The sequence below is a fragment of the Streptomyces sp. NPDC030296 genome (assembly GCF_055572815.1).
In genome coordinates, this window is sequence record NZ_JBVICQ010000018.1 from 1 (window position 1) to 57,671 (window position 57,671).

General features: G+C 69.6%; 42 protein-coding genes, 1 pseudogene and 2 CRISPR repeat arrays (1 of these 45 running past the window's edge). Of the genes and pseudogenes, 22 read left to right on the forward strand and 21 right to left on the reverse strand.

The window, feature by feature from the left end:
• Nucleotides 1-1,601: 1,601 nt before the first annotated feature.
• Nucleotides 1,602-1,910 (forward strand): hypothetical protein, encoded by a 309-nt coding sequence (locus tag ACZ4Z3_RS36600; protein ID WP_468505096.1) that lies wholly within the window; start codon nucleotides 1,602-1,604, stop codon nucleotides 1,908-1,910.
• A gap of 710 nt (nucleotides 1,911-2,620) precedes the next feature.
• On the opposite strand, the gene ACZ4Z3_RS36605 is transcribed toward ACZ4Z3_RS36600, so the two are convergent.
• The 3 genes from ACZ4Z3_RS36605 to ACZ4Z3_RS36615 form a co-directional block, all read right to left on the reverse strand.
• Nucleotides 2,621-3,025 carry a hypothetical protein gene (locus ACZ4Z3_RS36605; protein WP_468505097.1) on the reverse strand — a complete coding sequence of 135 codons (405 nt, stop codon included), beginning with the start codon at nucleotides 3,023-3,025 and terminating at the stop codon, nucleotides 2,621-2,623.
• 254 nt (nucleotides 3,026-3,279) lie between these two features.
• Complete coding sequence (locus tag ACZ4Z3_RS36610) at nucleotides 3,280-3,615, reverse strand: hypothetical protein (RefSeq protein WP_468505098.1); 336 nt, start codon at nucleotides 3,613-3,615, stop codon at nucleotides 3,280-3,282.
• A gap of 862 nt (nucleotides 3,616-4,477) precedes the next feature.
• Nucleotides 4,478-4,636 carry a hypothetical protein gene (locus ACZ4Z3_RS36615; RefSeq protein WP_468505099.1) on the reverse strand — a complete coding sequence of 53 codons (159 nt, stop codon included), beginning with the start codon at nucleotides 4,634-4,636 and terminating at the stop codon, nucleotides 4,478-4,480.
• Between the two features lie 186 nt (nucleotides 4,637-4,822).
• Between ACZ4Z3_RS36615 and ACZ4Z3_RS36620 the strand changes: the two genes are divergently transcribed.
• From ACZ4Z3_RS36620 to ACZ4Z3_RS36630, 3 genes are read left to right on the forward strand one after another with little or no spacing between them, the layout of a single operon-like run.
• Nucleotides 4,823-5,071: a hypothetical protein gene (locus ACZ4Z3_RS36620; protein WP_468505100.1), complete on the forward strand. Its 249-nt coding sequence runs from the start codon at nucleotides 4,823-4,825 to the stop codon at nucleotides 5,069-5,071.
• Nucleotides 5,068-5,643 carry an RNA polymerase sigma factor gene (locus ACZ4Z3_RS36625; RefSeq protein ID WP_468505101.1) on the forward strand — a complete coding sequence of 192 codons (576 nt, stop codon included), beginning with the start codon at nucleotides 5,068-5,070 and terminating at the stop codon, nucleotides 5,641-5,643. Before ACZ4Z3_RS36620 ends, ACZ4Z3_RS36625 begins: the two co-directional genes overlap by 4 nt.
• Nucleotides 5,640-6,767, forward strand: a complete 1,128-nt coding sequence (locus ACZ4Z3_RS36630) for a pentapeptide repeat-containing protein (protein WP_468505102.1) — start codon at nucleotides 5,640-5,642, stop codon at nucleotides 6,765-6,767. Before ACZ4Z3_RS36625 ends, ACZ4Z3_RS36630 begins: the two co-directional genes overlap by 4 nt.
• A gap of 269 nt (nucleotides 6,768-7,036) precedes the next feature.
• Here the strand turns inward: ACZ4Z3_RS36630 and ACZ4Z3_RS36635 are convergent, their stop codons facing one another.
• A complete protein-coding gene (locus tag ACZ4Z3_RS36635) occupies nucleotides 7,037-8,053 on the reverse strand; it encodes a hypothetical protein (RefSeq protein ID WP_468505103.1) in 1,017 nt (338 codons plus the stop codon).
• Between the two features lie 35 nt (nucleotides 8,054-8,088).
• A complete protein-coding gene (locus tag ACZ4Z3_RS36640; protein WP_468505104.1) occupies nucleotides 8,089-9,012 on the reverse strand; it encodes a hypothetical protein in 924 nt (307 codons plus the stop codon).
• A 113-nt stretch (nucleotides 9,013-9,125) separates the two neighbouring features.
• Here ACZ4Z3_RS36640 and ACZ4Z3_RS36645 point away from each other — a divergent pair, with 113 nt between their 5' ends.
• Nucleotides 9,126-9,278, forward strand: a complete 153-nt coding sequence (locus ACZ4Z3_RS36645; protein WP_468505105.1) for a hypothetical protein — start codon at nucleotides 9,126-9,128, stop codon at nucleotides 9,276-9,278.
• Nucleotides 9,279-9,698: 420 nt separating this feature from the next.
• Complete coding sequence (locus ACZ4Z3_RS36650; RefSeq protein ID WP_468505106.1) at nucleotides 9,699-9,995, forward strand: hypothetical protein; 297 nt, start codon at nucleotides 9,699-9,701, stop codon at nucleotides 9,993-9,995.
• Nucleotides 9,996-10,119: 124 nt separating this feature from the next.
• On the opposite strand, the gene ACZ4Z3_RS36655 is transcribed toward ACZ4Z3_RS36650, so the two are convergent.
• Nucleotides 10,120-12,378, reverse strand: coding sequence for an outer membrane protein assembly factor BamB family protein (locus ACZ4Z3_RS36655; protein WP_468505107.1), 2,259 nt, complete (start codon nucleotides 12,376-12,378; stop codon nucleotides 10,120-10,122).
• A 396-nt stretch (nucleotides 12,379-12,774) separates the two neighbouring features.
• On the opposite strand from ACZ4Z3_RS36655, the pseudogene ACZ4Z3_RS36660 reads away from it, so the two are divergent.
• Together ACZ4Z3_RS36660 and ACZ4Z3_RS36665 are read left to right on the forward strand one after the other, a co-directional pair.
• Nucleotides 12,775-12,958 (forward strand): annotated as a pseudogene (locus ACZ4Z3_RS36660) (glutathionylspermidine synthase family protein); the annotation flags it as partial.
• 828 nt (nucleotides 12,959-13,786) lie between these two features.
• Complete coding sequence (locus ACZ4Z3_RS36665; RefSeq protein WP_468505108.1) at nucleotides 13,787-14,002, forward strand: hypothetical protein; 216 nt, start codon at nucleotides 13,787-13,789, stop codon at nucleotides 14,000-14,002.
• A gap of 851 nt (nucleotides 14,003-14,853) precedes the next feature.
• On the opposite strand, the gene ACZ4Z3_RS36670 is transcribed toward ACZ4Z3_RS36665, so the two are convergent.
• Nucleotides 14,854-15,333, reverse strand: coding sequence for a hypothetical protein (locus ACZ4Z3_RS36670; protein WP_468505109.1), 480 nt, complete (start codon nucleotides 15,331-15,333; stop codon nucleotides 14,854-14,856).
• 93 nt (nucleotides 15,334-15,426) lie between these two features.
• Here ACZ4Z3_RS36670 and ACZ4Z3_RS36675 point away from each other — a divergent pair, with 93 nt between their 5' ends.
• Nucleotides 15,427-16,362 (forward strand): hypothetical protein, encoded by a 936-nt coding sequence (locus ACZ4Z3_RS36675; RefSeq protein WP_468505110.1) that lies wholly within the window; start codon nucleotides 15,427-15,429, stop codon nucleotides 16,360-16,362.
• On the forward strand, nucleotides 16,362-18,977 hold the full coding sequence (locus ACZ4Z3_RS36680) for a helicase associated domain-containing protein (RefSeq protein WP_468505111.1): 2,616 nt from the start codon (nucleotides 16,362-16,364) through the stop codon (nucleotides 18,975-18,977). The genes ACZ4Z3_RS36675 and ACZ4Z3_RS36680 overlap by 1 nt, the downstream gene beginning before the upstream one ends.
• 143 nt (nucleotides 18,978-19,120) lie before the next feature.
• Here ACZ4Z3_RS36680 and ACZ4Z3_RS36685 read toward each other — a convergent pair whose 3' ends face one another.
• The 5 genes from ACZ4Z3_RS36685 to ACZ4Z3_RS36705 all read right to left on the reverse strand — a co-directional run bounded on the left by ACZ4Z3_RS36685 (nucleotide 19,121) and on the right by ACZ4Z3_RS36705 (nucleotide 25,590).
• Complete coding sequence (locus ACZ4Z3_RS36685; protein ID WP_468505112.1) at nucleotides 19,121-19,810, reverse strand: helix-turn-helix domain-containing protein; 690 nt, start codon at nucleotides 19,808-19,810, stop codon at nucleotides 19,121-19,123.
• A 71-nt stretch (nucleotides 19,811-19,881) separates the two neighbouring features.
• Nucleotides 19,882-20,283: a hypothetical protein gene (locus ACZ4Z3_RS36690; protein WP_468505113.1), complete on the reverse strand. Its 402-nt coding sequence runs from the start codon at nucleotides 20,281-20,283 to the stop codon at nucleotides 19,882-19,884.
• 2,533 nt (nucleotides 20,284-22,816) lie between these two features.
• Nucleotides 22,817-23,734: a nucleotidyl transferase AbiEii/AbiGii toxin family protein gene (locus ACZ4Z3_RS36695; RefSeq protein ID WP_468505114.1), complete on the reverse strand. Its 918-nt coding sequence runs from the start codon at nucleotides 23,732-23,734 to the stop codon at nucleotides 22,817-22,819.
• A gap of 58 nt (nucleotides 23,735-23,792) precedes the next feature.
• The gene (locus tag ACZ4Z3_RS36700) at nucleotides 23,793-24,887 is read right to left on the reverse strand and encodes a type IV toxin-antitoxin system AbiEi family antitoxin domain-containing protein (RefSeq protein ID WP_468505115.1); all 1,095 of its coding nucleotides are present in this window, start codon (nucleotides 24,885-24,887) and stop codon (nucleotides 23,793-23,795) included.
• Nucleotides 24,888-25,128: 241 nt separating this feature from the next.
• Nucleotides 25,129-25,590, reverse strand: coding sequence for a hypothetical protein (locus ACZ4Z3_RS36705; protein ID WP_468505116.1), 462 nt, complete (start codon nucleotides 25,588-25,590; stop codon nucleotides 25,129-25,131).
• A gap of 581 nt (nucleotides 25,591-26,171) precedes the next feature.
• Here ACZ4Z3_RS36705 and ACZ4Z3_RS36710 point away from each other — a divergent pair.
• The 10 genes from ACZ4Z3_RS36710 (at nucleotide 26,172) to ACZ4Z3_RS36755 (ending at nucleotide 38,888) form a co-directional block, all read left to right on the forward strand.
• On the forward strand, nucleotides 26,172-26,810 hold the full coding sequence (locus tag ACZ4Z3_RS36710) for a TnsA-like heteromeric transposase endonuclease subunit (protein WP_468505197.1): 639 nt from the start codon (nucleotides 26,172-26,174) through the stop codon (nucleotides 26,808-26,810).
• Nucleotides 26,810-29,314, forward strand: coding sequence for a Mu transposase C-terminal domain-containing protein (locus tag ACZ4Z3_RS36715; RefSeq protein WP_468505117.1), 2,505 nt, complete (start codon nucleotides 26,810-26,812; stop codon nucleotides 29,312-29,314). The genes ACZ4Z3_RS36710 and ACZ4Z3_RS36715 overlap by 1 nt, the downstream gene beginning before the upstream one ends.
• On the forward strand, nucleotides 29,208-30,038 hold the full coding sequence (locus ACZ4Z3_RS36720) for a TniB family NTP-binding protein (RefSeq protein ID WP_468505198.1): 831 nt from the start codon (nucleotides 29,208-29,210) through the stop codon (nucleotides 30,036-30,038). Before ACZ4Z3_RS36715 ends, ACZ4Z3_RS36720 begins: the two co-directional genes overlap by 107 nt.
• A gap of 11 nt (nucleotides 30,039-30,049) precedes the next feature.
• Nucleotides 30,050-33,064, forward strand: a complete 3,015-nt coding sequence (locus ACZ4Z3_RS36725; RefSeq protein WP_468505118.1) for a Helicase associated domain protein — start codon at nucleotides 30,050-30,052, stop codon at nucleotides 33,062-33,064.
• A 393-nt stretch (nucleotides 33,065-33,457) separates the two neighbouring features.
• Complete coding sequence (locus ACZ4Z3_RS36730; RefSeq protein ID WP_468505119.1) at nucleotides 33,458-34,486, forward strand: hypothetical protein; 1,029 nt, start codon at nucleotides 33,458-33,460, stop codon at nucleotides 34,484-34,486.
• A gap of 84 nt (nucleotides 34,487-34,570) precedes the next feature.
• On the forward strand, nucleotides 34,571-35,530 hold the full coding sequence (locus tag ACZ4Z3_RS36735) for a hypothetical protein (RefSeq protein ID WP_468505120.1): 960 nt from the start codon (nucleotides 34,571-34,573) through the stop codon (nucleotides 35,528-35,530).
• Nucleotides 35,527-36,567 carry an ImmA/IrrE family metallo-endopeptidase gene (locus ACZ4Z3_RS36740; protein ID WP_468505121.1) on the forward strand — a complete coding sequence of 347 codons (1,041 nt, stop codon included), beginning with the start codon at nucleotides 35,527-35,529 and terminating at the stop codon, nucleotides 36,565-36,567. Before ACZ4Z3_RS36735 ends, ACZ4Z3_RS36740 begins: the two co-directional genes overlap by 4 nt.
• Before the next feature lie 157 nt (nucleotides 36,568-36,724).
• The gene (locus ACZ4Z3_RS36745; protein WP_468505122.1) at nucleotides 36,725-37,750 is read left to right on the forward strand and encodes a hypothetical protein; all 1,026 of its coding nucleotides are present in this window, start codon (nucleotides 36,725-36,727) and stop codon (nucleotides 37,748-37,750) included.
• Nucleotides 37,747-38,181, forward strand: a complete 435-nt coding sequence (locus ACZ4Z3_RS36750) for a type II CBASS E2 protein (protein WP_468505123.1) — start codon at nucleotides 37,747-37,749, stop codon at nucleotides 38,179-38,181. The genes ACZ4Z3_RS36745 and ACZ4Z3_RS36750 overlap by 4 nt, the downstream gene beginning before the upstream one ends.
• Before the next feature lie 137 nt (nucleotides 38,182-38,318).
• Complete coding sequence (locus tag ACZ4Z3_RS36755) at nucleotides 38,319-38,888, forward strand: hypothetical protein (RefSeq protein ID WP_468505124.1); 570 nt, start codon at nucleotides 38,319-38,321, stop codon at nucleotides 38,886-38,888.
• Nucleotides 38,889-39,627: 739 nt separating this feature from the next.
• Nucleotides 39,628-42,179: a CRISPR direct-repeat array (repeat unit 29 nt; unit sequence GGGACCATCCCCGCGGGCGCGGGGAGCAC).
• A 91-nt stretch (nucleotides 42,180-42,270) separates the two neighbouring features.
• Here the strand turns inward: ACZ4Z3_RS36755 and cas2e are convergent.
• The 8 genes from cas2e to cas3 form a co-directional block, all read right to left on the reverse strand.
• The gene (gene cas2e / locus ACZ4Z3_RS36760; protein WP_468505125.1) at nucleotides 42,271-42,621 is read right to left on the reverse strand and encodes a type I-E CRISPR-associated endoribonuclease Cas2e; all 351 of its coding nucleotides are present in this window, start codon (nucleotides 42,619-42,621) and stop codon (nucleotides 42,271-42,273) included.
• Nucleotides 42,618-43,580 carry a type I-E CRISPR-associated endonuclease Cas1e gene (cas1e, locus tag ACZ4Z3_RS36765; protein ID WP_468505126.1) on the reverse strand — a complete coding sequence of 321 codons (963 nt, stop codon included), beginning with the start codon at nucleotides 43,578-43,580 and terminating at the stop codon, nucleotides 42,618-42,620. The genes cas2e and cas1e overlap by 4 nt, the downstream gene beginning before the upstream one ends.
• Nucleotides 43,577-44,371 carry a type I-E CRISPR-associated protein Cas6/Cse3/CasE gene (cas6e, locus tag ACZ4Z3_RS36770; protein ID WP_468505127.1) on the reverse strand — a complete coding sequence of 265 codons (795 nt, stop codon included), beginning with the start codon at nucleotides 44,369-44,371 and terminating at the stop codon, nucleotides 43,577-43,579. Before cas6e ends, cas1e begins: the two co-directional genes overlap by 4 nt.
• Nucleotides 44,371-45,108 (reverse strand): type I-E CRISPR-associated protein Cas5/CasD, encoded by a 738-nt coding sequence (gene cas5e / locus ACZ4Z3_RS36775; RefSeq protein ID WP_468505128.1) that lies wholly within the window; start codon nucleotides 45,106-45,108, stop codon nucleotides 44,371-44,373. Before cas5e ends, cas6e begins: the two co-directional genes overlap by 1 nt.
• Nucleotides 45,105-46,319 carry a type I-E CRISPR-associated protein Cas7/Cse4/CasC gene (cas7e, locus tag ACZ4Z3_RS36780; protein ID WP_468505129.1) on the reverse strand — a complete coding sequence of 405 codons (1,215 nt, stop codon included), beginning with the start codon at nucleotides 46,317-46,319 and terminating at the stop codon, nucleotides 45,105-45,107. Before cas7e ends, cas5e begins: the two co-directional genes overlap by 4 nt.
• A gap of 44 nt (nucleotides 46,320-46,363) precedes the next feature.
• The gene (casB, locus tag ACZ4Z3_RS36785; protein ID WP_468505130.1) at nucleotides 46,364-47,023 is read right to left on the reverse strand and encodes a type I-E CRISPR-associated protein Cse2/CasB; all 660 of its coding nucleotides are present in this window, start codon (nucleotides 47,021-47,023) and stop codon (nucleotides 46,364-46,366) included.
• Nucleotides 47,020-48,747 (reverse strand): type I-E CRISPR-associated protein Cse1/CasA, encoded by a 1,728-nt coding sequence (gene casA, locus ACZ4Z3_RS36790; RefSeq protein ID WP_468505131.1) that lies wholly within the window; start codon nucleotides 48,745-48,747, stop codon nucleotides 47,020-47,022. Before casA ends, casB begins: the two co-directional genes overlap by 4 nt.
• A gap of 615 nt (nucleotides 48,748-49,362) precedes the next feature.
• Nucleotides 49,363-52,338 carry a CRISPR-associated helicase Cas3' gene (cas3, locus tag ACZ4Z3_RS36795; RefSeq protein ID WP_468505132.1) on the reverse strand — a complete coding sequence of 992 codons (2,976 nt, stop codon included), beginning with the start codon at nucleotides 52,336-52,338 and terminating at the stop codon, nucleotides 49,363-49,365.
• A 238-nt stretch (nucleotides 52,339-52,576) separates the two neighbouring features.
• Nucleotides 52,577-54,558: direct repeats of the CRISPR family, unit length 29 nt; unit sequence GTGCTCCCCACACCCGCGGGGATGGTCCC.
• A 579-nt stretch (nucleotides 54,559-55,137) separates the two neighbouring features.
• Here cas3 and ACZ4Z3_RS36800 point away from each other — a divergent pair.
• Entirely contained in the window at nucleotides 55,138-55,260 is a 123-nt protein-coding gene (locus ACZ4Z3_RS36800; RefSeq protein WP_468505133.1) for a hypothetical protein, read from the forward strand.
• A 318-nt stretch (nucleotides 55,261-55,578) separates the two neighbouring features.
• On the forward strand, nucleotides 55,579-56,859 hold the full coding sequence (locus ACZ4Z3_RS36805) for a helix-turn-helix transcriptional regulator (RefSeq protein WP_468505134.1): 1,281 nt from the start codon (nucleotides 55,579-55,581) through the stop codon (nucleotides 56,857-56,859).
• Nucleotides 56,860-57,308: 449 nt separating this feature from the next.
• Here the strand turns inward: ACZ4Z3_RS36805 and ACZ4Z3_RS36810 are convergent, their stop codons facing one another.
• Nucleotides 57,309-57,671: the end of a hypothetical protein gene (locus ACZ4Z3_RS36810; protein ID WP_468505135.1), read on the reverse strand. 966 nt of this gene lie beyond the right edge of the window; 363 of the gene's 1,329 nt are visible here — the last part of the coding sequence; its start codon lies beyond the right edge, outside the window — the gene reads right to left on this strand; its stop codon occupies nucleotides 57,309-57,311.

Sequence of the window (57,671 nt, forward strand, 5' to 3'; positions counted from 1 at the left end):
CCCGCGGAGCGGGTCCCTCCGGGCTGCGCCCGGAGCAAGCGAAGCCCGGCGCTGCGCGCCGGGCCGTGACGTTCCGTCACGGCGTCCTGCTCCGCAGGACGTTGGCCGCTGCGCGGCCATGCCCCTCTCCGCTTCGCTCCGAGGGGCTCGCCTGCCCTACAGGCAGTCGGCGCGGTCCGCTGCGCTCCCCGCGCCAAATGCTCCGCTGCGCTGCGCATTTGGGCCCCCGTACCGGGGGCCTGGCGGTCCGCTCGCTGCGCTCGGGACCGAGCCCGCTACGCGGGCAGCTGGCTACCAGGGAGGATGGCCGGGGCGGGCCCAACCCGCGCCGGTGGCCCCGAGGTTGGGCACGAGGAGTGATGCAGCATGTACCGTTGGCGGATCCGGGCCACCCCCTGCAATCACTTCGGATACCGGGTAGGATCCCGAACCACTCTCCCCCCCTCCCAGAGCAATCCAGCCCAACCCGTGACGCAGCGCCACCCGCTCTGAGCTGCACGGACGCTGGCCCGAGGCGTGGCAGAGCGCGGGAGCGGGAGTGACTCCAGGCCCGAACTGACGGACCGTCACGAAGCGGGGGCGAATACCGAAGGTCGCAACAAAACCCGAACCAGGGAATCGTGACCCTGCATCAAAAACACGGCCCAGACAAACTCTGGAACCAGCACACAGCACCACCACGGAATACACGAGAATACTTCATGCCGAAACCCGAAAGGTCACCCGACTTTCACAGGAAAGGGAAATGCAGCGCGCGGAACGCGCGAACCTGCCTTACAGCCTGCCTGTCGGGTGGCCACCCAACTGGCTGCGCCCTCCCATGCCCTTGGGCGCCCCTGCGTCGCCGAGGTGGTCGGCGGCGCTTCAACGTCACACGCGCCCCATAACAAAGACGTGAGGGCCTACCGGAGCTGTTCGCCAGGCTTCGCCAGGGGAGCCGCGTTGGAGCGCCAGGGCCGACCGAGTAGGTATGCCGAGGAAGTCGCAGCTCGGCGGTATCGAATACGGCCCGTGTGGGTGCCATGGTCACCCCACGTGCCAGCCCTGGGCCGCCCACCCTGCACAACCCGTGTGACCAGGAACACTCACGCCTGAAACGGCCAGGTCAGAGCCAGTTGCGGGGCTAACCACCACACCAAAGACACTGGCGCCGCCCTGTCCGGGCCTCCCCGATCCGCCTCAAGGGCTGGGGAGTTCATGAATTCCCACGCTCCACAGCCCGTGTACTACACAGCACGCGGCCCCGCCGACGCGCCCGAAGGGGACCGCCGGGCGCCCGATCCACCGAAGCGCTCGGTGGGCACCGGTACCGGTCTCCCCCGTTGTTCCGCCTTTTTCTTTTGTGCTGGTCAGAGAGCTGTAGCGAAAGCCAAGACTGTAAAAGCGCAGGTCAGCCCATTTGCATGGATCAAAAAAAATGGTGTATACGGGTCTTGGGCCCGCCTCTCCTCCCCAAAGGAGAGTTGGGCCTTCGTCCTGTCCGGACCCGGGTGACTCCTCCGAAGGGGTGGACCGGGCCCGAGGTGGGCCCGGGAGGTGTGGGGCCTGCCCGCTGGATGTGGAGTCGAGACGAGCAGGCCCCCGGACCCAAGGGGCCCTGTGTGAACGTAATTGCCGACCTTGCGACTGTCCTGGTGGTCTCGGCCGGGATCGCGATCGGTGTCCTGGTCTACCGCTGGACGGAACCCGCGCCGAACGCCGCCGTTCAGACCCTCAAGGGTGAACGGCTCGGCTGGGCTGCCGGAGCGGCGGCCGCCGTCATCGTCGTCGGCGGCTTCCTCATGGGGGGCATCACTGTGGAGACCCCGCCGGGTGCGCCGACGGCCGAAGTCTCGTCCACCCCGACCACCCCTTCGGGCCCGCCCTCCGAGAGCGGGAAGTCACCCCACGGGGCCCATGAGCGTCGGTAGCCCCACGCCCATGGGCCCAATTCGGGGGGCGCCTGCCGTTAAGCCAGCGCCCCCGAATCCGTGTCGGCCGGGAGACAAAGCAGGCGTCGGAGCCGGGCGTACCGCAAGTCGCAGGGCATCTGTCGCGCCGACAACCCGACCCACAGGACAGGCCACACGACAGCGGGGTTGCGCCGTCACAGCCCGTGCAAATGCTGCGCGGCCCCCTGGGAGCGGGGTCGCGTCCTGGGGCACGCCCTGGGTCGCGCCGTGGGTCGCGTCCTGAGTCCCGTCCTGGGTCGCATCGGGCGGTGCCGCGCGAGGGCCTTCGGTATGCGGCCTGACCAGGGAGACAAGGGGCGGCGCATGGCCGGTTGCGGCGCCGACTACTTCCCCTGGGAGCCCTTCTGCGGGCAGCACCGGCCCGGCCGGCGCGCTCCGCTCGGGCCTGGGCAGCGCTGCCCCGAGCCGCGGTCGCGGTGACCGCCGCCGGCGTCCTGGTCGCCTCCGCGATCGGGCTGCTCACCCTCACTCAAGCCGGTGAAGGCGGAGGCGCCGCCGACCCCGGCGTCACGGTGTCGCCGTCAGAACGTTGACGTGCCGTCGCCGCGGCGACGCTGAACACGGCGGCCTCAAGGGCCTCTTGCCGTCTACAACCCACCTGGCACGCATGCGGCCATATGGCTGGACGGCCCTGGGTAGCCCAGGGCCGTCCAGCTTCGTACACGGTCCTACGACACGGACCACATGCCGGGCATCCATGACGCGATCTCCGGCGTCGCCAACGCCTTCAACCTGCGCCACGTGAACACCCACACGTCGAGGTTCGATCCCTCGATGCCACAGGCGCGCAGGAACGCGATGAAGCGGTCGTACTCCGGCAGCGTGGTACCGCGCAGCATGTCGCTGACACTGCTACGCCGCAGCTTGCCCCCGCTTCGTACTTCCAGCGTTCGCAGGGACGGCTCGCCTGCCCAAAGGTGCACTGCCCTTAGCGCCTGCGTCAGCTCCTCCGGATTCGATACCCGGATCGGATCCGGCTGGCCGAACTGCGGCACCGGTTGAGAGCTCCTGATCCGGTGTCGCACCTGCGGCGCGGTGGGGTCCTGGAACAGCGCCGCCTCCGCGTCCGCCATCCGCGCCCTCTCCGCTCTGGCTGCCCGCCAACGCCTCAAGACTCGGTCCCGCGTACGGGCGTCCAGCTCCGCCCCCGTGAGGAGGCGATGCAGCAATTGCTCTGAGGGAAGGCTCCTGCCAACAAGTACCTCGCTGAGCGCGGCCCTAGGAATCCCGGATCGCTCAGCGAGACTCCTCGTCGAGAACTGGCCGCCCTCCTGTTCCGCGATCGCCGCCCGAAGCACCATGGCGAACTCCTCGCGTGCGGCTGAACTCACAGGGCATCACCCTGACGAGGGCGGAGGCGGCGAAAACCGCTCCCGATGTCTTTCCCCAGGGCAGCGAGCACGGCCACGATGCCGGCCGCGACCACATTGGCAACGACTTCGGCCCAGAACCCGGTATCCCACAGCCAGACCAGACCACTCACCGCGACGACGGCACCCACTACTTGCAGGGCCGACACCGTCTGAAGGAACCCGCGTACGGCGTCGAGGCCCCGGCGGAAACCGAACCCTCGTGAGACGCCGGCTGTGACCACACACCCGGAAGCGGCGGGGAGGACCGGCTGGAGCACCCAGCCTCTGCCCAGCACAAAACGCCAGAACATGCACCACTCCTCGTGGAGTCTTCCATCCATAGCCCGGACGGATGTTGAAAAGGGGGAAGGGGTTTCGCAGACCCCTGACGCTGCGTCACCGCCGCGTGTTCCTGAAGCTTGGACCGCTTCCCTGAGCAGCACAACTACCGCCTTAAATAGGGGCAGTTGGGCGCCTATTCTTACCAAGAAGGTAATTACTAGCAATAAGCAGCAAAACCTAGCTAGTACCCATGAAGCCAACAAAGGGGACGTCCGCGAGCGTCCTGCGTCTGTCCGGAAGTGTCCGAGCCGAGCAAGGAGGTAGCCCAATCGGGTCATGACGAACTGCCTGGTCACCCTGGCGTACCGCGGACTCGGCGTCCGGGAGCGTCCGGCACTGTCCGGCAGTGTCCGAGAGAGACCTCCATCCACGGGAATGGGGCGCATATTGGCTTTCGAGCCCCTCCTCATAGCCCGGACGGACTCGCGGGATCGCGTTCGCAGCACGATCCCAAATGTGACCCAGATCACAGGCGGGCCCGTGTCTTCGGACGCGGGTCTGCTCTCGTTTTGGGGAGAGACGCCCGCCAAGTGGCCTGGCAGGCGCTGACAAACCTCTTCCGCCCATGCCGAATGCTGCACGGACACCTTGTCCCGTCCGCGCGCGGCCCCGCCGACGCGCGAGCATAGCGGCCGGCGCCAGATCCCCCGAAGCGCTCCCCGCGTCCCGCCCGCTTCCCTCCACCCTTCTTCTTCCAGGCCGGGGCGGTCGTGGGGTGCTCTGAGGGGGATGTCAGCAACCCGACCACGCTCTACGGGTCCCTGATCAGGGGTGATGGGGAAGCTCGCTACCAGGCCGCGCAACATCCACCGCAACCCCTTGGCGCAACGTCTACCGCAACACCCGGCGCAACAACGCCATCGGCACCGCCCCTCTGCCTCCCCGCTCCATCGCCCGGACGCTCCAGCGGCCGGCCAGCGCGGAGGCGCCGCCGCTCGCCTTGCTCCTGGTGGTGATTGTGGCCGCCTCCTCGTACGCGTAGGACCACAAGCCCGCCGCATCCCGACCGTTAAGAGCCCTCGTCCCGCCGGACGGACAGCGCAGCGCCGGGCTGCTCCGCTCAAAGCTCGCCGGAAAAGATTTCCGTCCCCGAGTTCACGATCAAGGCTCTTCCGGCCCCTTAGTTCACGACCGGCCCCGAGGCCGGCCCGTATGAGGAAGAGGGGGAACCTTCCGATGGACCCGACCACCACCGCCATCCTCGTCTCGATCGTCATCGCCAAGACCTTCGCGCTGCTGGCACTCTGGCTGCGCCTGCGCTGGAGGGCACGCCGCGACGAGGACCGGCACCACTACCTTCTCGGTATCGCCGAGAGGACAGCGGCCGGCGGCCGGGTCGAGCTGGACGACCAGCACGAGGACGGCCACCGCCTGCGCGTGACGATCATCCGTACTCCGGTCCACGGGGAGGACCCGGCATCGTGAACATCCATGACCCGGCTGAGGGCAACGAGCGCCCAGCCACCGGACCCGCGACCGTCGGCCTACCGGGCCACCCCGACCGCGCCCGGCAGCAGACGGACGAGGAGTTCTCCGCCTTCTACCGCACACAGATCCGCCCCCTGGTGGGTTTCCTGGTCAACCTCGGTGCCGGCGTGCAGAGCGCCGCGGACATCGCCCAGGACGTCATGACCGACGCCTACCGGAACTGGACCGGCATCACCCACCCCAAGGCCTGGGTGCACACAGCCGCCTCCCGCGCTCTCGTCCGCAAGATCGCCTCCGTCGAAGAGCCCGTCGAAGACGTACCCGAACCCACCTCCCTGCTGCCCCGCCCCGACGCCATCACGGAATGGGAGACCCGCCACGACGGCCTTCTCCTCGTGCGCACACTGCCCCCGCGCCAGCGCCAGGTCCTGGCCTGGGCCCTGGCCGGCTTCACCCCCACCGACATCGCCGACCACCTCGGCCTGACCGGCGAAACCGTACGCGCCAACCTCAGAAAAGCCCGCCGAGCCCTCGCCGGCCGCCGCAACACACGGGAGGAGGAACAGTGACCGACCACCGAGCACACGACCCGCACGACCGGTCCGTGGACTACTGGCTGACCCAGCATCAGCAGGCCCTGAACAGCGCCCTGGACGACATCCTCGACACCGAAGCCGGACTCCGCGAAATCCTCATCCACTCCCACCACGACACCGCCGTCGACAACCTCGGCACCGTCCTCGACACCGAAGCCGGACTCGCCGCCATCCTCCCCCACACACCCCAGCCCCCCAGCCCCCTCGCCACACACGACACCCCCCACAACCACACCAGCACACACGAACTCCTCCACACCCTCAGCCCCACAGACCGCCTCACCATGCGCAACCACCCCAACGTCAAACAAGCCACCCGCGCCCTCGACCTCGACCTCGCCCACGTCCGCGACCGCGACCGCGACCGCGACCGCGCCAGCGACCTCGACCTCGCCCTCGATCTCGCCCTCGATCTCACCATCGCCCTCGACAGCGACCTCGACCTCGCCCGCGGCCTCGACAGCGACCTCGACCGCGACCGCACCCTCGCCATCGCCCTCGACAGCGCCCGCAACCTCGAGCGCGCCCTCGCCATCGCCCACGCCAGCGCCCGCGCCCGCCGCAGCACCCGCGGCCTCGCCCGTGCCAGCGCCCGCGCCCGCAACCTCGCCCGCGACCTCGACCGCGTCCGCGCCCTCGCCCGCAACCTCGACCGCGACCTCGCTATCGCCCTCGCCCGCGACAGCGACCTCGACCGCGCCATCGCCCTCGCCCGCGGCCTCGCCCGCGCCCGCGACCGCGCCCGCGACCTCGACCACGCCCTCGACACTGACCGCGACCTCGCACGCACCGTCATCGATATCCGGGCCGCCGAGGTCCGCAGGGCCATCGGCCTGGCGCTTCACCGGGACACCCCCGAACTCGACGCGAGCTCGGTGCACACGCTCCTGGACGACTTCACCACCGCCGACCTGAGCAACGCCGACCTCACCGGCACGGACCTCAGCGGAGTCCGCTGGTCGGAACACGGCACACAATGGCCCCCAGTCGTCGACATCGAAGACCTCAAGACCCGATCCGACGAAACCTCACCCGGCAGCGGAACCTGGACCATCCGCTCCGGCACCGCAACCGTCCGCGACCTCGCCGAACTATGACCCTTGCAACTCGCAGAACCTGGCGGCCTCCATCCGGCGGCACTCCTCTTCCCACTCAAGCCGGACGCGCTCGAGTTCGGCATCTTCGGCCTTGCGCCGGGCGTCGGGGCGCACCGAGTCGGCGCGGAAGTCGTCGGGGTTGTCAAGCGCGTCCGCGAGGGAGTCAAACAGAGGCTGGCGAAATCTCGGCGCGGCCTCACCGCCCGTCCGGCGGCCGATTGAGTGATCCGCCTATGGCCCGCACACACCAGGGCGACGTCGCAGGCGGATTAGCAGGTGGGCAGTCCGAGTCCGCCGCGGTCGCCGCCAGCGAGCCAGATGACGGAGAGGTAGCCGGTACGCCCGTCGGGCGCGCGCAGCCGGTACCAGAGGGTGCTTTCGTCCAGGCCGGGGTTGTGGTCGTCGTCCGGGTTGCGGTCCTCACCGTTGGTGATGCGGTCTCCGGTCGTCTGGCACAAGGCCACGAGGCGGTCGCCGGTGGCGAGGTAGCCGGGGAGGTTGCAGGCCGGCTCGCGCTCGTCGCACTGCTTGACCGGGCGGGTGGACAGGTAGGCGGGATTGCGGGTGTCCTCGCGCATCTGGGTGGGCCCGTTGGTCACCTGGTTGTAGACCGTCACGGTGGTCTCCGCCGGCGTAGACGGCTCGGAGGTCGGCGTCGGGGCGGGAGCTGGCTTCGACGGTGACGCCGGCGGGGACGTCACGGGCGTGGACGGCTCTGGAGGTGCGTGGGTGACCGGTGGGTGGAGGTGTCCTCGCCGCATCTTGGACGGCTGGGTGGGTTCGGGGGCGGTGAGCAGTTCGTTGGTGAGGTCGTTGGTGCACTTGGGCTTGCGGACCTGCTGCTCGACGGGGATCTCGGCGGAGAAGACGTAGCCGCGGCGGCCCGGGTGGGGGGCGCCGGCGCCGGGGGTGACCAGGAACCAGCGTCGGTCGGTGTCCGCGCGGTCAGGGACGGGGCCGCTGTCGATCCAGCACTCCATGGTGACCACGGTGCCGTCGGGGAGGCGGTCGATGATGTCGCAGCCGGTGCTCTGCCCGGCGGCGGGCAGTCCGGGGCAGGAACGCAGGTTCACCGCTCCTGAGCCGTCGTGGGAGCGGATCACGCTGTCGCCGGAGTCGCGGGTCACCTGGGAGGCGGCCGCGACCTTCGCGCCGTCGGCTGGCGCCGGGGCGTCGTGGCGGTCGGCGGCGAGGTACCCGCCGGTGAGGACGGACACCACGACGATGGGGATGACGAACAGAGGGCGTATACCTCGGCGGGTGTGGGGTGCGGGGTCGACGGACAAGGCCAGCTCCTTCGCTGGTCGGGGTGCGTTTTCGATCAGGAAGCAGCGCAGGCGGGCAGGCTGGGCTTGCCGGTGTTGACGTACACGGCGGGCGCCCACTCGCCGGTGTCCATGAGGTACCAGATGCCGTCCCGGCCGCGCGGGCCGTTGTACTGGTCTCCCAGGTCGATGACGCGTCCGCCCGTGACCTGGCACTTCACCCGGATCGAGTTCGTGCGGTAGTACTGGTGGACGGACGTCGCGGTGACGCCCTTTTTGTAGGTGTCGTAGACCTTCACGATCGCCTGGGGGTCTTTGGGGTCGGGGTTGTTGTCGACGTCGTTCGACCACTCGATCGTCGCGGTGACGTAGGGCTGGTTCTCGGTGGTCCCGCCGCTCCCCGAGGAAGCCGTGCCGGTGGCACCGGAGGCGCTGCCCGACGTACTGCTCGAGGAGCCGGTGCTGCCCGTCGTGCCGGTCGAGGCGTTGCCCGTGACGCTCGTGCCGCCCGTGCCGCCGGTCGTCCCCGTCGAGGTGCCGCTGCTCGCACCGCCGGCTCCGCCGTCGTCGCCGCCCGTGTCCTCACCCTCGTTGGACCCGGTGCTGGCCTTCGCGCTGGAGGTGGGCGTGCCGCTGCGTGACCGTTTCCCGTCCGGCTCCGTCGCGGTGGGCGAAGACGTCCCGGTCCGGCTCGGGGAGGGGTCGGGTTTGCCGTCCGCGGCTTCCACCGCTCTGTCCTCGCCGCCGTCGTCCGCGGTGTCGACGAGCATGGAGCCGCCCGCGCTGACGGCCAGGACGAGCGCGACGGCCGCGGCGATGAGGAGCTTCCGCCGGCGCATCCAGTCCCAGGCCACCGACCGGCGGGAAGGTACGGGGGTCGCGCCGGAGACGTCGACGGCGGGCGGCTCGGCGCCGTCCGCGGACGGTGTGGACGGCTCGGCGGGAGGGAGCTCGGAGGGTTCGGCGCCGTCCGTGGACACCGCGGGCGCGGGCGTCTTGGCGGGGGGGAGGCGCGGGGAGCTTGCCGCCCAGGCGCACGAAGGCGCCCTTCCACACGGCGAGGATCTCGTCCAGGTGCTCGGCGAGCCCGGCCATGTCCTCGTTGTTCTCGTCGGAGTACCGGACGCAGATCCTCACGAGGAGGGAGACCTGCTTCCAGGACGGCTCCTTGGCCGTGGCGTCCATGAGCTTCGCGAACGTGGTCTGCGCGGGCGGGTCCTCGACGCCCAGTTCGTCCCGCGCGTAGGACTGCAGCTTCCTGTACGGCGGGCCGTAGTCCTTGTGGAACTTCTTCAGCCGCCCCCGGTACTTCACCCAGTCGTCGGCCTGGTCAAGATCATTACGTAACTGATCAAGCATCGTGCGGGAGCCTCCGTTGGACCCGGGCCGATCGGCCGTGCGTGGATCACGAATCATCCCAGGAACGGACACATGATCATTTCATGGGTCTGAACGCCCCTTCGCACCCCTTGGAAGGATCTTGTTCCCCTCCGTACCTGCACAGCGTTCCACCTGCGGGAACACAAAGGAACGCGTTCCGAACCGTCCCGATACAGGTGAACTCTGGAATGAACATTTGCCCCTCACTTGAATCAGCTCTGCCGCCACCCCAGCGGCGGAGCAACCGCCCCGGCGGCGCTCCCGGTTCAAGCAAGGAAGCGTGCTCATGCCTACTCCGACCACCGCCCTGCGAGAGGAGATCGCGCGCCTCGGGGGCGACGTCGAACGCCTCGAGCGCGAGGTCGCAACCCTGGAGCGCGAGGCCGAGCGCCTCCAGCGCCGGGCCCGGGTCCTGGCGATCTTCTTCGGCGTCCTGGTGGGCGTCGTCGGAGCGCTGGTCTCCATCCTGGTCTCCGGGCACTACGGAGCAACCGGTCTGGAAAGAGCCGCATACGGCGGCGCTACCCTCGTGGGCTTCTCCGGCCTCGTCCTCTACATCGAGGAGAAGCTCCGGCTCTTCTGACACAGCACTCACACCGCAGGGCCCCGGCCAGGACGTTCCGGCCGGGGCCTGCGGCGTGAGCCCACCAGATCTTCGTGGCGGGGATTGGGAGGTGCTGCTGCCCGACGCTTCACGTCAGGCTCGGTCAGGTTGGTGAACTTGACGGGGTTGGTGCTGGTTGTCGGAGGCCGTAGAGGTATCCGTCTGTGTCGAGGATGGTCAGCAGTGAGTCGGTCACAACGGGGCTACTCATGAGTGCTCCAGTGGTCTTCAAGGTCCACTGTGCCGTTCCGGTGCGGGGATCGAGAGCCAGCAGGTCGGACTCGCTGGTCGCGTATACGGTGCGCTCGGTGGCAACCGCGGGGGCTAAAACGGTGCCGGCAGTCGCACTTAGCCATCTGCGTTTCCCCGTGCCGGTGTCCAGGGCGTAGACCCCTGAGGCCGTACCAACATAGAGCAGGCCTGCGCGGGCAGCGGGGGAGCTGAAGACGCTGTGGTAGCTGTCCTCCAGGTCGAAGTTGCTGATCTCGGTGAGGAGCATGCCGCCCGTCTTCGTCTCCCACAACACGGTGCCCTTGTCGAGGGCGTAGGCGGTGACGACGCCCTCGGAGTCGGCGAGGAAGAGGCGGTTCTGGTAGACGGTGCCGGGCCAGTGCACGTAGGAAGCCGCCTGCTTGCGCCATACGGTCTCTCCGGTGAGGGTTTCGATGCACCTGATGTTCTGGATGTGGGGGGTTCCAGGAGTGCTCGCTGCAACCAGCAGTCGCCCGGGGCCAGCGTCCATGACGGGGGCGTCCTGCAGCGGTTGCTCCCACAGCGGCTTGCCGGTCTTGGCGGCGAACGCGTACAACACTCCGTTCCCGTCCCGAACCAGAACCGCCTCAGCCGTCACATGCACGGGGTCCTGCAGCCCGCCCCAATTCCCGACGGGGGCCCGCCACATCCGCTTTCCGTCCCGGGCCCGAACCGCGTGGAGGGTGATGTCCTCGCTCCGCGTCACGTACACGAGGTCTGCCGGGCCGGGCAGCGGGTTGCTGAACTCGTCGGCCGTCTTTCCGTACAGCCAGAGCTCCTTGCCGGTGCGTACGTCTTGTGCGCCCAGCTGTCCGGCAGCGGATTCGTCGTGGGGCGAGGTGGTGAAGACCATGCCGTTCTGCACGCGCAAGCGGCTCCGGTTGGTCGCGGCGTGGGTCTTCCAGCGCAGCTGTCCCGTGGAAGCATCCACCGCATATACCGTCCATCCGAGCCAGTCGTTCTGGCCGGAGCTCCCGTCGTCCCGGTAGTTGGAGCCCTCTACCGCGAGCACGACGCCCTCGTGCACGACGGGACGGATGAACAGTTGTCCCAGCGTGCGGTATGTCCAGGACCAGCTCGACAGTGGCTTCGGCGAAGGCTCCGCGTCCCGCTTTCCGTCGTCCTCCGGCTTCGCATAACGGTCGTAGGCGCCGTATCCGGTCCCTGCGGCGGCCAGGGCCGCCGCGGAACCGATCAGGAGGTTCCGGCGGCTGAGTCTGCGGCCGACGCTCTTCTTCGTGCTGGTCAGAAAGTTGTCTGGCCGTTCGGATGCGTTGTTCAGTCCTGCGTCGGCAGGATCCTCACCCAGGATGCGCGTCTGCTCACCGACCGTCCGGCTCAGTTGTTCGAGGTCGGTGGTGACGCCTTCCAGAAGGTCCTCAGAACGGCTGATGGCTGTCAGAACACCCTCGACATCCAGGCGTGAGTCGGGCTTGCGGGCCGAGCCGGAGGACAGAGTGAAGGCGATTTTGGCTCCTCGTGCGCGCAGATCCTCGACGTCCTCCTCCAGGCGGACGCGGATCTTCTGGGCGGTGTCGTGCAGTGACTGGGCTGAGGCCACTATGCGGTTGGCTCGCTCCAGATTCGCTCGCACTCGTATCTGCAACGCCCTCAGCTCTGGAGTGGGCATGTCGAGGAGCTCGATCTCGGCGAGAACTGCTTCCTCGCGGCCGTGCGGGGCCGGTCGGCTACCAGCCTGCTCCAGCTTGTGCTGCAGAGCCTGATAGAGGATCAGCAGGAATAGGGCCAGCTTCTCCGCCGAGGCCTTCGCCCGCTCGAGTTCGTTGATCGTCTTCAGCGCCTTGACCAGTTCCTCGCCCGTGGACGCCGCCTTTTCCACCTGCGCCGGCGGAGGCGGGACAACGACTGCGGACGCTGAGGCCGACGCATGGGCGGCCGCCTTGTGCCGCGAACGCGCGGCACGCATCCGCTCCGCCCGCTCCTGCGGCACCACCGTCAGCTCGACCAGCTTCTCGACGAAATCCAGCGGCGGCACCGCCTTGCCGCTGCAGAACTCGGAGATCCGTGCCCGGCTGTAGTGCAACGGTTCACTCAGACTCGCCAGGGTCTGGCGCGGCCTCGCCTGGTCCACCAGTTCCCGCAGCAGCATCGCGAGGTCCGCCGCCTCCTGGCTGCGGGCCTCGATCTGTCCCCACGGGCGCCCAGCACGTCCCCCCACTGCACCTCGTGGCATCCCCAACCCCCCGCTCTACCTGAGTTGTCCGGACTGTCACCGCTCTCACCAGCGCTGACACCTCACAGCCACTGATCAGCCATGTTGAACAACTTCGCGGTCAATCACTCTGGCACTCAGCGCACGGCAGCGGGTCGTGAACGGCACACCCAGGGGGCGTCCGGAATGAACGAATGCATGTACTGGCTGATCATCTCCGTCATCACCCTCCGGTTCTCGATCGCCATCGTTCAACCGGTCACCAAGATCGTGCTCGCCCGGACCGCCGACCGGCGTGTCATCCAGATGCGCCGGACCGAAGGCGACGTCGCCCAGTTCTTCTGGATGGAGGAACGCTTCCGGGGCGCCGACCAGTGGAAGTCCCTCCCCGCACGCCTCGTCGACGTCTCTTCCCACCTGGTAGCCCTCTCTGTTTCGCGTGCTCCGCCAGTGACGAACTCGGCGAGGACACCTGATGACGGTCGCCTCGGCGCCACGGTCGTCGGTATCGCCGGGGGCGGCGGAGGGGCGCGGAGGATCTCCGACCCATCGACCAGGCGGCTCTCAAGACGGCGCCGGGTGAGGGCGTCGCCCTGGTCCAGGGCCAGCGGGTACTTGGCGGGTCCTTGGGCGCCTTCTTCACGGTGGGCTCGGGCGGCCGTGGTGGTCTGCGGGCTGGTGCACTTGCAGAACGTCCTGGAGCCCCCTGGGCAGGACTGTGGGTGGTTGTCGGACGAGGGCCGGCCGCAGCCAAACAGGCTGTGGCGCCCCGAGTTTCGGGGCCCGGCACAGCAGTCGGAGGGGGCGCGCCGCGGAGTCGGTACAGTCCCGGTTTACAGTCGCTCTAAGCGGGGGCAACTGGCTCTGGTTTCCCAGGTCAAAGCGTTGCGTTGTGTGTTCGAACATCCTTCACGGCGGGCTCGTCCATTCACGGCGGGCACGGAAATCCGCAAGTGCACCACGAAGCACGCCGATCCGGGTCGCCGACGCCGGGCGTGTACAAAGGAAGCACCAGAGCAGGGCATTGGTCTATACCACCATCGCCCGATGAGGGAAAGCGCGAAACGCGCTGAGGGAACGGCCGGCAGGCCGGTTCAGTCCGCGCGGAATGCACCACCAGTACGGTTCCTGAAGGAAGTCGGGGGCACGCGGCTGTCAACCACGAGCCCCCGACCCCAGTACCGGGACCTTGTCTGCTCGGGAGTCTTTGGCGGATCAACCAGCAGACAGGGTCCCCCCTTGAGCCGCTAGGGGGCCCACCCATGAAGGTACACAACCTGCGTGATCATCTCGCAGTCTTGGGACGTCAGTGGCTGACGAGGACGTCTGCGGGAGGTGGGCGAGCGTGAACGCGCAGCCCTCCACCAGCACGCCGACCGCGGTCAAAGTGATGGCCGTCATCATCGCCGTACTGACCGGTCTTGTCGTCGCCCTCGTCGCCGGAATCATCGGCACCGCGATCGGCATTGGCCTCGCCACTGCCCTGGGCTGGGGCGGTGCCGGATTCGTCACGGCCACCACCCTCGTGCTCGTCATCGAACAGGCACTCAATCTCCTGTGAACGTGGGAGCCCGCCCACGCGCACACGGATACATGATCGACGCGCCATGGACAGAGACCGTCATCGGAAATCCAGCACGGGGTGCCGCCCCACGGCGTGCAGCGGCCCCGTGGTCTCGAAGAAGACCACGGGGCCGCGCTGGCGGATCAGTAGACGAGCGCCAAGACTTGGACAAGGGTCGACGGTCGGTCAGAAGGCAGTACGGCGGCCGAGGGCCGGGCGAGGTGCTCGGCGACGCGATCGTCGGCGTCGGCGAGGCAGATGAGCCCGCGCATGATCTCCGACCTGTCGACGGGACGGCCCGCGCGGCGGCACAGCGTGAGCGCTAGATGGTCGAGCGTGAGGGCGCCGTCCTGTCCTGGACAGCGTGTAATTGCTGGGCTTGGCCGCAGCCAGCTGCGCGGGCACGGCCGCCGTTCTGCCGTCATCAGGCCGCTGGTCAACGGTTTCGGTGGTGAAGCGGCCGGAGAAGTAGCCCTTCTTCTTGGCGTTCATGCTGCGGGGGCCTCCGGGAGGTAGCCGGTCCTTCACGCCCTTCGCGGAACATGCGCGCGACGTCGGACTTCGGTTCGTACTGGGCGATGGCCTGGCCCTTGTTCGTGACGGGCGCAAGCCAGGCGAGGGGCCCCGCGACACCGGCGGAGCCTGCACGAGCAGCACTGAACGGATTCCTTCTCCCCGCACCACCCGGGCTTGTGAAAGAGCCATGATCTCAGCCGAGATAAGCAATCCCGAGAATATAAAAAGGAGAGAGTTTATGAAATTACTCGGTGGAATAATTCTCTGCAAGATCACTGGCCCCTGCCGAGGGCGTGCAGGCCCGCGGTGTGCGCAGCGGAACGGGTCGGTCGTCATGCCGCAGTTGCTGCGCCATCCGCTCCGAAGACTTCGTCGAAGTGGTGGGCTTGCTCGGTGCGCACCAGGTGGAAGGACCCGCTGCGGTGGCGTAAGGCGTGGGCTGCGTAGTGGACGATCTCGGCCGGGGTGAGGACTTTGAGGTCGCCGAAGACGTAGTACAGCGGGGTCGGGGCGTGGGCGGCGGTGAAGAAGAGGCCGGCGTTGACGGTGTCGGTGCTGATTGCGTAGCGGTCGGTGTCGGTGCTGGGCATGCGGTCTTTTGCGTCGATGGTGATCAGGTCGCTGCCGCGGGCGGCGATCAGGTCGGGGAAGTGCCGCAAGGCGGAGCGGGTGCGGCGCAGGGCGGCGCGTACGGCGGGCGGGTAGGTGCCCTGTCCGCAGGGGTGGACGGTCCAGCCGCGTGCTTGCAGAGCGGCCGCTACACGGTGTTCGTGCGCATCGCCTACCGCCTTGCGGTCCTGCCACTGCCTCACCGCTGTGCCCCCTCGAGTAAGTCCAGCAACCCACATTCGTAATACGAAGTGTTCACTATTCGTACTACCCATCCGGTGGCTACGATGCCCCTCATGGCGGCATACGTTGACCCACGCTTTCGTCCCACGCTCTGGCCGGGAACTCCTGTGCCCGCACCGGAGTTGAGGCCCGTGCGCGGGGCGCGGGCCGACGGCGAATGGATCGTCTGGGAGCCCCATCTGCGATCCGAGGGAGAGGCCGTTGCGCTGCCGGAGGACTTCTACCTGCGTGAATTCATGGAACTCGACCCTGCGGATCTCGACGCCGTGGCCGGCGTGATGCGCGCCTACGGATCGCTGGGCGGCAGCATCACGACCGGTGGCTGGGGCGAAGAGGAGTACGAGCGGCTCAGGGAACTCACCGAGCGCGAACACCCGGTCTGCGGGCCGTTCTCCCTGCACGGCGAACTGGCCGCCCTCTACGTGACGCAGGCTCAGGCGGCGATCACCACCTGGGTGGCCCTGCGGCGAGAGGGCGGCCTCGACGCGCTCGTCGAAGCCGAGGTCTCCGAGGAACAACTGGCCCAGTGGCAGTCCGACAACACGGACGGGGACAAGGTGTGGCCGCGCGACCTGGACCATATGCGGGAGATCGTCCTCGGAATGAGGATCAGCGGCCTGGTGGATGAACTGAACGCCGCACTCAGGCCTTTCAGTATCGGCATCGGCAGCCTGACGGACCGCTACCCCAGCATCCTCTCGGTCGTCTTCCTCCAGCTGTACAACCACCTCGCCGAAGACGCCACGATCCGCGAATGCGCGAACGAGACCTGCCGTCGCAGCTTCGTACGCCAGCGCGGCCGCGCCGAGTACGGGCAGAACCGCACCAGCGGCATCAAGTACTGCACCCGCGAGTGCGCCCGCGCCCAGGCGCAGCGTGAACTGCGCCGGCGCCGCAGACAGCAGACCCTGCCGCTCCAGCAGCCGCTGGCCGAGAAGCCGACGCCGCAGGACGGCCCGGAGCCCGTCGGCCAGGCGGGAGGCGCGTGATGATCAGCCTGCGGGAACACCAGGCGGAGGCCGTCTCGCGGATCCGCAAGTGGGCGGGCTTCCCCCTACGGTCGTCCGCGCCCGCCCAGGGGTTGCGTGGAACGGTGGTCTCCGCGACCGGCTCCGGAAAGACGATCACGGCCGCGTGGGCCGCGCTGGAGTGCTTCCGTGGCGGGCGGATCCTCGTCATGGTCCCCACCCTCGACCTGCTCGTGCAGACCGCCCAGGCGTGGCGCAGGGTGGGCCACACGGGGCCGATGATCGCGGTGTGCTCGCTGGAGAAGGACGACGTCCTGGAGCGGCTCGGTGTGCGGACCAGCACGAACGCGATCCAGCTGGCGCTGTGGGCGGGCAAGGGGCCGGCAGTGGTCTTCGCGACGTACGCCTCGCTCGTGGACCGGGAGGATCCCGAGGATGTGACGGGCCGGGCGAAGGTGCGCGGGCCGCTGGAGGCAGCTCTGGCGGGCGGGGAGCGGCTGTACGGACAGTCGATGGCCCCGTTCGACCTCGCCGTCGTCGACGAAGCCCACTCAACCGCCGGTGATCTCGGGCGGCCGTGGGCGGCTGTCCACGACAACACCCGCATCCCGGCGGACTTCCGGCTCTACCTCACCGCCACCCCCCGCATCCTCGCCCCGCCGCGCCCGCAGCGCGGCCGGGACGGGCAGGAGCTGGAGATCGCCACCATGGCGTCCGACCCGGACGGCCCGTACGGCGAGTGGATCTACGAACTCGGACTGTCCGAGGCGATCGAGCGCGGCATCCTCGCCGGGTTCGAGATCGACGTGCTGGAGATCCGCGACCCCTCCCCCGTCCTCGGAGAGTCCGAGGAGGCGCAGCGGGGCCGACGGCTGGCGCTGCTGCAGACGGCGCTCCTGGAGCACGCCGCCGCGCTGAACCTGCGTACGGTCATGACCTTCCACCAGCGGGTGGAGGAGGCGATGGCGTTCGCGGAGAAGATGCCGCAGACGGCGGCTGAGCTGTACGCGGCCAAGGTCTCCGAGGAGGCCCTGGCCGGTGCGGACGCCCTGCCTAGGTCGTCGATCGACGCGAAGTTCTACGAGCTGGATGCCAGCCGCCACGTCCCCCCGGACCGCGTCTGGTCGGCATGGCTGTGCGGTGACCACCTCGTCGCCGAACGACGAAAAATCCTGCGGCAGTTCGCCAACGGCATCGACGCCGCCGGCCGACGCGTACACCGGGCCTTCCTCGCCTCCGTCCGGGTGCTCGGCGAAGGCGTCGACATCGTCGGCGAGCGGGGCGTGGAGGCGGTGTGCTTCGCCGACACCCGCGGCTCCCAGGTGGAGATCGTGCAGAACATCGGCCGCGCCCTGCGCCCGAACCCCGACGGCACGGCCAAGACCGCCAGGATCATCGTGCCCGTCTTCCTCCAGCCCGGCGAGGACCCGACCGACATGGTCGCTTCCGCCTCGTTCGCACCCCTGGTAGCCGTCCTCCAGGGCCTGCGCTCGCATTCGGAACGCCTCGTCGAGCAGCTCGCCAGCCGGGCGCGGAGCAGCGGGCAGCGGCACGTGCACGTGAAGCGGGACGAGGACGGGCGCATCATCGGCACCACGGCCGAAGGCGAGGGCGGGCAAGACGAGACCGAGGGCCCGGTGGAGTCAGCGCTGCTGCACTTCTCCACCCCGAGGGACGCAGCGACGATCGCCGCTTTCCTGCGCACCCGCGTCTACCGGCCCGAGTCCCTGGTCTGGCTGGAGGGCTATCAAGCCCTGCTGCGCTGGCGCCAGCAGAACGAGATCACCGGGCTGTACGCCGTCCCGTACGACACCGAGACCGAAGCCGGAGCCACCAAGGCGTTCCCCCTGGGACGCTGGGTCCACCAGCAACGGCGCACCCACCGCGCCGGTGAACTCGACGACCACCGCAAGGAACTCCTCGACGAAGCCGGGATGGTGTGGGAACCCGGCGAAGAAGCCTGGGAGACCAAACTCGCCGTACTGCGCTCCTACAGGCGGGCGCACGGCCACCTCGCCCCCAGACGCGACGCCGTATGGGGCAACGCCGACAGTGAACTGGTACCGGTCGGGGAGCACATGGCCAACCTCCGCCGCAAAGACGGCCTCGGCAAGAACCCCGCCCGCGCCGCGGTACGGGCGGCCCAGCTGACCGCGATCGACCTCGACTGGAACTGCCCCTGGTCACTGGACTGGCAACGCCACTACGCCGTACTCCGTGACCTCGCCGCCGACGAACCCGACGGCCGGCTCGCGCACATCGCCCCCGGTGTGCTCTTCGAAGGCGACGATCTCGGGAGATGGCTCCGACGGCAGTCCCGCGACTGGGCGGAACTCTCCGAGGAGCAGCGGCGCAGGCTGTCCGAGCTGGGTATCACGGCCGCCGTTCCGAGCCCGGCGGCCACAAGCCGTGGGCCGACGTCGGCCTTCCAACGCGGTCTGGCAGCCCTGGCCCAGTACGTCGCCCGTGAGGGTCGTTCCACGGTGAGAAGGTCGCACCGGGAGACGATCACTGACGACGGCCAGGAGGCCGAATTCGCCTTGGGCGTCTGGTGTGCCAACCAGAAGCAGCGGCGGGACAAGCTCACTCAAGAGCAGCGGGCGGCGCTCCGGGAGCTCGGCATCGAATGGGCTTGACGCCCCGGTGCCGCGGCCCGGCGGGCTGACGGGTGGCTCCTTCAACGCGCCGCTTGGTCCACAAAGCCGTAGCCCCAGGATGCTTTGAGGGCCCCGGCCGCTGGATGCGGCCGGGGCCCTCAAGGCCCGCGGATGGGTGGGGATCAGTCCTCCCGCCGTACGATGGTGCGCATCGAGCGGGTGCGGCGGATGCGCCTGCTGTTGGCGTTCTGCAGGGCCTTGGCCGCGATCTTCTGGCGCATCTCGGTGGCCTTGAGGACGAGGCGGGCCTCGAGCCATTCGTGGTACTCGGGGTCGCCGGGGTGCATCTCGAGACCGGCGAGGATGCCCTTGAGCGCGTTCTCGGTCGGCAGGATCTTGGCGGTGAGGACGTCGGAGATCGTGGTCCGCGCGACGGGCTGGTGGGCCTTCGCGGCGCGGTGGACCATCAGGTCGTAGGAGGGGTCGCCCCTCCACATCCGCAGGTCACGCAGACCGATCGCGCAGTCCTCCAGGCTGAGGACGGACTTGGGCATCATGCGCCGGTAGGCGGCGCGCTGGGCGGGGTCGGCGGGAAGGCCGGCCGCGCGGCGCTGGCGCTCGGTGGCGCACATCTCCCACTGCGGGCGCCATTCGTTGGGGTCCTCACCGAAGGCGGTGAGGTACTGCACCGTCGTCGCCCATGGGGGGCACGTCTTGCCGTTGGTGACGCGGGAGAGCGTCGCCGGGGACAGGCCGGTGATCCTGGAGAGGTCCGTGAGCCTGACGTCGCTGGGCCTGAGCTGGTCGAGCTGCCAGGCGAGGCGGCCGAGCTTGTCGGTAGGGGTGGCGTTCTCGCGCCTGGGTCGTGCCATGGTCATCCTCCCTTGAACCGGGTGCCCGAAAGGGGAGGCGCATGGTGTGCGCCTCCCCTCTTGGACACGTCTCAGTTCGCCCCGCCGGGCTGCTCGTCGGCCTGGGCCGGGGCGGACGGGGGGACGCGGCGCTGGGGCTCGGCCGCCGGGAGCTGCTCGGTGAGCTGCTTGTCCTTCCGCTTCTTACGGCGGTCGGCGAGGACCAGGGCGGTGATCGTGGCGGCGCCGACCTTGCCGGCGGCCACCGTGACGGCCATGGCCGTGTACTCCGGGTACCCGTGCTGGATCAGCCCGAGGGTGGACAGGCCGGCGAGGGCCGCGGAGCTGAGCGTGATGCCGATCTTGGTGATGATGCCCGTGGGCATGGTGCTACGGATACGGCTGAAGCCGTAGCCCGCGTGCGCGGGTGCGTCGATGACGCAGCCCGCGCCGGCGGCCGAAACGGGCTGGTTACCGTTCCAGTTGACCTTCATGGGATCCCTTCCCCTGAGACGCCTACTTTGTGTGTGACCCGGACGATCCCGTCCGTTTTCCTTTCGGGCACGGGTTTGCCCTCCCGTACCCGAAGGCAGAATCGCACGGCCTCCTATAACTCGACAAGTTCCTGATCGAGGAGCTATGCAATAACGCTTAAGTTGATCTTCGAAACCCCGATGACCTTGCCAATTGATGGCCAAAGCTTTTCCCGTGATCGCCCGGTCGGCGGAGGCCGGGGAGGGCACACAGGCACCCATTTGACTGCACCATACACGCAGGTCAGAGCGACGCACGGAAGCGACGGTTCCACATTTCGGCCCACTTTATTGACCCGCAGTAAAGCAGCGTTCGACGCGACCGAAAGGGGGCAAGTAAGCAGCGCATAAGGAAAGTGGTGCAGTTTAACTCCGCCACCCGCCGCCCCCTGGACGGCCTTTTCTCCTCTCACCGTGCACCGCCCATCGCTACATCTCCTCTCTTAAATAGAGCCCCTTTACGCGGAGTGTCAGAGCGTGGATTTTTTCACGGAACAACGAACCTGGAAAAAACAGAAAATCGCAGGTCGACGAGTTTTTGCGCCCGGTTTTTTTTCAGCCCGTTCGGCGCGGATCGGATGGGCCGCCTGCGCTTGCTTTAGTAGGGGTCGGTCAGGGACTCTGTTGGCCACGGACCGGCAGAGGTGGCCACCTCCGCAAGGTCCGCCCCTGAGGCGCCTTACTTTGACCCGGACAGGCGCCCGTCCACCTGGCCATTGCCCTGGCCACGGTCGCGGTGCGCAGGCCTGCTTGCGTGCCGCCCCGACGTAGAAACAACCGTTAGAGCAGCAGTGATCCGACCGGTAACGCCGGCGGCTGAGCGCAGCAAGGGAGGAACGATGGCGCACGTGGCACCACCAACACCACTGCTCCTGTTCGCACTGATTCCCGTGGTCTGCGCCGCTTTTGCCGTATCGCGTCCACCGGCAGTAGCCGCACTCTCCCGCTCCACACGCCGGCCGGCTTCAGTCCCCGGCTGGTCAGGACCTGGACGGCAGCGCCGCAGCTGGCCCGCGCAACTGCACCCCGGCAGCGGTCCACGCCAGCGCCCCCGCAGGCCTTGACCGCCACTGAGAGCATCCTGCTGAACGGCTTCCGGGCTGCCCTGCAAAAGGGCAGCCTCCACCGCGCCGCCTTGCCAGACCGGACAACTGCCGCCCGCCAACAACCGGTGCGCATAGCCCGAGGACAGGCAGGACGCGGCACTATCGCAGTCGACGGCCAAGCCTGAATGCCCGCCTGACCGGCCCGAACCTGCACAGCCGGTCCTGACCCAGGGGGTCCGCACAGAGCGCCCTTGGTCAGCCCGCTTCCGTGCGTGATGCCCAGTTTGCTGCACCACACAGGCCAGCTGCGGCAGCCGCCAAGAGCCTGCCTCGCCGCCTGTCATCCGCAAGCGCCGACCGGCGTCAACGCACCCTGGCGAACGCTTGGCCTGTATAGCGGGCCGCTCTACAGGGCCGCCTGCCGGATTGCTCCCAGGTCCTCACCGGCTGCGGCAGGCACCTGCCAGGCAACTCACGTGCGTACATGGGGCCCTACCGGATAACCCAAGCCCAGCCGTGGTGACGGCCCTGCGCCCCAGACCGGACGCAATGCACCCAGGCCAGCAGGCGCCCGCAACGCCGATCCGCCCGCGGCGGTGGACAGTGCCACCAAGCGGCGAGGCCCGTACTGCTCACGGAACAGGCCCGCAGAGCCGCGGGAAAGCAGCCAGCAGCCTGCGCCAGGTATCCCTCTCGAAGCACCAGCTCTGCCGGCACCGGCCCGCTCTCCCGCCAACCAGCCCGCCGCTCATAACGGCGCAGACGGTACACACAGCACCGCAATCAGAGGCCTGGCACCTGTCTGCCAGGCCTGCTGCACGTCTGTGCTCGGGCGCTGCCCTGCTTGCAGACCACCGCAGCCGGCTTCCTTCCGTGCCGCATTAGCCACCGCGGCGTGAACAGCAGCTGGATGTTACTGCGGAAGCCCGGCACATCTCGCGACCGCCAGAAGCTCTGCCGAAGCATCCTGTGGTCTTCGTCCCGGTACAGGCGACGTGCTCTGACGCCAACAACCGACCGCGGCCACCCGCAGCCTGCGTGCACGGCCACCGCCACAGAGCGAACCTGCAAGGCCACTGGTGAGGCATCCCAAGGCGCTGGCCTGGCCAGCCCTCCTCGCAGGGAGCACCAGCTCTGCTGGCGGCTCCCAGCAGTCTTGCCGGACACTGCGAAATACTCCCAACCAAGCAACCCAGAGCAGCAGACGCAGGGGGCTTATCACGGTGGACCAGCCCCGACATGCGTGACAGAAGACTGCCCGCCTGCTGCGCTCTCGTGCCCAGCCAGAGTGGTTTTTTTCACGGGATTCGGGCAGATCCGATACGTTCCGCTGCGTCCGGACAGTAAGCGGCGGCATCGGCCACTGGTGCTGAGGCACGCTGCTGCGGTGACGGCTTCGCAGGTCGGTGCAGGCGAAGCGTCTGCACCACGCCGCACGGAGCGGGAGCTCAGCCGGCGTTCTGCCACCGGCGGGCAGCCGGGTCCCAGCTGCCGGTGGCGTCGGCACCCAGCAGAGGGGTGAGGAAAGCATCCGCGGCGGTGGCTGCGGCTTCCCAGGTGTCGCACCCGTCCAGGCCCGTCACATCAACAGCCGCTCGTGGATAGCCCCTTCTCCAGGACTCGTGCGGCATCTCGAAGGCCTGAGGCAGCCGGAGCTGGGCGCCGCCGACTGCGCGCCGGGCAGCCTCGGTGCGCAGCGCGTGCTGGGCCTGGGCAGCGTCGACCGTCTCCCGCTGGCTGATCAGCAGCAGGTCCGCCAAGTCACGGAACCGGCTGGAGGCGACGGTGCCCCGCCACTCGTACATGGCACAGATCTTGTCGGCCATGTGGTCGACCACGGGATACAGCCGGATGTCGGGCCAGTCCACGGGCCACGGCATCGGGACAGCAGGTTCGAGGCGGGTGACCTCAGGGACACCGGTGGGGGCTCTGCCGACCACGAGGTCGACGTGGATGCTGTCAGACTTGCGGATGCCCAGGCGCACGTCGAAGCTCTGGCGCGCCCCGCCGATCTCGTCACCGTGCGGTTCCAGACGGGTGGGGACGAACGTGAGGTGGTCGTTCAGGTCCAGGGCAGCCGCCTCCCGCAGCGCCTGCACCGCTTCGTCAATGCCGACGCTGCTGTCGGCACACTGAATGTCGATGTCCTTGCTCAGACGTGCGTCGGTCGAGTAGCGCAGCAGCAGCGCCTGGCCGCCCTTGATCATCCAGCCGGACGGGTCCGCGACGAACACCCGGGCAGCGAGCCGCTGGAAGAAGAAGGCACGCCGCAGAGCACCGGCGTCGTTGGCCTTCTTGGCCTGGCGCTTGGCGTAGGTCTTCAGCGCAGTATCGAGCGCCCCCGGGGTGGCATAGCCGCTGCTCATCAAGCTCCAAGGTGGGTATCGTCGAGGTGGGCAGGCCCAGCGCCTGGCAGCGTGTTTGTCAGCCGCTTTCGTCCGTCTCCGCCTGCATCGGTTGGTCGGCCAGCAGGCGCAGGGACTTCAGCGCGGTGTCGGAGTTGGCAAGGACTTCCCGCACCGTGTCCGCCCTGCCGGCGAGTGAGCCGAGGGCGCTGTGACGGACGGCTGCGTTCTTCATCAGCTGCTCCAGCGCGAGGGGCCTCGTCAGTGCGGCACGCATGTGCGCTTCGCGCGCGGCCGCGTCTTTGAGTGCCTGCAGCCGGTTCGGCCGCGACGCCAGGGCGGACAGCGCGTTCTGCCCGGTGACGGCTCTGAGCGAGGACAGTGCCGACAGTGCCGCCGACTGTCTGCTCGTCCTCCTGGCCAGCTGGTCCAGCATGCCCGGGTGGGATGCCAGGGTTTCGAGCGCCGTGACGGCCGAGGCGAAACCCGCGGCGGCGGCCTGCTCGGTCTCCCGGCTGCGCAGGGTGCGCCCGGCCTGGTCGCACAGGGCGCGCAGCAGGTCCTCGCCCGACGCCCCGGCCGGCAGACCGTAGGCGCGTGCATAGGGGGCAACGCGCGCGGCCAGGCGCTCAAGCGCCACGACACCCCGAAGATCGGCATCGGCGATGACGGTGCCGACATGGGCACCGTCGGACCGGGAGCGCAGCAGGTCGGTGATGGTCCGCTCCACGGTGGTGACCGGCAGCCCGTCCACCACCGTGATGTCCTCGGCCTCCAGCGCCAGCAGATGCAGGGCGACGCCCTCGTCACGGGTGGTACGCCGCACCGGAACGGTGAGCTCCACCCTGTCGGTGGGAAGATCCCCCAGACCGTGCAGCTCACAGGCGGAGGCATGCGAGACCACACCGGAGCGCTTGTCCCCCGCCTTGCGCTGCCAAGCCGGGGTCCTTGGATCCAGCCGCAGCCAGGCAACCTTGGTCTCCAGGTGTTCCGGCGGGGCCGCGGCAGCGAGCAGGTACACCCCCCGGCCGACGTTCTCCAGCAGGCCGGCTCGCTCCAGCCGCAGCAGATCCACACCGTGCACACCGTCCAGCTTCGCTTGGGCAGCGGTTACCAGCCCCCACTGGTCGGAGGCCCTCTCCCCCAGCCTTCTCAGCGCGTCAGCACGATCCATACAGCAATTATTACATGCGAGCGCAGCGTTGTTTACAGCAATTCGGTAATTTTCGCTGTACCGACTGAGCGTTCAGAGGGTAACTTTCGCTGCCAGCAAGACAACCCCTTCCCGGATCGGCATGGCGCATCGCCTTCACCGTCGCCGATTTCTCCGACTTCACGATCCCGTGGCGGGTGACCGGGCGGCATTCGCACGCAGCGGTCCGGCTGGCGGTCACGGTGGGCGCGGGCACGGCAGGTCAGCGGGCCGGTGAGAGGGCGATGACCGCTGTCAGGGCGGCCCCCGTCACGGCGATGCCCAGGTGGAGCGCCGTCCAGATGTAGTGCAGGCGGACCCGGTGCAGCCAGGGGTGCTTGCTGATGTGGCTGTCGCGTGCGGCCTGGTTGTCGGCTTCCAGTCCGATGCCGGGGTACAGGGCGTCGAATCGGCGGCGTATGAGTTCTGCCTTGTGCAAGTGCAGTCCGTAGCGCTCGCGGTACTTCATGCTCGCCACAGTTCCGTACAGCCCCAGCAAGGTCAGTCCCAGCGACACCGCGAAGGTCGAACGGTCCGTGACGCCCTGCTGGACGACGAGGCCGACGGACGCCGACGTCACAATCAGCACAATGTTGGTCATGGTGGCCCGCTGGTTCTCCGTCTGGCGGGCCTGAGCGCGCTGTTCCAGCCAGAACTGGAGCAACACGTCCTGTTCATCGGCCATCCGAACCTCCCCCTCGGCGCGGCCGGCCCCAGCGGCCGGCGAACACACCACCAGAGGACTACCCGTCCGGGCACCATCACGGTGACCTTGGACCTGCGCACCGCGTCCGGCAGGACCGATCCTGGAACCGGCTGTCAGCCATCCGGCCGGGACATGGGACGCGGCGCCAGCATCGCGTCGTAGCTCCGGACCTCGCGGCGCTCGCGCCAGTCCCACTCCACGCACCCGGGCCCGTCAGGCCGCCCGCGGGCGCAACCAGCCCAGCTCACCGCCGACGGACCCGACGGCGTCCTGCCCGACACCCAGCCGGAGTGCTCTTCGAGGGCGACGACCTCGGCCGATGGATGCAGCGGCAGGACCGCGACTGGTCTGAACTCTCCGAGGAGCAGCAGTGGCAGCATGCCGCTTTGGCTTGCTATGCCCATAAACCGGATGAGCCGATAAGGCGTTGGCTCTGTGTGCGGAGCGTGGATGGGGATGCGGCAGGGGCCGGGCCGGCCGATGTCGGGGCTGTGGACGTACGGTTCCTGGCTGCGGGCGGGGCGACGGAGTGTTCGCCGTGGTCGGTGGCGGCCGCCGAAGTGGCCTTCGAGCGGTGTCCGCCTCTGAGGCCGTTTCCAAGGCGCAAGGGCAAGCGCACGGCGCCGGGATGGTGGTGGTCGGCGACGACCGGGGGGCTCGTGCACTACGGGTCTGGGGCGATGCGGCTGCATCTGATGCTCCTCGACCGCGATCCGCGCGTCCAAGGCCTGTCCAGCCGGCCGCTGGAACTGCGGTGGCGTGCGCCGGGGGGGGGCGTGCGGACGCATGTCCCGCAGGTGATGCTCCGACTCGCCGACGGCCAGGGGGTCCTGGCGGACTGCACCGCCGCAGGGGAGCTTTCTGGGCGGCAGCAGTCCCTCGCGGCGGTGGTCGGTGAGGTGTGTGCGGCGGTGGGCTGGCGGTACTGGGTGCTGGGGCCGGTCGATCCGGTCTACCGGCGCAACGTGACCTGGCTGGCCGGATACCGGCATCCGCGGTACCGCGCAGGACAGCAGCTGGCGGCGGTATTGCGGGAGTCGTTCGCACGCCGTACGCCGCTGTGGGAGGGCGTGCGCAGGACCGGAGATCCGATGGTGGTCCTTCCCGCGCTGTTCCATGCTCTGTGGGCGGGGCAGCTGTCCGCCGATCTGGGCGCTCCGATGCATGAGCGGATGCCGGTGTGGGCGCAGGCCGCGTGATGGGGGCACGGAGCCAGGGGTCCGGCGGGCCGGTGGTGGAGGTGGGGGCCCAGGTGCGGTTCGAGGGACGGGCCTGGACGGTAGCGGCCCTCGCTGGCGGGCAGGTGCGGCTGATCGCCGAGAACGGCGAGATGGCGGCGCTGCTTCTGCCGCTGTTGTTCGCCGACGCGGGGTTCGAGGTTGTGGCCGCGCCCGCCGTCCGCCGGGTACCGCCGCTGGGCCTGCTGGAGTCGCTGCCCGCACCAGTGCGGGAGCGGGCGTTGGCGTGGGAGCGGCACGTGCGGGAGGTAGAGACGGGGCACTCAGGCGGATCCGGTGCGGCCGGCCCCGCGCGGGCTGAGTACGACCCGGAGATGCGGACGCTGGCGCAGCGGGAAGAGGCGAAGGCAGCGGAGCTGTCGGCGGCGGGTATGCCGACCAGCGCGGTGACGGTGCGGCGGATGCGGGCCCGCTACCGCGACGGCGGGCTGTGGGGACTGGTGGATCAACGGGCCGCCCGGCCCCGTTCGGCGCTGGGGCGAGCGGACGAACGGGTGGTGGCCGCCCTGCTCGAGGTGCTGGAGGCCGGGCAGGAACGCTCCAGCGGGACGCTGGGGCGGCTGCGTGTGTACACCGAGCGGCTGCTGGCCGAGCGGCACGGCCCCGGGGCGGTGCCGCTGCCGTCGACGGCGACGTTCAACCGGCTCGTGCACGCCCTGGCCGACGGGCGCCTGCTGGGCAACGCGCGGCAGCGCCGCTGGCGCACGGCGCGCCCGGCTCCCCCGTTCGTCCCGACGACGGTGATGGCGCCGGGTGAGCTGGTGATGATGGACAGCACCGTGCTGGATGCCTTCGTGGTGCTCGACGACGGGGTGGTGGAGCGGCCCGAGCTGACCATCGCGCTGGATGTGGCGACCCGCAGCATCTGCGCGGCCGTGCTGCGCCCGAAGGGAACCCGCAGTGTGGACGCGGCGCAACTGCTGGCGCAGATGATGGTGCCCGCGCCGATGCGGCCTGCCTGGCCCGAGGCGCTGGCGATGCAACGCTCGGTGATCCCCTACGAGCGGCTGCTGAGCGTGGATGACCGCCTGAGAGGGGCTGCGGCGCGGCCGGTCATCACCCCGCAGACCGTCGTGGTCGACCAGGGCAAGGTGTTCGTCTCGTCCTCGTTCATCGCCGCCTGCGGATCGCTGGGCATTTCCCTGCAGCCGGCGCCGCCGGGCAACGGGCCGGCCAAAGGACATGTGGAGCGCACGTTCTCCTCGATCAACACGCTGTTCGCCCAGCACGTGGCTGGCTACACGGGTTCCCACACCGGCGAGCGCGGCCGGAACGCGCAAGGCGAGGCGGTATGGACGCTCGCCCAGCTGGACGACCTGCTGCAGGAGTGGATCATCTGCGGGTGGCAGGAGCGGGAGCACGACGGCCTGCGGCACCCGATGATGCCCCGCCGCGCTCTGTCGCCGAACGAGATGTGGGCGGCACTGGTCGCCGTCTGCGGGTACGTGCCGGTGCCCTTGGGGCGCGAGGACTACATCGAGCTGATGCCCGTCAAACGGCAGAAGATCAACGACTACGGCATCCGCATCGGCTACCGCACCTACGACCACAAGATCCTCAACCCCTACCGCGGCGAACGCTCGCCGGCGGCGGACGGCCTGTGGGAGATCCACTACAACCCGCATGCTCCCGGCCAGGTCTGGGTGCGTCTGCCGGACCCCGGCCAGCCGCGGGGGCACAGGTGGGAGGCGGTGCCGTGGATCCACCACACCCTGGTCAGCGCCCCCTTCACCGACTTCACCTGGCAGCACGTCAGGAGCACTGTCGCCCGCCGCGCGGACCGTGCAGGCCACGAACACGACCTGGCCCTCGCCCTGCGCGAGCTCCTGGAACGCGCCTCTGCCGGACACGCAGCCGCCGGGACCAGGTCGTCGCCGCCCGGGCCCGCGCCCACACCGCCGCGAACGAGGACGGGGCGGTGTGGGGGATCCTGTACGGCCAGTCGCCGCCGGCCTCAGCCGGCGGTGGCGGCCGGGACGGCGTCCTCGAGGGCGGGGAGGACGCCTTCGAAGACGAAGAGGAAGAGACAGCAGGCGCAACGGGCGGTGGATGCCAGCCCTTTGAGCCCGCCGCCGCCAGAGGCGTGGCAGCGGCCGGGAGCGCAGACGGCCAGGCGCCTCCGGTGCGAGGTTCCACGATCACGGTCTACGACCCCTTTGAGGAATCACTGCGATGGTGAGCGCCTTCTCCAACGACGCCGCCGGGTTCGCTCCTCTGGCCGCTCCGACCCTCTGGCAGGGCTGGGACGCCTTCGTCCACCGGGCTCCGGCGCCCGCACGCGACGCCGCGGACCCCGCCTGGTCGCAGACGGAGCGGGAGGACTACCACTCCGAACTCGCCGTCATGCGCACCCCGGCCATGGACAGCGTCTTCACCGCGGTGCGTCGGCTGCTGCTGGTCAACCGCCGTCAGCAGGCCGGCGCCCGGCGCGGTCTGATCATCTCCGGGCCGGCCACGACGGGTAAGACCACCACGATGATGGCGCTGGGGCGGTCCTTCCAGCTGGCCGACGCCCGCCAGCACCCCGGCCAGGACGGCAGAAGACCGGTGCTGTTCATCAGCGTGCCGCCGGCCGCCACTCCGAAGATGCTCGTCAGCGAGTTCGCCCGGTTCCTCGGTATGCCCGTCACCGACCGCCTCAACCAGACCCAGATCACCGGCGCCGTGTGCGACCTGCTGTGCGAACTGGGCACCCAGCTGATCCTCGTCGACGACGTGCACCTCCTGGACACCCAGCGGCGCGCCGGCGCGGAAACCTCCGACCAGCTCAAGTACCTCGGCGAACGCATCCCTGCCACCTTCGTCTACTCCGCCATCGACATCGAGACCTCCTCGCTGCTCAGCGGAGTACGCGGGGCTCAGATCGCCGGCCGTTTCAAGATCTTCCGCCACCGCCCGCTGGCGTACGCCACCGGGCAGGACCGGGCGGTCTGGGACGACCTCGTCGGGGCCATGGAGAATCTGCTGCGGCTGCGCGCGCACCGGCCCGGAACCCTGGTCAAGCACGCCGCCTACCTCCACGCCCGCACCGGCGGGCGGATCGGCAGTCTCTCCCACCTCATCCGCGAAGCCGCTCTGATCGCTCTCACCGAAGGCGCCGAGCGGATCACCAAGCAGCTGCTCGCGGAGGTCGAACTCGACGCAGCCGCCGAAACGCAGGCCAGGCCGGCCCGCCCTCGGCGGTCCTGAAGCGCGCTCAGATGGCACACCAGCATCCGCCGCGTGCGAGATCCCGCGGCAGGGCCGGCGACGGGGAACGCACGGCGGACTCAGACGTCCTCGTCACGGCCCTGGCCGGTGGGGCGGCCGGACGCGTGGCACCGCTGCGCGGGGAGCTGACGCTGTCGTTCCTGAACCGGCTCGCCGCCCGCTACCACCTCGGCCTGCGCGACCTGCTCGCTGCCATCACCGAGACCGACGGCCGGCAAAATGTCGCCGGGATGCTCCACCCGGACAGCGAGATCCACCTCAACGCCCAGGCCCGCGAGCGCGTGTGCGCCCTCAGCCGCGTTCCAGCGGCGGTGCTGGAACGGGCGCTGCCGGCGTGGACACGCGCAGAACCGCACGCACACTACCCAGGCGGTCCGGCCGGCCGGCTGACCCGCGGTGAGGAGGCCGTTGCCCCGTGGGGCCCTGCTTGCCCCGCCTGCTGTGCCGCCCGGACGGGACGCCGCGTGCCCGCTCGCCGGTACTTGGCACCTCAGGAGCGCGTCTGCGGCCGCCACCGGTACTGGCTGATGTTCCTGCCCTCAACCGGCGGGCTGCTGGTGCCCCTCGCTTCCTGCCCCGAGGTCCTCCAGGCCCACCGGCAGCATGTCCGGCTGCTGCGGCGTACGCCGGAGGGCGGGCGGGCCTTCGACGTCGCGCGCGCCGTCACCGGAGCCTGGTGGCACGAGCCCTGGACGGCCGACGAACGCATCTGGCCGGCCCGCCTCGAGGCCACCCGGCCCGCCGGCACCGATCCCGGCTGGTGGAAGACGGCCGCCCGCGACCTGGCCACCTACCCCGAGACCGTCGCCCTGGCACGCCTGCTGGCCAGCCGCCCCCTGCAGCAGCGCACCGTCACCGAGACACGCGGCCACCTCCCCCACCGGCTGGGCGAGTTACCCCGGTTGCTGGCCGAACTCGCCGGCCAGGTCGGGCGGCCGTGGCTTGCCCACCACCTGGCCGCCGTCACCCACGGTCCGCTGTTCAACTGGGCCCACTCCTGCGCACGCGTCCAGAGCGGCTCAGACCCTGCCGCGCACAAGGCACTGTGGGAGGTGCACTCGGCACACCGGCCCCGTCCCCTGAGCGACCTCCTCCCCCACGCTCCGGCCCCTGACGGCACCCCGCCCGCGCCGAGGCCCGCCAAACGGCTGCGCGGCCACAGCCTCCAGGCCGAACGCGCCTTCAACCAAGGACTCGCCCACGCCCGCGCCTACCACCAGGCACACGGACACCTCGCCGTGCCCAAAGAAGACACCCCCGCCGGCTATCCGCTGGGCCAGTGGCTCGCCAACACACGCGCACGCCACACCCGCATGCCCGCCCACCAAGCCGCCGCCCTCACCGCGCTGTATCCGTGGTGGAACGCGCCTTGGAGCACGCTGTGGCAGCGCACCTGGCACCAGGCCTGCACCCACGAGCAGACCCACGGCCCGCTCAAGCCGGCCCGCGGTTTCCCCACCACCAGCTACAGCCTCGGCGAATGGCTCTACCTGCAGTGCACCCGCTACGCCACTCTCCACCCCGAACAGCAGCGTCTGCTGGCCGCGATCGGTATCGACCGCGAGGAGGCGGCCGCTGCCCGGCCCAGACGGCGCAGCAGCGCAGAACGCTTCCAGGTAGGGCTGGCGCACGCCCGTGCCTTTGCCGACGTCCATGGCAACCTCGCCGCCGTCGCCCAAGCGACCCTGCATGACGGCTATCCGCTCGGGCAGTGGCTGGCCAACCAGCGCAACCGCTGGCGCACCGACCGCCAGCCCCTGCCCGCCGCCCGGGCGCAGGCTCTCGCGGCCATCGACCCCTGGTGGAACCCGCCCTGGCACCTGACATGGCAGCGCCGCTACTACCGCGCCCGCGACCACTTCCAGTCAGGCCACCCGCTGCGCCCGGAGAACGGCTTCCACGACCTCGACGAGGGAACTGCCGACTGGCTGTGGCGTCAGTGCACCGCCTACGACGAGCTCCACCCCGAGCAGCGGCAACTCCTCACCGACATCGGCATCACCACCGAGGCAGCCCACACCGCCCAGGAACACGCACGAACGGCCACGAGAAAACCCACTCCCGCCTCGGGCCTGGACGCGCAAGACAAGACCGGCCGAGCCAGAAGGGCTGCAGATCCTGCGACCCCCACCAGTGCGCGGCGCGCACGGCGTGCCGCCGAACCGAAGCGTCCCCGCGAGCCCCGCAGCCGTCTCGGGCACCGACCCGACCTGAGGCCGGGCTTCGAGACAGCCCTCACGCACGCCCGCACCTACGCAGCTGAACACGGCCACCTCGCAGCCCCCCGCGACACCATCCATGACGGATACCCGCTGGGCATGTGGCTGTTCAGCCAGCGCAACCGCGCCAAACAACGCGCCCGCGACCGCCTGCCGCCCTCACCCCACCTGATCCATCTCGAAGCGATCGACCCGTGGTGGAACCCACCGTGGGACCTGCACTGGCAGCGCAACTACCACCGTGCCCGCCACCACGTCGAAGCAGGCCGCCCCTTCGCCCCCGCCGCGCTGATCCCCTCTCCCAGCACCGTCCTCGGCAGCTGGACCACCCGCGCCTGCCTGACCTACCACCAACTCCGCCCCGACCAGCAGCACCTCCTGACGCTGATCGGCATCACTCCCGACGTCGCCCACGCACGCACTCGGCGCGCGCACCCCTGGCGCACCGCCGTCGAACACGCTCAAAGCTGGGCCCAGACCCACGGCCACCTCGCCGTCCCCCACGACAGCACCCAGGACGGCTTCCCCCTCGGCCGATGGCTCAACAAACAGCGCTACCGCGCGAGGAAGGCAGGCCCCACCCCCGCCGCCCAGGCCCTGACCGCCATCGACCCCTGGTGGAACCCGCCCTGGGGCATGACCTGGCAACACGCCTACCACCACGCCCGCACCCAACCCCACACCCCCGCAACCCGCCGCTGGATCCACAAACAGCGACGTAACTGGCCCCTCCTCCGCCCCGACCAACAGCACCTCCTCACCACCACCGGACTCATCGCAGGCTGAACACCACCAACGCCCGTATCCGGCTCCCTTCCTGTCCCGACAATGGGCAGGTGGTCGACGCGCACTTCTTCAATGACGAGCCCTTCCTCGACCACGAGGAAGGGCCTGACCTGATCGGACATGGCCAGTACGCCCAGCATGTGCTCAGCCTGCTGGACCGGGTACGAGCCCAGACCGAAACCGTGGATTCGAAAAGGTCATCAGTACTCTGGGTAAGGGCCCTACGCTCTTCGGCCTGGACTCGGAGGGGCTGATCCAAGAGGTCAGCAACCGCATCAGCGGCGGCACGAGCGCATCCGCAGCCAAGCACAAAGCCGAGGAAGCCCTGCGCAAAAGCGGGCCACCCGTTCCTCGTCGTCATGGACGACAGGGAGGTGGACAGCGCCGAGGAGAATGCGCAACTTCCTGTGCCGGCATAGCTCCCCGGCGTACGGTTTTGCCCGTCAAAGGGAGGTACCGGCTATTTCCGTATTCGACGAGCTGCACGATCTTGAGTACTTGGGCCCCGCGTGCCTTGCTCTGATCAACAAGCTGATCCGGGAGGAAGCGCGGCGACTGCCGGTTCTGGCCCCGCCGGCTGGCTGGCAAGAGGCGGATCTGGAGGATCTGCTGGGTGAGTTCCTGGCAGACCGACTCAAGCCGGTCACCGCCAATCTCCTGGCTCTCGCCACAGATGATGACAGTGTCGGGAAGCTGCTGCGGACGTCGATCCGGCGCTGGTTGATCGACCAGTCCCGCAAGACTGCGGTCGTGTCGTTGGGGCGCTCGCTGGAAAGCGTGCTGGCAGACAGCGACGCCTTCGAGACAGTGCCGGCGGGCGAGGTCGGGGCCGGTCGATGGCGCTTGTCCGGCACCACGGTGCAGCCCTGGTCGGGCCCTTTTGACCGGCTCGTGGAGGCCGCGTATGCGGTGCCGAACATCAAGATCCCCAAGTGGAGCAGTGAAACGCGCCGCGCCCCCGTCGCCGACAGGGCGTCGATCGAGGCTGTGATCCATGCGGTTCTGTCCGATGCTGCCGGATCGATGGAGGTTGCTCACCTGGTCGAGGTGTTCACCTCTCGTTTTCCCGTGGCCCTGGATCCGGTTGTCGTCTCACTCCCGGACGATGCGGGGTCGCAGATCACTGCTGATCCACACGCCTCCCCGGAGGAGATCGTGCTTGCCCGCGATGACGAGGTCAGGGCTGCATCCGTAGGGGCAGAGATCGTGGCCATGCTCAGCCCCCTGGAGCGGCTCATGGTCGCGTGTCTGGACCGCCCGGGGGAGATTCAGACGCTTGTGGGCTGCGGTCGGTCCCAGGCGTATCACCACGCGGCCCGCCTGAAGGAGAAGCTGCGGCAGCTCGTCGGGGACGGGGACGGGGTACGTTCCGTGATGTCGGAGGTGATCCGGCTGTGCAGCGAAGCGGTGGAGACACGATGAGTGCGGCCAAGGCCGGACACCCTGCCCGGTATGACGTCAGTCGATGGTGGAGGCCTGCTCAGTCGATGAATGCGGGAGGACACCATGAGTGACCTGGGGGTACCGCAGCGTTTCCTGGATCTGGCCCAGCGGGTGCGTGGGCCGCGTGCTCTGTCGGAGGCAGGGCTGAGAGAGCGCTTCGGTGATCCGGCGCAGGCGGAGCTTGAGACCGGTCAGGTGTGGCGGGCGCGCTGGGAGGAAGTCAGCATGCTGGTGCTGGTCTTGGACGTGGCCGCGCGTGAGGTGAGCGCGGTCCCCGTCACGATCGACCCGCCGGGTGAGGACGAGAGCAGCGTGGTGGTGGACGGATCACGTACTGCGTTCGGCGTCGACGCCACCGTCTGGGCGGGGCTGGTCTCTTGGGTCCCGGTGCGGGTGCTGGAGCGCGTGGTGGACGCCTGGGACGACGACATCGTGGGGTGCACCGCGGCCCGGACCCAGGGCCAGCCGGCGCCGGCTGCGGCAGGAGTACGCGCGGGGCAGTCGGTCCGCTCCGCCTTGGAACCGGACGCTGAGGTACGAGCCGGCCTCACCGATGATCTGGAGTATCTGCAGCAGGCGCCCGCCCTGCCGGTGCAAGAGAGCGGCCGGCCGGACGTGAACCTGGCGTCGCTGCTTGGTGACCGGCTGGACTTGGAGTCGCTCTGCTCCGCCTTGAAAATGCCGCAGCCGGAGGTCATGAAGCTGCTTCGCGGCAAGATCCCGCTGCCGCCCGACCAGATCGACGCGGTCGCCTCGGCGACCGGGCTGCCCGCAGGACAGATCGCCCGTACGGTCCGTCCCCTGCCTGCTGATCTTGTCCATGCCGTGGAGCACCCGCGGTGGCGCTCGGTGTGGGTACGCCGTGCCCGGCGGCTGGGGGTCAGTGAAGCCCAGGCGCGGCTTTCAGGCGGTTACGGCACCTTCGCACTGGCAGCTCGCGAGACAGGCGGTGGGGCGGCCGATTGGGACTCACGTCTGCGGCAGTTCCTCGGCGACGAGGCCGGCGCGAAGGGCAGTCCGTGACCCGGCGCCGGTTCACCGAGGAGGCCCCGCGCCAGGCGGAGACGATGATCTCGGTCCTAGAGCGGCTGCACCCCGGGACCCTGGAGGCGCTGCGCGCGGATCCGCTGGCTGAGCTGGGCCGCTGGACGGACATCCGGGTGTCCTTGGAAGCCGCGTCGGACGACGGTGGCCGGTGTTCGGTCGCCGGCAGCTACCGGTCGGAGACGAATCCCCCGACCCTGGTGGTCGGGGCGGCCCGCTCGCTTCGGCGCCGCGGCTTCACCGGCCTGCACGAGCTGGGCCACCATCTCCAGCAGACCGACCCGGCGCTGGGGCAGCGCCTGTTCGATTGGGAGGACTCGGAAGCCTTCGAGGAAGCGGCGTGCGACGCCTTCGCCGCGCGCATCCTCGTGCCGGATGAGCGGATCGCCGCGGACGTACGCCGCCGGGGGCCCTCCGCCGACGATGTCGTCGCCATGTTCCGCACGTCCCAGGCATCGCGGGAGGCGTGCTGCGTGCGAGCGGCGCAGTATCTGGCCGGCGGCGGTGTGGTCGTCCTGTTCGACGCGGCGGGCCAGGTGCTCTTTGCCGCACCTCACGGCATGATTCCGCCCGCCCGGGGCTCCGACCAGTCCACGACACCGCTCCTGGCCGCGGCTCTGGGTGCCCGCGCCACGGTCGAACGGGACAAGACGTTCGTGGTCTACCGGTCCGGCGGGCGCAGCGATCTGCTGTACGGGCAGGCGGCCTGGTGCGACGAGGACTATCTGATCGCGGTGCTCGCCGAGGACAGCGTGGCCTGGAGGACCTTCACAGCGCCGCGCCCGAATACCGGGAGCTCCCGGTTCGGTTCCTGGTGGGAGTGCGAGACGTGCGGGGACTCGTTCAAGATCACCGAGTCCGCGTGTGCGGAGTGCGGCGAGCCCCGGTGCGGGCAAGGGCACTGCGGCTGCACGACCGCCAGGAGGCGGAGCGACCGTGCTTGCAGGCGCTGCTTCATGGTGCTGGCACCGTCCCGGTTCGAGGGCGCGAGCACGGTCTGCCGCGACTGTTCCTGACCTGTTCGGACATCGCCCCGCAGCCGGGGGTGCGGGCGCCCGGACGATCTCGACGGTGTGACGTCAGAGGAGGGTGAGCCGCCGAGTGACGGCTCCGCCCGGGGATGTCCCGGGCGATGCGCGGCGCTCGTCGCCCTCACCTGAACGGACAACCCTCATGGGACATACCGAAGACATCCTCAACGACATCCGCAGCCAGATCGACGCCCATCCGCAGCCGCTGGCGGAGGCACGTACGCGGCTGGAGCTGGTTCGCTCGAGCGCCATCGGCTTCACGGGCGCACTGCGGACCTACCGCAGTGGTTCGCTGCCCCAGCACACCTTCATCCACCCGGTCGGCGACGGCGACGGCGGAGTCGTCCTCGACCGGCGCGTGTACCCGCAGCTCGGGCCGGAAGGGGGCGGCGAGACACCGGCCGACATCACCGGCGAGCTGTGCGCGCTGCTCGGTCCTGCGGTGCGCAAGGTCTATCCAAAGGCGCGCTGCGGCACCTCCAAGCGCGGCCCGAAGATCACGTTCGGTGAGCCGGTCGACGCCCAGGACCCGACCGTGGACCTCGTCGTGGCCCTCACCCGCAAGGAGGGGGCCGGGCTGTGGATCCCGAACCTGGAGACCGACCGGTGGGAGGCGTCCGACCCGGAGCGCCACGTCGAGCTCTTCACCAGCGGGGTGACGTCTCTGCGGCGTACGCGCCGGCGTGTGGTGCGCCTGCTGAAGGCGTGGAATAAGCAGTACTCCGAGCCGGGCTTCTCCTCCCACAACCTGACGGTCTGGGCGTGGGAGTTCGTCGAGCCGGGGATGGGCATGGCGAAGGCGCTGAGCACGGTGCTGTCCAAGGCCGCGGCCCGGGTGGAGGCCGGTGGGGCGACCAAGGACCCGGCCGGCGTCTCACCGAACGTGAAGTTGCTGGTGGGGCGTGAGGTTGCGGCCCGTCGGCTGCGCGGCGCGGCGGACAGTGTGGCCGAGGCGCTGGCCGCGGACGACGACCGCGACGTGGTGCTGTCGGCACTGTCGCGGGTGTTCTACCGGTACCTGGACGCCCCGGCGTCCGACAGCTTCGCTGGCAAGATCGCGGCGTTGCGGCAGCGCTCCCCCGTCACGACGGTGACGCTGGGGCTGAGCGGGCCGGCGGCCGCCGTACGGCCCACCCGGGCCTACGGCGACAACGGGCATCACGCGTGACGCGCCGCCCTGCGTGGCGGGCGCCGGCCTGGTATGCCAGGCCGGCGGCCCGCATCGCCTTCCAGCACCGGCTGGCCTCCTGCGGCCAGCCGGTCAGGGTCATCAAGCCGCCGCGCCGATACCGCGGCGGCTTCGCCCTGGCCGTCCGGCTGCGCGTCCCGGATGTCACCGAGCAGACGATCTCGATCGTCTTCGGCCCAGGAGCCCCCGACGTGCCCTGCGTGTACACCGACGGACCGTCCGATTCGCCCCACCGGTACGCCGATGGCGCTCTGTGTATGTGGTACCCGTACGATGCGCCCGAGCAGCGCTGGATCCGCGACGACGGCCCGGCTGCCCTGCTCGGGCATGTGGTTGCCCATCTGCTGCGCGAGCAGTGGTGGCGCAGCACGGGCGAGTGGCCCGGCCAGGAGGCTCCCCACGGCACGTGAGCCGCGTGCCCGGAATCGGCTTGGAGGTCGTAATGGCGCCTGTACAGACAGCAGTTGCGTCACTCGCCCCCTCCATGGCGACGGCCACCGTGGTGTACACCGCGGCTCCTTCGGCCCCTTCCTCACCGGTCACGTCCGTGTCGACGGCCACCGTGGTTCCTTCCACGCCGCCCGCGGCTCCCTCCTCGGCCGATGCCAACTCGGTATTGCCGGCTGTGGTGTCCGGGGCGTTCCTCGCCGCCATGCTCACCGCGACCATCAACATCTGGCTCGCACGGCGAAAGAGCCGGGAGGAGGAACTCGACCGGCTGCGGACCGCCTTCGCCGAGGCCTTCGCGGCTCACAGTGCCTACAAGGAGATGCCCTACGCCATCCGGCGCCGCCGATCTGATGCCCCGGCCGAAGAGCGAGTGCGCCTGTCAGAAACGCTGCGGGAGACCCAGGCCAACCTCTCCTACCACCTCGCCTGGACGAAGATCGAATCCGAAACAGTAGGCAAGGCCTACGCGGACCTCATCCAGGAACTCCGCAAGACGGCCGGGACGGCCATGCATGCGGCCTGGGAAGCACCGCCCATCGAGAGCGACGCGGCCGTGAACATCCCGCCGACCGTGATCGACCTCAGCGCGCTGCAGCCGCTGGAGACTGCCTACATCGCAGCCGTCCGAGCACACCTTCGCAGGCTCACACCGTGGTGGTATCGGTAGGAGCGTGGCACGGCACCGGTCCCAGCAAGTGGCCGTCGGTATCCGAACCGCGCCGCACCTGTGATGTCCGGCAACAGCGCGCGGAACGCCGTCGGCCGGCTCTCAGGCCGCCGGACAACCGGTCAGGCCCAACCGGCTCAGGTTCGACACCGGCCTGTGCACCCGCAGGACCGCCGTCCCGGACCGGCTCGCCCGCCTCGAGTAGCTCGAGCACCTGGCCACAGTCCAGTTCAAGCAGACAGCTCGTCCAAGCGCCGCCGCATACGAACGACCACTGAACCTGAACCTTGCGCAGCACAGATGACACGACCTGATCACCCAATCAGCTAACTGACAAAGCCGCAGGCCAAGCCCCTGCTCCAGCACAACGCCCACCATCACTGCAGCTACTGGCACACTGCGCTCCCCTGCCCATCGGCGCACCCCCGAACTGATCAACGCAGGCCAGAGCACCAACCACTGATCAGAAAGACCGCTCCTGGACACCAGGCGCTGGCCGAACTCGGGGTTCCGTGGGCGGTGACCGAGGAAGCCCAGCAGTGACCGCGCGAGGGCTACGCCGAGGTCGGTGTGGCCCTCGGCTGTGTCAGGCGTACGAGCGAGCCGACGCGGTCAGCCGCTAGCCTCGCGGCCCCTACGGCACCACTGCCGACAGCCAAGCCACCGATCCCCGCAGGCGCGGGAAGCACCCAGTGAAGTGCTAGCACGACACCGACATCATTGCGGACGCCTTCAAGGAGGGACCATCCCCGCGGGCGCGGGGAGCATAGGTTCCAGGAGCCGTACCCGCCGGTGAGCGGGGGACCATCCCCGCGGGCTCGGGGAGCACGAGGGCCCGCCTGGGACGTACCGGGCTGCGCGGGGACCATCCCCGCGGGCGCGGGGAGCACCCCTCGGCGTACGAGTTCGGGGCGTGGTCCGCGGGACGCGCCGGCCTGGGGAGGGGACCATCCCCGCGGGCGCGGGGAGCACGACGAAATCCTCGTTCAGCGGGAGACGTTCGCGGGACCATCCCCGCGGGCGCGGGGAGCACCTGAAGACGATCACCGGCTCGATGAAGGAAGCGGGACCATCCCCGCGGGCGCGGGGAGCACGTCCAGGTCGGCGGTGAGTCTTACGGTGTGCGGGGACCATCCCCGCGGGCGCGGGGAGCACGAGCCGCTGCCGGTGGAGCGGTGGCAACGCATGGGACCATCCCCGCGGGCGCGGGGAGCACATCTCTCCCGTCATCGGGTGGATCGTTGCCGGGGGACCATCCCCGCGGGCGCGGGGAGCACTTGTTGAGGCGGCGGATCATGCGGGAGTCGCGGGGACCATCCCCGCGGGCGCGGGGAGCACTTCCCCATTTCCTTGATCCACGTGAAGTCCCAGGGACCATCCCCGCGGGCGCGGGGAGCACGCGGCAGGTCTCCCCTCAGACGATCCGGAGCGCGGGACCATCCCCGCGGGCGCGGGGAGCACGCGTCGGCTCCGTTCTGGGACTCGGTCGCCCCGGGACCATCCCCGCGGGCGCGGGGAGCACGACCGGCTTTTCCTTCATGGCGACCCCGATACGGGACCATCCCCGCGGGCGCGGGGAGCACCACGGCACGCAGGCCGCCAAGCCCTGGGACGTGGGACCATCCCCGCGGGCGCGGGGAGCACGGCCAGTCCGAGTCACCCTGGGTACGCGACGAGGGACCATCCCCGCGGGCGCGGGGAGCACCTGTGCGCTGGGTGATCCCGGTGATCATGTTGAGGACCATCCCCGCGGGCGCGGGGAGCACCGGAGGAGGTCCGCGGAGAGGCCGGAGGCCGTGGGACCATCCCCGCGGGCGCGGGGAGCACGATAGGCCGCCGAGGACGACGCGCACGGCATTGGGACCATCCCCGCGGGCGCGGGGAGCACGGTCGGGGACTGGCCGCCTGCCGGTACGGGCAGGGACCATCCCCGCGGGCGCGGGGAGCACGGGATCTTCGCCCCGGAGTGCTTGACGGCCGGGGGACCATCCCCGCGGGCGCGGGGAGCACCCGTGGCAGGTGGCGTACATCCTGGCGCCGGTGGGACCATCCCCGCGGGCGCGGGGAGCACGTCTGCTGAGCGGTGTTGCTGTAGAAGCGTGCGGGACCATCCCCGCGGGCGCGGGGAGCACTGCACCGCCCGCGACTTGAGCGTTGCCGGGTAGGGACCATCCCCGCGGGCGCGGGGAGCACATCTACCTCCAGCGGCTGATGATCCGGCGGACGGGACCATCCCCGCGGGCGCGGGGAGCACACGCGCGCTCCCTCGATGGGGATGGCCTGCTGGGGACCATCCCCGCGGGCGCGGGGAGCACTAGCCACTGATCTCGTCGGGGACAGGGTGCGGGGGACCATCCCCGCGGGCGCGGGGAGCACTCGGGCCGCCCGTCGGTGTCGGGGACCGCGTAGGGACCATCCCCGCGGGCGCGGGGAGCACAACACCCGGCTGACCCTCATGCCCGGCACAGAGGGACCATCCCCGCGGGCGCGGGGAGCACATCGTGTGCTGGGGTGCGGTGGAGAAGCGGGAGGGACCATCCCCGCGGGCGCGGGGAGCACCACATGGGCCGGGGGGTTTTCCGTTGTTGCCAGGGACCATCCCCGCGGGCGCGGGGAGCACCCGAACGCCCCGCCCGACCGGGCCTTCCCGTGGGGACCATCCCCGCGGGCGCGGGGAGCACACGTGGTTGGCAACCCGCCAGGCGCGGGCCCAGGGACCATCCCCGCGGGCGCGGGGAGCACACGGCCGGCCAGTACCTGTGCCCCGCCTGCTGGGGACCATCCCCGCGGGCGCGGGGAGCACATAGCCAGACACGAGCGACACGCCGGGATAGCGGGACCATCCCCGCGGGCGCGGGGAGCACGCCGTCGCGGTCGGAGACGCCCAGGACGATCGGGGACCATCCCCGCGGGCGCGGGGAGCACACGCCGGTGCCCCAGATGACGCGCTGGTCGTCGGGACCATCCCCGCGGGCGCGGGGAGCACGACGGCCGGGACCTGCACGCGGAGGAGCTGGTGGGACCATCCCCGCGGGCGCGGGGAGCACGAGCCCCCCAAGCGGGCAGCGAAGGTGATCGGGGGACCATCCCCGCGGGCGCGGGGAGCACTTGACGGCGTCGAGGTTGAAGTCGAACGGCTGGGGACCATCCCCGCGGGCGCGGGGAGCACCTGATCCGTCTTCACCCTTGATCGGTTTGGCTGGGACCATCCCCGCGGGCGCGGGGAGCACACGTAGGCGATCTCGTCGACGGCGAGGATGACGGGACCATCCCCGCGGGCGCGGGGAGCACACTTCATGACCTGCTCGTTTAGGCTCGGCGGCCCACGTTTTTCAGCACTTTCACGGATTCCGACTTTTGCCCTTTACCCGGCATTCCTTTCTCAGTCTCTCGTGAATCGGCGGCGTTTGGCGGCCTTGCTCCAGCCCTGTTTGGGGGTGGTGCGGGTGGTCCTGGCGTTCGGGTCGGGGCGGCGGATGAGGGTCAGGCCCTCGTGGTCGACTGGATGCCAGGCGTGGTCGTGGGTGAGGAAGGTAAAGCCTTGTTCGTTGTTGGTGGTGTGGGCGAGTAGAGCGCGGCCTTGTCCTGCGTATTGCCGGACTTCGTCCCAGAGGGCGGCGCGGATACGGGCTGACGGGTTGCCGATGAAGACGCCCGCCGAGATCTCCAGGAGCCAGCGGGTGAGGAATCCCCTGAGGCCGGGCGGGCAATTGGTCAGGACGATGACAGTCACCAGAGCAGCGCTTCCTCGCCGCCGGGGTCGGCGTAGTTGCGGCCGGAGGCGACCTGGTGGCCGCGGTCGGTGTGGAGGGTGACGCGGTCCACTTCTTCGGTTGTGCGGGAAGTGGCGTCGGGCAGGAGGAGGGTTTTGATGTCGTCGACGCAGCGGTCGAGGAGGGATGTTGCGTTGATGTGGTCGCGCAGAGCGCGGCGTGTTCGGGAGCCGACGTCCTGTTCGTCCTCTGCCGCGATGTCGAAGGCGAGGGGGATGCCGATTTCGGTTTTGTAGAGGTCGGCGATGTCCAGGACGAAGGAGAGTTCGTGGCCTGAGTGGACGAAGCCGAGGGCGGGGATGCAGCCGAGGGATGCGATCACGGCGTGGGCGATGCCGTACATGCATTGTGCGGCGGCGGTCACGGCCTGGTTGACGGGGTCACCGCTGGAGAAGTCACCGGGGGTGTACTTCCGGCCTTTCCAGGGGATGCCGGTGCGGGCGGCGTGTTCGCGGTAGCAGTCCTTGACGCGGCCGCCTTCATGGCCGAGGAGCTCTTGGCGGGTGAGGCCGGCGGGGTCCTCGTCGGGGAACCGCATCCGGTACATGGCGCGTGCGACGGCGAGGCGGCTGCGGGGGTTGGCCCATTTCAGGGCCTGGGCTTCGGCGAGGGCTGAGGAGCGGGTCAGTGCGCGGCCGCCGGCGTAGTAGCGCACGCCGTGTTCGCCGACCCAGGCGACGGCTGCTCCTGTTTCGCCGAGGACGCTCATTGCCTGGTGTGTGATGCGGGTGCCGGGGCCGAGCAGGAGGGTGCCGATGGTGGCGGACGGGATGTGGGTGGTGCCGTCCGCGTCCTCGGCGGTGATGGCGTTGGCGTCGCGGTGGACGGTGCAGCGTTCGAGGTAGATGAAGGACAGGCGCTCGCTGGTGCGGGTGAGGTGTCGGGGGGTGAGAGCGGTGCGTTTGTCGACGGTCGTCACCTGGCTTGTTCACCTGCGGCGGAGGGGGTGGGGGCGAGGGTCAGCAACCCGCAGCCGTATGCCTTGGCCTTGCCCAGGCCCTGGAGGAGGGTGCGGCGCACGAGTTCGGGGTCGGTGACCTCGAGGCGGCCGTCGAAGGTGACGGCGAGCAGGGTGACCGGCCGTCGGCCCGCTGTGCTGCTGCGGGGTTTGGCGAAGGACAGGTTGCGCTGGTCGCGGACGAGGAGTTCGTAGCGGTCGCCGTGGTGCGGGGCTTTCTTGTGGGTGGTGCCATCGGGGAGCAGCCGTTTGCTGTCGGGTTTTTCGCAGATGCGGAAGCCGCAGCGTTCTTGCCGTTCCAGGAGCCAGGACATCTGGTGGGCGGGAGTGATGTGGGCGGTGCGTTTGGTCGGTTCGTCGTCCTTGCGGCGGATGTGGTGCACGGGGTTGGCGGTGAGCCGGAATGCCCAGCGGGTGCCGGGGGTGAGCCGGTCGAGGAACGGGGCGTAGGGACGGGTCTGCCAGCCGGGGTGGGCCGGGTCGGCTGTTGCTGCGGCGGGCCAGCCGGCCTGTTCGACGAGGTGGGTCAGGTCGGGCTGGTCGGGGCTGACCACGTAGAGGAAGACTTCGGCGGCCGCGTTGCGGTCGAGGCGCCACAGCACCCGCGGCCCTGCGGCCGCTGCCTCGCTGGCGGCGGTGGGCAGCAGGTGGGGGAAGGAGGCCATGACGGCGGCGTGCAGGGACTGGGGGGAGGAGAGCAGTCGCCGGGCGCCGGGGCGGGCGGTGTTGATGCGGAAGCGGGACAGATACATCAGGCGCTCTCTTCCTCCAGGGCGGCGAACGGGTCGTGCGCGGGCACGGCCCTGGTCGCGGGGGCGGTCTTCGCGCTGGGGTTTGGTACCTGCACGGTCGTGGTGACCACGGGGCGCAGGGCGTGGCGGCGGTGTTCGGCTGCGAAGCTGAGGGGCTGGTCGCGCAGCAGGTCCGCCTCCGCTTCGTCGGGGCGGGCCTCGCGCAGCACGGTCAGGGACACCGTCGCCTCGCGGCGGCGCTGTCGGCGGTACCAGGCTGCGGCCTGCCAGGGCTCGGCCCGGAGCACCGCGGTGAGGTCGGCTCCGCGGTGCAGGGTGAGGCGGATGGGGTGGGCGGGTGGGCAGGAGCGGCGGCCGAGGTAGGGGGGATGGGCGGGGCGGTTGAGGGCGGCGTCGATCTCGTCGAGCAGTTCGTCTGCGCCCTCGACGGCGGCGACGAAGACGGCGTCGGCGAGGTAGTACCGCTCGGACAGGGGCATCGACTTGCCGGTGTCCGCGTGGTGGGCGGTCTGGAAGTCACGCACCCGCGTGCCGGGCTGGTCGATACGGACGGCGAAGCGGAGCGCGGCGAGGCGGGCCAGGCCCGTGTCGTCACCGCGGTCGAGGCCCTGGGCGGCGGCGAGCATGCCGATCACGCCGCTCTTGGTCGGGGCGGACTCGGTGGTGCGGCGGGCGAACCGGGCCGAGGCCCCCCACGCTTGCAGGGGGCCTGCCAGGCGCAGGGTCAGCACGCTCATGCGGGCTTCTCCATGCGTTCGGCCACCGCCTGGCCGACCGCGGTGACGAGCGCGGACAGGCTGGGTGTCTGCTGGCCGAGGCCGGTGAGCTTGTCGGTGGTGGCTCCCACGCGCAGGACCCAGGTCACGGTGGACTGCTCGTCGCCGTAGGCACGTTCGACCTCGGGGATGTACTCGGCCAGGCGGGCGGATGCCTCCCGCAGATGCCCCCCGCTCGCCTCGGCGGTCACCGGCTCCTCGAACGCGGCGACGAAACTGATGGGCCGGGTCGTGCGGAGCTTGATGACGACGGCGTCGGGCAGGGTGTGGTGACCGAACGTGTTGATCTTGCCCTTGGGCAGTGAGGCGACGAAGGCGTGCACGAATGCCTCCACGGCGCGCCGCACGGGTGTGGTGAGGGGTTCGTCCTCGCGCAGGCCTTCACCGAGGTTGGCGGCGAGCTGGTGCACGCTGATGGCGGCGTAGCGGTAGAGGGTGGCCGAGTTGAAGTCGACCGTTCCGATCATGCCCGCGCCGGTCTCGGCGTCGGTGTTCTCGTCGTCGACGGCCGTGTAGTAGTCGGACTCGTTGTCCACCCGGTGCACGCTGATGGCGTGGGCCACCTGCGTGGCGGCATCGACGTTGAAGTCGGCCGAGTCGGCGACCATCCGCCCGAACAGGGCGATGTCCACGGAGTGGCGGGTGTCGGCGATCTGCTTGGCCCGCGCCTTGTTGGCCTTGTCCTTCAGGTACGCGGTGATGTCGGCGGCGCCTTCCACGGCGAGCGCGGCGAGACCGTCGAGCTGGCGGGAGCTGAGGAACATCAGGTACTTCGACTCCGGCGCTGCCTCCTTCTCCTCCTCTGCCCCGGCCTCTGTCTTCGCCTTGCGTGTCTTGCGCTCCGGCGCCTGGATCTTCGAGCCGGTGGCCGTCTCGATCACTTCAGCTGCCAGCCGCAGCGCTTCAGCGTCCTCGACCGAGGCGTCGAGACCGGTGATGCGGGCGGCGAGGAGTTCGGCGACCTTCTTCGTCCGTACACCCAGTTCACTCGGGTCGAGGAGCTGCTCGCCCCGGAAGTACTCGCGGGTGGCACGCTTCCAGGCTTGGCTGGAGACCCGGGCACGGGGGACCCCGCCGTAGACGGCCGATTTCGGGGCGCCGGTGTCGTCCCGGTTGAGGTTGCTGGGCGGCACGGTCTGCAGGGCGTGCACGTCGAGGAAGATGCGGTTCACGAGGCGTCCTTGGTCGTGGCGGAAGCGGAAGGAACGGTGGCTTTTTACAGGGCAGCTGCGGTCGGGTTCCCGGCGTCGGCGGCCGGGGGGCGGGGCGGACGGTGGGCGTGGAAGGAGCGGGCCCACGCCCGGCGCACGGTGTCCCGGCCTCCGGGCTGCTGCCACCGGTACAACTGCTCGGCGAGCAGGGCGTAGTCGAGGGTGATGTCCTCGCGGCGCAGGAGCAGCACGATCTCCCGCAGCCGCACGGCCAGGGCGGGAAGATCCGGAGCATGACCGGCCCGTACCAGGCGCTTGAGGATGGTCTCGTCGATGTCGCCTGCCGGCATGAGGCGGCGGACGGCGCCGCCGAGCCCGGCGGGCGCCTCGGTGCGGTGGGGCTGGTGCATGCCGGTTGCGCGTGACTGCTGGTGCAGGGCCCACAGGGTGACCGCGACGTGGACGGCGTCCTCGGCACGCGTCAGATCCTCCTCGCGCGGGGGCCGCCCGCCTTCCTGCACAGGGGTGTGCAGCGGGCCGGTGTCGATCAGACCCCACAGGTCCGGGACCTGCTGGATCTGCTTGCCGGCGCCGCGGCGCAGCCGGGCCAGCGCCGCCACCGCATGCGCCTGGTCGGCCAGATAGCCCCGCTGCAGGTCCCGAACGGTCTCCGCGGTGATCCCCCGGATCCGTTCCGGGAGAGAGACGAAGGTAGCGGCGGTCACGAGTACGCCCTTTCTTCGGACAGGCCCGCATCGGCTTCAGCGTCGTCAGCCAGGTCGGCAGGCGCCTGCTTTTCGTCCGTCCCGGCGCCGGAGAAGCCCGCGACACCGAGCGCATCCCCCAGCCGGTACCGGAACCACTTTTCGGCGTGCGCCGAGTTGAACCACACGGCGCCCTTGGGCGTGGACACGATCCGGCCCTCCCAGGCAGCGTCAGCGGCCTCGTCCAGCAGCCGGTCGCCGAGCCGGCCGATGAGACGGTGGACCTGGCGCCGCCAGAGCGTGCGCTGCTCGTCGGGGTCCGCTGTTTCGGCCAGCGTGCGCAGCCAGATCCGGTACGGGTCATCCAGCACGTCAAAGCCGCGCTCGCGGGCCCTGGCCCGGGCGCCCTCCGTCTGCGCGCCCGCAGCCCGCGCCAGATCAGTGGCCAGATCCCCCACAGCGGTGACCGCGCGCTCCGCGTCCCCCACCGCGTCGATCGCCTGCAGCGCGCAGCCGCGGTCCTGACGGTGCAGCAGCACCACCGCCATCGCCAGCTGGTCATCGACGATCTCATCGATCACAGACTGCTGGGTGCCGTACACCGCGCCGACCACCCGGGTACGGATCAGAAAGCCGCGGGGCAGCTCCCCTTCCGTCACCAGCCGGGCCACCCACTCCAAGACCCCAGGGCGCAGCGAGGACGCCGCCTCACCGCCCTGACCGGCCACCTGTCCCTCGGCGATCAGCGAGGCCAGCCCCCGCCACACCGCCCGCGACGGGTCATGCTCCCGCGGCAGATAGACCAAGGCCTCGCCGCGCTTCTTCTCCTGGGCCTTGCTGCGCCGCCACGCGGTCATCGGCTCACGCGTGTGCAGATTGTGCGCCGGGAGCGGGTCACCGTAACCGAGAACCACCCCGTGGACACCGGCCTCGTCGAAGTGCAGCCGCATCCGCCGCGTCTGCCACGTGTACAAGTCCCGCACCCCTGACGGGCGCCGCCCCGCCGCAGCAGCAGCCGTGCACGGCTCCCGCCGCCAGGCCGGCCGGTCCTCCCCGTCGACACGCAGCCCCGCGGTGTCCGCGGCAACCAGATTGAGCAGCAGCGTCTCGCGCAACGTCTCCCCCTCGACGAAGACCCCGCCCAGCGCGCCGGCCCAGCCCACCCCGAGCGGGTAAACCTTGCCGCTCCTGGCACGCTCGTCGCCGACGGCACCCGTCTTGATCCCCGAGGTGTCGTAGGCGTGCGCGTGGACCACCCAGCGGGCGGCCTCGGCGAAGGTCAGCCGCTCCACGCCGGGCATCCGGGCGGTGAAGAACGGCTCACCGTTCGGCACGTCGGCCACGATCCGGTTGAGAGGGAAGACCTCGTCCTTCGCCGTGCGCAGCCCGGCCGTCTGGAAGAACGGGGCGGCGGGATGCAGAAGGTCGAACCGTTCACGGTGTTCCTCGAGGTATGCGACGACCGGTGCGAAGCAGTCGTCGTCCCCCCACAACTCCGACCAGCCGTCGATGTCCTCCGGCCCGTCCACGGCGTCGTGGACGATCGCGAGCAGCAGCCGCAGCAGCGCGAACTCCTGAGTGGGCACATCGCCCACGACCCGCCGCACGTCGGCGGCCTGCGCGAACACCCCGTTCAGGGACAGCTCATCCGTGCGGCCGTCGCCGAACAGGACCGGTATCCACGGCCGCCGTGTCAGATCGAACGACAATAAGCCGTCTGCGCGGCTCCCACTAGCGTCAGGCACGCGTCACCTCAAGTCCGTCTAAAGGGCTGTAACGGAGTCGGAAGCCTGCCAGACGGGTCTGACAATCCCGTTCCGGAAGCGAGGGACCGGCTAGGCGATGAGCCGGTGACTGTCCCTCATGAGCGTCAGGCGATCTAGGACATGGGCCTTTGAACCGCTGTCTGAGCTGGGCTGACTCTGGGGTTTGCGCTAACGGGTGCTCCATGAGCCTCGGATCCTCTAGAGTGCGTCCATCCATGATGCAACAGTCTAAGGGGAGAAGAGAGTTGAAGAGTTGGATCCGCTGGATCCTCGTCATCGGCGCCGTGGTCGGCACCTTCTGGTTAGGTCTCTTGCTAGGCCGTTGGCTGCCGTTGGCAGGCCCTGACGACGCCAGATGGGGTGTCGCCACAGCTCTCGCGAGTGCGATCTCTGCCGTAGCCGGCTACCCGCTGGTGCGCTGGGCAGAGGGGGCCACAGGCAGTCGTCAGCCATCGAAAGAGCTCTGAGACCGCATCTTCGCCACCGCTGTACGCATGCACCCAGGCAGGAGAACCCCGACCCGTACGATGTGATCACTACTCCCCATTCCCATGGGGATGGCCCCAGTCTGAGGGGCGTACCGGTTTTGGTAGTTCACTGCTCCCCGCCTCTGCGGGGATCCCTCGCCCGGCCGCGATGCCGCTGCCGTTTCTCCGTGCTATCCCGCGTCACCTCAAGCCCGTCGCTCGAGCTGTAGCGGAGTGAGAAGCCTGCCAGCTGGGTCTGACAATCCTCATCGAGAGCGAGAATCAGCTGGCCGGCGAGCCACGGACTGCTCTGCCAGACCGGTATGTACAGCTGCTCCAGTTCCTCGATGGCCCGGTCCATGGTCGCGGCGTAGGAGAACTGCAGGGGCAGCCGCAGTCCGCAACTCGCCGCCACACGGCCGACGAAGGGCGCAGGTGGCTGGTCCTGCGGCAGCTCCCGTCCTCCGCGCTGCCTGCCCTTCCGGTCGGCCTTGAGCCACGGCAGGGTGATCAGGCTCCCGTCGTCACGCCGCTGCACGACGACGACCTCCAGAGTCTCCCGGCTGTCCCGGACCTGGGCCCGCCCGACCCGGCTATCGTCGGCGTCCCCCACACCAGCAGCGACCCAGCCGAGCAGCGGCCTTCCCGGCCGCCCGACATCACCGAGGCGGAACACTGAGGCACGCTCGCTCTGATCGGCCCGGTGTTCGTCGAACTGCACCTGGGCCTCCCCCAGCGCAGCGGCCCAGGTCTCCGGGCCCACCTGCCCTTCCCCGTAGGCGGCCTGCACCAGCGGGCTGATGTCCTGCGGAAGCCGGACCGGACGGCCATCGAGGTGCTCCAGCAGAACAGCCGCCGACCGCAGCAGACCGTGCGCCCCGTACACGGCAACCGACCCCCGCACCGGCAGCGGCACCTGACCCGTCCAGTCCACACCGGTCACCAGACACCGCGCCGCACGCAGCCGCGCCGGCCGCTGCGCCTGGCCTGCGCCCCGGGCGTGCCGGTGCAGGCGTCCCATGCGCTGCAGCAGCAGGTCCACCGGACACAGATCGCTGACCAGCAGGTCGAAGTCGACGTCCAGGGACTGCTCCGCGACCTGACTGGCCACCACGATGTGAGGCCCCGCCGGACGCCCCTCGCTCTTGTCCGGCGGCCCGAACCGGGCCAGCAGAGCGGCATCATTGGCCGCCCGGTCCACGTCGATGAAGCAGGAATGGGCCACCGTGACGGCATCCTCACCGAACCGTTCACGCAAGACCCGCGCCGTTTCCAGCACGCGGCGGACCGTGTTGCGGACCACCAGCGCGCACCCGCCGCCCGCCAGCTCGATGGCCAACCGGTCCGCGAGGACACCGAAGTCGTCATCGAGGCGTTCCAGACGGACCTCTCCTCCGCGAGCCGCAGCCTGAGGAGACTCCACGACCGCAGTCCCGCCCGGCGGAACCGCGGTCAGCAGCGGGTAAGCATCAGATCGGCCCACGACATCGAACCCCTCGCCAGCCGCCTCGCCCTCGGCACCCGCATAGGCCTCGGCCATCTGCCGCCTGCGCCCGGCCGGCAGCGTCGCCGACAACACCACCACCGGCACCCGGTACGCCCCCAGCCACGACAGCACACGGTCCAGATAGGCACTCATATACGTGTCGTAGGCATGCGCCTCGTCGATCACCACGACCTTGCCCGCGACCGCCAGGTGCCGCAGCGCCAGATGCCGGCTCTTCAGCCCCGCGAACAGCAGCTGATCGACCGTACCCACGACGAACGACGACAGCATCGCCTTCTTCCGGCCCCGCAGCCACGCATGCGCCACCACCTCCGCAGGAGCAGCCCGCCCGTCCTCCCCCGGCCGCCACACATGCTCTTCCTCATCCACGGCGACAGCCGTGATCCTCTGAGCGCTCTCGCGCATCAGATCCGCATACGCCTCGTTCAGCGCCGCCTTGGAATGTGCCAGCAGCGCCGAGACCCGCGTTCCCTCTCCCGCGGGAAGCCGTTTCAGCCAGTCCAGCAGCCGCGGAAACATCGCGTTGCCGGTCGCCATGGTCGGCAGCGCGAAGAACACCCCGCCCGCCCCCGAACGCGCCGCGAACACCTCGGCGGCCGCCAGAGCGGCCTCCGTCTTCCCCTCCCCCATCGGCGCTTCGATCACCAAAAGCCCCGGCGCGGACATCCCCCGCGCCAGCCGCACCGCCGCCTCCTGCACCGGCCGCACCACAGCACCTGGCGGCAGACCGAACCGCCCGTCAAACAGCTCACCGACGTCCTCGGGCGGTGGCTGGGCCCTCCACGGTTCGGGCAGGTCCAGCCCACGCCACGCGGCCGCCACCCGCTCGGCACTTGTACGGCCGGCCGCCTGCGGAAAATACGGGAACAGGTCGGGGTTGCTCGCGATCCAGTCAGCGACGATCACCAGCGCCGACAGCAGCACCTGCACCGGCTGCGGCAGCTTCACCGCCCGCCACACACCAAGCCGGCCCGCGACGCCGAACTCCTCGGCACACGCCTCCAGCAACTCCTCCTGCACCCTCTGCCACACCCCGCGACTCGGCCCCGGCGTCCGCAGCAGATGAGGACGGTCCTGCAACGCCTTGAGCTGCCCATGATCCGGCGGCACACCGTGATGCCCTCCCACGACCACCGCGAACTGCCCCGACTGCCGCCCCGTCCAGCCGTGCCGCTCCTCCAGCCACTGCCCCAGCAGCACCTGACCGGCCAGACCATGCGGAGCCAGCCGCCGGTCAGGACCGAACTGCCGCCGCGTCCTCATCTCCAGCCCCTGGCCGCGCATCACATCGGCGAGCTGATCCACCTGACACGCGAACGCCGGCGTCGCCTTCCCGATGTCATGCACCCCCGCCAGCCACACCGCCAGACGCCGCCCATCGGCATCACCGTCCGGCAACACCCCCGAGACCAGCGCCCGCACGTTCGCGGGCAGCCACCGGTCCCACAACAAACCGGCTACCGCAGCACTGTCCTCCATATGCCGCCACAACGGCAGCCAACCCCCACCATCGCGGTCATGCTTCGCCCACACCGACCGCACCGGACCCGCAAGCCGACCCCCCAGCCCAGACCCGCACTCCCCGTCACACGCCATGCCAGATACATACAGTCAGACAACCCCGTAACACGCCTCCTTCAGGAAAACCGAACACGATCACCGGCAAAACCCGCTCAACACCAGGCAACACCAGACCCACCGACATACGATGACCGGTCACCTCTCCACGGAGACCCAACTGATAGGCAATTGCAATACTTTGAGCGGAATGACCGAATCAGTGAAAGTACCGTCGAACTACCCTCCGCAGTGATAAAACCGCAGGTCACCGAGTGTGCTCCCCACACCCGCGGGGATGGTCCCGCGGCGTAGGTGGCGACCGCGTTCTTCGCGGCGTGCTCCCCACACCCGCGGGGATGGTCCCGAGCCGTCCGGAGCCACGGTGTCGGCGAAAGAGTGCTCCCCACACCCGCGGGGATGGTCCCACGGCTGATCGGATACGCGACCGTTACTGCTTGTGCTCCCCACACCCGCGGGGATGGTCCCACCACCTGGCCTACGGCCGGCCCTTCGGCGGAGTGCTCCCCACACCCGCGGGGATGGTCCCCTCCAGTTCGTGTACGAGGGCGCCGCCAAGGAGTGCTCCCCACACCCGCGGGGATGGTCCCGGGGCACTCGTGGCGCGGAGTCTGTGACCCTTGTGCTCCCCACACCCGCGGGGATGGTCCCGGCGTGGTGGATAGGGCCCGTTCAAGGGGTGGGTGCTCCCCACACCCGCGGGGATGATCCCGCCGCGACGCCTCCACCGTCGAACGGTGGGACGTGCTCCCCACACCCGCGGGGATGGTCCCCGGGGCGATGTATTCCACCTAGCGGCATAGATGTGCTCCCCACACCCGCGGGGATGGTCCCGCGCAAGGGGGTCCGGCGGATGGGAATGCAAGGTGCTCCCCACACCCGCGGGGATGGTCCCTTGAACTCGGTCGACGTGGACATCTGCATGGCGTGCTCCCCACACCCGCGGGGATGGTCCCTGTCGGTGTAAAGGACCGTCGCGGTCGCGGACGTGCTCCCCACACCCGCGGGGATGGTCCCTGCCAGCGTCCCCGGTCGTCCATGACCACCGGGTGCTCCCCACACCCGCGGGGATGGTCCCCGATCCCCGCAGGGATAACGCGCCCGTTCTTCGTGCTCCCCACACCCGCGGGGATGGTCCCTGTCGACGTCGGCAGCATCCGAGCCCGCCGCCGTGCTCCCCACACCCGCGGGGATGGTCCCGACTTCGTCGAAGTCGACTCCGTCAACGTGCCGTGCTCCCCACACCCGCGGGGATGGTCCCGCCCGCCGCCGCAAGACCCGTTCGGGCATCCAGTGCTCCCCACACCCGCGGGGATGGTCCCGACGTGAACTGGTAGCCGGCCTTCTGCCCGAAGTGCTCCCCACACCCGCGGGGATGGTCCCTCCGTCCGGGTAGACGGCGCTCCGGACCCCGGGTGCTCCCCACACCCGCGGGGATGGTCCCGTCGCGGACCGGTGGCTGATGGGCGAGGCCGTGTGCTCCCCACACCCGCGGGGATGGTCCCAGCTCCACGAGCTTGGCGACCCGCTGCGGGCCGTGCTCCCCACACCCGCGGGGATGGTCCCAGCTCCACGAGCTTGGCGACCCGCTGCGGGCCGTGCTCCCCACACCCGCGGGGATGGTCCCTCGAAGCGGGTACGGAAGGCCGGCTTCTCCTGGTGCTCCCTGCACCCGCGGGGATGGTCCCTTGACGATGGCCACCTGGGACCGGTGGGCGAGGTGCTCCCCGCACCCGCGGGGATGGTCCCTGCTGGTGGTTCGTGTAGTCCACGCAGTCGTCGTGCTCCCCGCACCCGCGGGGATGGTCCCAAGGCAGCCGACGTCGTGAAGTGGGTGGTCGAGTGCTCCCCGCACCCGCGGGGATGGCCTCCACCAGGACGGCCGTCGCATCCGCCTGTACGGGTGCTCCCCGCACCCGCGGGGATGGTCCCACGACCGCCGTCACGGCCAACTCCCGTATCCAGTGCTCCCCGCACCCGCGAGGATGGTCCCTCGATGCGGTAGACGGCCGTCGTGGCTGTGCTGTGCTCCCCGCACCCGCGGGGATGGTCCCACGATCCAGCCGAGGGCCTTCTCACCCTTCGGGTGCTCCCCGCACCCGCGGGGATGGTCCCACCCAGCCTGCAGCGCGGCGTCGTTGAGACGTTGCGCTCCCCGCACCCGCGGGGATGGTCCCGAGCACACCCGCTCCTTCACGGTGCCCTCGGTGTGCTCCCCGCACCCGCGGGGATGGTCCCCAGACCGCCACCCTGGTGGGTACGACCATGGGGCAGCGACGATCTGGCGCCGTCTCATCGGACTCCCGGGAATTGGCGCCCCTGCGGTCCGCCCGGACCGACGGATCGGCGCCCACCGACGTCACCTTGGCGAAGCCACGCGCAACTGTAGGCGGTCCGTTGGGATGTTGCCCCCTACAAGCACGGCTCCGACCAGCCGGTATGTGGCGACAGTGACGGACGCCACACAGTCGATATTTGATGGATCACGCACCGGCCGTGACTGCATCAGTAGGCGTAGACACCCTCCTCACCCCTGGCTTCTACACAGCGTCACCACCCGGAAAAACCGCCCCAACAGCCGTTGTTCGCCCATGTGTTCGCGTATGACCCTGGTGAGGCCGAAGGCGGTACAAGAATCAACTATCCGTCAATGTGCGATTTGGGACCGGAGTTGACACGGGGCTGGTCGTGCACGGACCGGTGTTGCGTGCCCGGCCCGGTATGCTCATCGTTGGCATCTTCTCTCGCGGCGTAACCCGTCGATCGGTTGACCCGATCGGGGCCGATCGGCTCCGCGACCGAGAGGAGGTGTTGCGGATGGGAAACCCGCCGGAAGGCGGGGAGCGGAACAACCGGAAGATCGTCAAGAAGATCCTCGGTTGGCTGACGCTCCAGGCACTCGGTGCCTGGCTGCGTAGCCTGATCGAGGATCACCTTTAGACGTCAAAGGCCCCCTGCTGCAACAGAGGGCCTTCCGGGAGCAAGCTCCCCAGACGCTGGCCCTGCCCTCCGCCCACGGAATAGCTAACCGTGGAGGTGCAGGGCCTCTTTCATAACCGATACACGTGGACCGGGGTCCCTAAACCGTGCGGCCAACGGCGTCCAACGTCGCGCATTTCCACGTGAGCATCCACCAGTTCTGCCGCTAAAAAACACGACACACCTGGTGAGGCTCACACGGACATCGCGGATGTGACACGTCCGTGGCTCTCGGATGGTACCTCTAAACTGGTCCCATCGACGAGAAAGAGCACGCGAATGGCACGGGGCCTGGCCAATTTCAGCCCTAGCGAGCTGCGGGCACACCGGATGAACGTCTACGCGCGTCCGGGCAGGGTGTCGATGACGGCCGAGGAGCTGGGGAGGGCCGTTGGAGCGAGCAAGGCGCAGATCCTGGCATACGAGAACGGGCACCGGGTGCCAGACCCGCCACGCCTGCGGGCTCTTGCCCGGGCGCTGGGGGTCCACCCGTTCCAGCTCATGGACCGCGCTAGGCAGAAGACTTGGACGCTTGCGGACTTCCGGCGGGCGTTCGGGCTACGAGCGCAGGACGTTGTAGACCGCCTCAAGGTCTCCCCGAAGAACTACCGACGGTTCGAGAACGAGGGCATAGTTCCCAGCCGCAGCCCCCTGTTCGTGGACCAGGTCGCCGACGCCTTGGGGCTGCCCCGCCTAATCGTCGAGCAGGCCATAGACCAGACACCGGCCGTGAGACGCCGCCAAGCCCGTGCGACCGAGCTGATCATGGCCCTGGCCGAGCGCTACGTCCCCCAGCGCGGGCCGTGGAGGGGGCCCGCACTCGACGACCCGGAGCTGATCGAACTGGCCGCTGCCTACGGCCGCCCCGCGCAGCGGCTACGCCGCGTGCTCACCTACGAACTCGGCGAACTGCGACAGAGCCAGGTGCGTGCCCAGCGAGAGCGGGTCATCGCCGACTTCGACACCGACCGAGACCGCCAGACCAACGCGCAGCAGGCCATGGACCGCTGGACCGACATCCTCACCAAAAACCTTGCCCGGATACCAAGCCGCCTGGAGCTATTCCACCGAACGGCACAACCCTCGGACGTGTGGCAACTCCTGGTGGACCTCTACAACGTCGACGCAACAGCAACCCTGGACACAGGCACCTGGGCGGTCACCCGCCTCCTGTGCAAGGACTCTCACGTGCTGTCCCCCCACTTGGTCCAGCGGCACGCCGTCGACGACGTCCCGGTCTGCCGCCTCTCCAACCCGGGCACGGCTCACGTACACAACTTCGCCGGCCTGTACGCGGCGCTGTATCCCGGCGTGCGCAAGCCGATCCGCCACAACGCTCGCCCCACAAAAGGGAGAGGCGTCGGCCCGGAGTTCATACTGCCCAACCGGGCGGAACGCCTCGCCGTACCCCACCCGATCCTGGAAAGCACGCGGGCGGCGGCAGGACCCAAGGCCCACGTGCCACTGCGCCTGAGTCCCTCATACGACCTCATGGTGGGAGCGACCTCCCTGTGGGTCGTCCATGCGGACACGCTGATCTCCATCGACGGAACGGACTGAGCCCGCAGCGCCGCTGCGGGACCGCAGTGCTCCGACCTCGGAGAGCGCATCGGCCCGCGCTGTGTTGATCTTCGCTTCGCACCGAGCCGAAGCTCAGCATCCTGAGCGATCACGTCGGTCAACGACGACTGAACCCCATATAGGCCCTCACCCAGAACGTCGCCTTGACCTCATCGAATCGCGCCACGAAGGGCATCCTATGGACCCCGCCCACCGGCTTGACGATCTATAGGAGCTTCAACGGGCCTTCCGTTGAGCGGGACGCCGAGTAGCGCACCCCCGTGCCCTGGGAGTCGAGCTCTCGTTGAACAGCACGACTCCATGCACCGGGCCCCGGGGATGCCTTCACTCCCCGGGGCCCGTGGTGTCTCCGGACGTGGGTCAGATCTCCCCTGCTGCCGTGGCGGTGGGCCAGTCGGCGGCTTCGGCGTCGGCCATCACTGGAGTGGTCATCGTCCGTCGGGGGATTGCGCGGAGGGCGGGAGCGCCAGGTCGAGGAGGGCTTGGAGGGTTTGGCGGTCGAGGCCGCTGTCGAGGCTGAGGGAGCGTCGTAGAAGGTCTCCGACGTCCTTGGGGTCGAGTCCGAAGCGCACACGAGCGTCCAGGCAGATCTCGCCGAAGAGTGCGGGGGCGAGTCGGGGCTCTCGCAGGATGTACCAGTCGATGAGGTGCACGACATCGCGCCGGATGTCACCCAGGAGAACATCCTTGGAATCGTCGAGGCCTTCGGCATCCTGGGCGAGTCCCCCGAGGACCGCTTCGACGATGGTGGTGCGCACGGCATCGAGTGGGATGAAGCCGTCGGTGCCGTC

Coding starts and splice junctions, on each gene's coding strand:
- ACZ4Z3_RS36605 (WP_468505097.1), bottom strand. CDS start 3,025: ATGGCGGACGCGGAGGCGGCGCTGTTCCAGGACCCCACCGCGCCGCAG.
- ACZ4Z3_RS36610 (WP_468505098.1), bottom strand. CDS start 3,615: ATGTTCTGGCGTTTTGTGCTGGGCAGAGGCTGGGTGCTCCAGCCGGTC.
- ACZ4Z3_RS36620 (WP_468505100.1), top strand. CDS start 4,823: ATGGACCCGACCACCACCGCCATCCTCGTCTCGATCGTCATCGCCAAG.
- ACZ4Z3_RS36645 (WP_468505105.1), top strand. CDS start 9,126: ATGTCCTCGTTGTTCTCGTCGGAGTACCGGACGCAGATCCTCACGAGG.
- ACZ4Z3_RS36650 (WP_468505106.1), top strand. CDS start 9,699: ATGCCTACTCCGACCACCGCCCTGCGAGAGGAGATCGCGCGCCTCGGG.
- ACZ4Z3_RS36655 (WP_468505107.1), bottom strand. CDS start 12,378: ATGCTGCTGCGGGAACTGGTGGACCAGGCGAGGCCGCGCCAGACCCTG.
- ACZ4Z3_RS36675 (WP_468505110.1), top strand. CDS start 15,427: ATGGCGGCATACGTTGACCCACGCTTTCGTCCCACGCTCTGGCCGGGA.
- ACZ4Z3_RS36680 (WP_468505111.1), top strand. CDS start 16,362: ATGATCAGCCTGCGGGAACACCAGGCGGAGGCCGTCTCGCGGATCCGC.
- ACZ4Z3_RS36685 (WP_468505112.1), bottom strand. CDS start 19,810: ATGGCACGACCCAGGCGCGAGAACGCCACCCCTACCGACAAGCTCGGC.
- ACZ4Z3_RS36690 (WP_468505113.1), bottom strand. CDS start 20,283: ATGAAGGTCAACTGGAACGGTAACCAGCCCGTTTCGGCCGCCGGCGCG.
- ACZ4Z3_RS36695 (WP_468505114.1), bottom strand. CDS start 23,734: ATGAGCAGCGGCTATGCCACCCCGGGGGCGCTCGATACTGCGCTGAAG.
- ACZ4Z3_RS36700 (WP_468505115.1), bottom strand. CDS start 24,887: ATGGATCGTGCTGACGCGCTGAGAAGGCTGGGGGAGAGGGCCTCCGAC.
- ACZ4Z3_RS36705 (WP_468505116.1), bottom strand. CDS start 25,590: ATGGCCGATGAACAGGACGTGTTGCTCCAGTTCTGGCTGGAACAGCGC.
- ACZ4Z3_RS36715 (WP_468505117.1), top strand. CDS start 26,810: ATGGGGGCACGGAGCCAGGGGTCCGGCGGGCCGGTGGTGGAGGTGGGG.
- ACZ4Z3_RS36720 (WP_468505198.1), top strand. CDS start 29,208: ATGGACAGCGTCTTCACCGCGGTGCGTCGGCTGCTGCTGGTCAACCGC.
- ACZ4Z3_RS36725 (WP_468505118.1), top strand. CDS start 30,050: ATGGCACACCAGCATCCGCCGCGTGCGAGATCCCGCGGCAGGGCCGGC.
- ACZ4Z3_RS36730 (WP_468505119.1), top strand. CDS start 33,458: ATGCGCAACTTCCTGTGCCGGCATAGCTCCCCGGCGTACGGTTTTGCC.
- ACZ4Z3_RS36735 (WP_468505120.1), top strand. CDS start 34,571: ATGAGTGACCTGGGGGTACCGCAGCGTTTCCTGGATCTGGCCCAGCGG.
- ACZ4Z3_RS36745 (WP_468505122.1), top strand. CDS start 36,725: ATGGGACATACCGAAGACATCCTCAACGACATCCGCAGCCAGATCGAC.
- cas6e (WP_468505127.1), bottom strand. CDS start 44,371: ATGTATCTGTCCCGCTTCCGCATCAACACCGCCCGCCCCGGCGCCCGG.
- cas5e (WP_468505128.1), bottom strand. CDS start 45,108: ATGAGCGTGCTGACCCTGCGCCTGGCAGGCCCCCTGCAAGCGTGGGGG.
- cas3 (WP_468505132.1), bottom strand. CDS start 52,338: ATGGCGTGTGACGGGGAGTGCGGGTCTGGGCTGGGGGGTCGGCTTGCG.
- ACZ4Z3_RS36800 (WP_468505133.1), top strand. CDS start 55,138: ATGGGAAACCCGCCGGAAGGCGGGGAGCGGAACAACCGGAAGATCGTC.
- ACZ4Z3_RS36805 (WP_468505134.1), top strand. CDS start 55,579: ATGGCACGGGGCCTGGCCAATTTCAGCCCTAGCGAGCTGCGGGCACAC.